This window comes from Pseudomonas sp. MWU13-2100, from assembly GCF_023242365.1.
GTDB lineage: Bacteria > Pseudomonadota > Gammaproteobacteria > Pseudomonadales > Pseudomonadaceae > Aquipseudomonas.
The window spans coordinates 55,454-106,019 of the sequence record NZ_JALLIX010000022.1 but is presented as its reverse complement, the minus strand read 5'-3'; the positions used below and the strand labels follow the sequence as shown (position 1 = coordinate 106,019).

49 protein-coding genes, 1 tRNA gene and 4 pseudogenes (1 of these 54 only partly in view) are annotated in these 50,566 nt (G+C 58.9%); 27 read left to right on the top strand and 27 right to left on the bottom strand.

The features are described from left to right. The 3 genes from M5B99_RS16935 to M5B99_RS16925 all read left to right on the top strand — a co-directional run. The coding region (locus tag M5B99_RS16935) for an RHS repeat domain-containing protein (RefSeq protein ID WP_248805111.1) at positions 1–952 on the top strand (952 nt) is incomplete at its 5' end. Continuing rightward, positions 949–1,257, top strand: a complete 309-nt coding sequence (locus M5B99_RS16930) for a hypothetical protein (protein ID WP_248805110.1) — start codon at positions 949–951, stop codon at positions 1,255–1,257. The genes M5B99_RS16935 and M5B99_RS16930, both read left to right, overlap by 4 nt. Before the next feature lie 429 nt (positions 1,258–1,686). Then, positions 1,687–2,310 carry a hypothetical protein gene (locus M5B99_RS16925; RefSeq protein ID WP_248805109.1) on the top strand — a complete coding sequence of 208 codons (624 nt, stop codon included), beginning with the start codon at positions 1,687–1,689 and terminating at the stop codon, positions 2,308–2,310. 46 nt (positions 2,311–2,356) lie between these two features. On the opposite strand, the gene M5B99_RS16920 is transcribed toward M5B99_RS16925, so the two are convergent. From M5B99_RS16920 to M5B99_RS16910, 3 genes and pseudogenes are all read right to left on the bottom strand, one after another. After that, on the bottom strand, positions 2,357–2,914 hold the full coding sequence (locus M5B99_RS16920; protein WP_248805108.1) for a hypothetical protein: 558 nt from the start codon (positions 2,912–2,914) through the stop codon (positions 2,357–2,359). Positions 2,915–3,281: 367 nt separating this feature from the next. After that, positions 3,282–3,551: pseudogene (locus M5B99_RS16915) on the bottom strand (PAAR domain-containing protein); the annotation flags it as partial. 619 nt (positions 3,552–4,170) lie between these two features. Continuing rightward, positions 4,171–5,205: a hypothetical protein gene (locus M5B99_RS16910; RefSeq protein ID WP_248805107.1), complete on the bottom strand. Its 1,035-nt coding sequence runs from the start codon at positions 5,203–5,205 to the stop codon at positions 4,171–4,173. Between the two features lie 395 nt (positions 5,206–5,600). Between M5B99_RS16910 and M5B99_RS16905 the strand changes: the two genes are divergently transcribed. Continuing rightward, positions 5,601–6,041, top strand: coding sequence for a hypothetical protein (locus tag M5B99_RS16905; RefSeq protein ID WP_248805106.1), 441 nt, complete (start codon positions 5,601–5,603; stop codon positions 6,039–6,041). A gap of 293 nt (positions 6,042–6,334) precedes the next feature. Here the strand turns inward: M5B99_RS16905 and M5B99_RS16900 are convergent. Then, positions 6,335–6,490 (bottom strand): annotated as a pseudogene (locus M5B99_RS16900) (c-type cytochrome); the annotation flags it as partial. A 427-nt stretch (positions 6,491–6,917) separates the two neighbouring features. On the opposite strand from M5B99_RS16900, the gene M5B99_RS16895 reads away from it, so the two are divergent. From M5B99_RS16895 to M5B99_RS16880, 4 genes are all read left to right on the top strand, one after another. After that, positions 6,918–8,219 carry an NRAMP family divalent metal transporter gene (locus tag M5B99_RS16895; protein WP_248805105.1) on the top strand — a complete coding sequence of 434 codons (1,302 nt, stop codon included), beginning with the start codon at positions 6,918–6,920 and terminating at the stop codon, positions 8,217–8,219. Positions 8,220–9,053: 834 nt separating this feature from the next. Then, positions 9,054–10,373, top strand: coding sequence for an MFS transporter (locus tag M5B99_RS16890; RefSeq protein WP_248805104.1), 1,320 nt, complete (start codon positions 9,054–9,056; stop codon positions 10,371–10,373). Positions 10,374–10,397: 24 nt separating this feature from the next. Continuing rightward, entirely contained in the window at positions 10,398–11,150 is a 753-nt protein-coding gene (locus M5B99_RS16885; protein ID WP_318654575.1) for an Asp/Glu racemase, read from the top strand. 21 nt (positions 11,151–11,171) lie between these two features. After that, the gene (locus tag M5B99_RS16880; RefSeq protein WP_248805103.1) at positions 11,172–12,086 is read left to right on the top strand and encodes a LysR family transcriptional regulator; all 915 of its coding nucleotides are present in this window, start codon (positions 11,172–11,174) and stop codon (positions 12,084–12,086) included. A gap of 281 nt (positions 12,087–12,367) precedes the next feature. Here the strand turns inward: M5B99_RS16880 and M5B99_RS16875 are convergent, their stop codons facing one another. Continuing rightward, entirely contained in the window at positions 12,368–12,853 is a 486-nt protein-coding gene (locus M5B99_RS16875; protein ID WP_248805102.1) for a winged helix-turn-helix transcriptional regulator, read from the bottom strand. Between the two features lie 327 nt (positions 12,854–13,180). Between M5B99_RS16875 and M5B99_RS16870 the strand changes: the two genes are divergently transcribed. From M5B99_RS16870 to M5B99_RS16860, 3 genes are all read left to right on the top strand, one after another. Beyond that, positions 13,181–13,576, top strand: a complete 396-nt coding sequence (locus tag M5B99_RS16870; protein ID WP_248805101.1) for a nuclear transport factor 2 family protein — start codon at positions 13,181–13,183, stop codon at positions 13,574–13,576. Positions 13,577–13,630: 54 nt separating this feature from the next. Then, on the top strand, positions 13,631–14,098 hold the full coding sequence (locus M5B99_RS16865) for a nuclear transport factor 2 family protein (RefSeq protein ID WP_248805100.1): 468 nt from the start codon (positions 13,631–13,633) through the stop codon (positions 14,096–14,098). A gap of 87 nt (positions 14,099–14,185) precedes the next feature. Further along, positions 14,186–14,599 (top strand): tautomerase family protein, encoded by a 414-nt coding sequence (locus tag M5B99_RS16860; RefSeq protein WP_248796249.1) that lies wholly within the window; start codon positions 14,186–14,188, stop codon positions 14,597–14,599. Positions 14,600–14,731: 132 nt separating this feature from the next. Here the strand turns inward: M5B99_RS16860 and M5B99_RS16855 are convergent. Further along, a protein-coding gene (locus M5B99_RS16855; RefSeq protein WP_248805099.1) for an IS3 family transposase occupies positions 14,732–15,870 on the bottom strand; the annotation gives its coding sequence in 2 pieces (ribosomal slippage) (positions 14,732–15,612 and positions 15,612–15,870; 1,140 coding nt in all). Positions 15,871–15,906: 36 nt separating this feature from the next. Between M5B99_RS16855 and M5B99_RS16850 the strand changes: the two are divergent. After that, positions 15,907–16,233: pseudogene (locus tag M5B99_RS16850) on the top strand (TIGR03747 family integrating conjugative element membrane protein); the annotation flags it as partial. A 29-nt stretch (positions 16,234–16,262) separates the two neighbouring features. Here M5B99_RS16850 and M5B99_RS16845 read toward each other — a convergent pair. From M5B99_RS16845 to M5B99_RS16800, 10 genes and pseudogenes are all read right to left on the bottom strand, one after another. Continuing rightward, positions 16,263–17,045 carry a hypothetical protein gene (locus tag M5B99_RS16845; RefSeq protein ID WP_248805098.1) on the bottom strand — a complete coding sequence of 261 codons (783 nt, stop codon included), beginning with the start codon at positions 17,043–17,045 and terminating at the stop codon, positions 16,263–16,265. An 88-nt stretch (positions 17,046–17,133) separates the two neighbouring features. Beyond that, positions 17,134–17,895: a calcium-binding protein gene (locus tag M5B99_RS16840; RefSeq protein WP_248805097.1), complete on the bottom strand. Its 762-nt coding sequence runs from the start codon at positions 17,893–17,895 to the stop codon at positions 17,134–17,136. Continuing rightward, positions 17,892–18,185, bottom strand: a complete 294-nt coding sequence (locus M5B99_RS30055; RefSeq protein WP_318654574.1) for a hypothetical protein — start codon at positions 18,183–18,185, stop codon at positions 17,892–17,894. The genes M5B99_RS16840 and M5B99_RS30055 overlap by 4 nt, the downstream gene beginning before the upstream one ends. 45 nt (positions 18,186–18,230) lie before the next feature. Then, a complete protein-coding gene (locus M5B99_RS29985; RefSeq protein ID WP_318654573.1) occupies positions 18,231–18,836 on the bottom strand; it encodes an acyl-homoserine-lactone synthase in 606 nt (201 codons plus the stop codon). Beyond that, positions 18,824–19,732, bottom strand: coding sequence for an alpha/beta fold hydrolase (locus M5B99_RS16825; protein ID WP_248805096.1), 909 nt, complete (start codon positions 19,730–19,732; stop codon positions 18,824–18,826). The genes M5B99_RS29985 and M5B99_RS16825 overlap by 13 nt, the downstream gene beginning before the upstream one ends. Beyond that, positions 19,719–20,628: pseudogene (locus M5B99_RS16820) on the bottom strand (DMT family transporter). The gene M5B99_RS16825 and the pseudogene M5B99_RS16820 overlap by 14 nt, the downstream one beginning before the upstream one ends. Positions 20,629–20,633: 5 nt before the next feature. Continuing rightward, positions 20,634–21,245 carry a flavodoxin family protein gene (locus M5B99_RS16815; RefSeq protein ID WP_248805094.1) on the bottom strand — a complete coding sequence of 204 codons (612 nt, stop codon included), beginning with the start codon at positions 21,243–21,245 and terminating at the stop codon, positions 20,634–20,636. Between the two features lie 3 nt (positions 21,246–21,248). Beyond that, a complete protein-coding gene (locus tag M5B99_RS16810; protein WP_248805093.1) occupies positions 21,249–21,932 on the bottom strand; it encodes an iron-containing redox enzyme family protein in 684 nt (227 codons plus the stop codon). Between the two features lies 1 nt (position 21,933). Further along, positions 21,934–22,479 (bottom strand): acetyltransferase, encoded by a 546-nt coding sequence (locus M5B99_RS16805; RefSeq protein ID WP_248805092.1) that lies wholly within the window; start codon positions 22,477–22,479, stop codon positions 21,934–21,936. Between the two features lie 8 nt (positions 22,480–22,487). Further along, positions 22,488–23,840 (bottom strand): phenylacetate--CoA ligase family protein, encoded by a 1,353-nt coding sequence (locus M5B99_RS16800; RefSeq protein WP_248805091.1) that lies wholly within the window; start codon positions 23,838–23,840, stop codon positions 22,488–22,490. Between the two features lie 657 nt (positions 23,841–24,497). Between M5B99_RS16800 and M5B99_RS16795 the strand changes: the two genes are divergently transcribed. The 3 genes from M5B99_RS16795 to M5B99_RS16785 all read left to right on the top strand — a co-directional run bounded on the left by M5B99_RS16795 (position 24,498) and on the right by M5B99_RS16785 (position 27,427). After that, entirely contained in the window at positions 24,498–25,967 is a 1,470-nt protein-coding gene (locus tag M5B99_RS16795) for an anthranilate synthase component I family protein (RefSeq protein WP_248805090.1), read from the top strand. Then, entirely contained in the window at positions 25,964–26,545 is a 582-nt protein-coding gene (locus M5B99_RS16790) for an anthranilate synthase component II (RefSeq protein WP_248805089.1), read from the top strand. The genes M5B99_RS16795 and M5B99_RS16790 overlap by 4 nt, the downstream gene beginning before the upstream one ends. A gap of 81 nt (positions 26,546–26,626) precedes the next feature. Further along, positions 26,627–27,427: a helix-turn-helix transcriptional regulator gene (locus M5B99_RS16785; protein ID WP_248805088.1), complete on the top strand. Its 801-nt coding sequence runs from the start codon at positions 26,627–26,629 to the stop codon at positions 27,425–27,427. On the opposite strand, the gene M5B99_RS16780 is transcribed toward M5B99_RS16785, so the two are convergent. From M5B99_RS16780 to M5B99_RS16755, 6 genes are all read right to left on the bottom strand, one after another. Next, complete coding sequence (locus M5B99_RS16780; protein ID WP_263860546.1) at positions 27,409–27,678, bottom strand: UDP binding domain-containing protein; 270 nt, start codon at positions 27,676–27,678, stop codon at positions 27,409–27,411. The genes M5B99_RS16785 and M5B99_RS16780 overlap by 19 nt on opposite strands. A 434-nt stretch (positions 27,679–28,112) precedes the next feature. Beyond that, a tRNA-Gly gene (locus M5B99_RS16775) sits at positions 28,113–28,188 on the bottom strand. 63 nt (positions 28,189–28,251) lie between these two features. Further along, a complete protein-coding gene (pgsA, locus tag M5B99_RS16770) occupies positions 28,252–28,821 on the bottom strand; it encodes a CDP-diacylglycerol--glycerol-3-phosphate 3-phosphatidyltransferase (protein WP_248805086.1) in 570 nt (189 codons plus the stop codon). Positions 28,822–28,853: 32 nt separating this feature from the next. Then, positions 28,854–30,677 carry an excinuclease ABC subunit UvrC gene (gene uvrC / locus M5B99_RS16765; protein ID WP_248805085.1) on the bottom strand — a complete coding sequence of 608 codons (1,824 nt, stop codon included), beginning with the start codon at positions 30,675–30,677 and terminating at the stop codon, positions 28,854–28,856. 2 nt (positions 30,678–30,679) lie between these two features. Further along, on the bottom strand, positions 30,680–31,318 hold the full coding sequence (gene uvrY, locus M5B99_RS16760) for a UvrY/SirA/GacA family response regulator transcription factor (protein WP_100939313.1): 639 nt from the start codon (positions 31,316–31,318) through the stop codon (positions 30,680–30,682). 151 nt (positions 31,319–31,469) lie between these two features. Then, positions 31,470–31,835: a helix-turn-helix domain-containing protein gene (locus tag M5B99_RS16755; protein WP_248805113.1), complete on the bottom strand. Its 366-nt coding sequence runs from the start codon at positions 31,833–31,835 to the stop codon at positions 31,470–31,472. 81 nt (positions 31,836–31,916) lie between these two features. On the opposite strand from M5B99_RS16755, the gene M5B99_RS16750 reads away from it, so the two are divergent. Then, positions 31,917–32,138 (top strand): DNA-binding protein, encoded by a 222-nt coding sequence (locus M5B99_RS16750; RefSeq protein ID WP_248805084.1) that lies wholly within the window; start codon positions 31,917–31,919, stop codon positions 32,136–32,138. A 68-nt stretch (positions 32,139–32,206) separates the two neighbouring features. Here the strand turns inward: M5B99_RS16750 and M5B99_RS16745 are convergent, their stop codons facing one another. Beyond that, positions 32,207–32,698 (bottom strand): GNAT family N-acetyltransferase, encoded by a 492-nt coding sequence (locus M5B99_RS16745; RefSeq protein WP_412548742.1) that lies wholly within the window; start codon positions 32,696–32,698, stop codon positions 32,207–32,209. Beyond that, the gene (locus M5B99_RS16740) at positions 32,662–33,420 is read right to left on the bottom strand and encodes a carbon-nitrogen hydrolase family protein (protein WP_248805082.1); all 759 of its coding nucleotides are present in this window, start codon (positions 33,418–33,420) and stop codon (positions 32,662–32,664) included. The genes M5B99_RS16745 and M5B99_RS16740 overlap by 37 nt, the downstream gene beginning before the upstream one ends. Before the next feature lie 162 nt (positions 33,421–33,582). Between M5B99_RS16740 and M5B99_RS29980 the strand changes: the two genes are divergently transcribed. The 11 genes from M5B99_RS29980 (at position 33,583) to M5B99_RS16690 (ending at position 47,583) form a co-directional block, all read left to right on the top strand. Then, positions 33,583–33,714 carry a hypothetical protein gene (locus M5B99_RS29980; RefSeq protein WP_263860545.1) on the top strand — a complete coding sequence of 44 codons (132 nt, stop codon included), beginning with the start codon at positions 33,583–33,585 and terminating at the stop codon, positions 33,712–33,714. Between the two features lie 335 nt (positions 33,715–34,049). Next, on the top strand, positions 34,050–35,141 hold the full coding sequence (locus M5B99_RS16735; protein ID WP_248805081.1) for a 3-deoxy-7-phosphoheptulonate synthase: 1,092 nt from the start codon (positions 34,050–34,052) through the stop codon (positions 35,139–35,141). Positions 35,142–35,420: 279 nt separating this feature from the next. After that, a complete protein-coding gene (locus tag M5B99_RS16730; RefSeq protein ID WP_100939307.1) occupies positions 35,421–35,702 on the top strand; it encodes a peptidylprolyl isomerase in 282 nt (93 codons plus the stop codon). Between the two features lie 250 nt (positions 35,703–35,952). Continuing rightward, on the top strand, positions 35,953–37,818 hold the full coding sequence (locus M5B99_RS16725) for an extracellular solute-binding protein (RefSeq protein ID WP_248805080.1): 1,866 nt from the start codon (positions 35,953–35,955) through the stop codon (positions 37,816–37,818). Further along, positions 37,818–38,879, top strand: a complete 1,062-nt coding sequence (locus M5B99_RS16720; RefSeq protein ID WP_248805079.1) for a microcin C ABC transporter permease YejB — start codon at positions 37,818–37,820, stop codon at positions 38,877–38,879. The genes M5B99_RS16725 and M5B99_RS16720 overlap by 1 nt, the downstream gene beginning before the upstream one ends. Next, positions 38,879–39,901, top strand: coding sequence for an ABC transporter permease (locus tag M5B99_RS16715; RefSeq protein ID WP_248805078.1), 1,023 nt, complete (start codon positions 38,879–38,881; stop codon positions 39,899–39,901). Before M5B99_RS16720 ends, M5B99_RS16715 begins: the two co-directional genes overlap by 1 nt. 14 nt (positions 39,902–39,915) lie before the next feature. Next, positions 39,916–41,496 (top strand): ABC transporter ATP-binding protein, encoded by a 1,581-nt coding sequence (locus tag M5B99_RS16710; RefSeq protein ID WP_248805077.1) that lies wholly within the window; start codon positions 39,916–39,918, stop codon positions 41,494–41,496. Between the two features lie 34 nt (positions 41,497–41,530). Next, positions 41,531–42,946: a sigma-54 interaction domain-containing protein gene (locus tag M5B99_RS16705; protein WP_248805076.1), complete on the top strand. Its 1,416-nt coding sequence runs from the start codon at positions 41,531–41,533 to the stop codon at positions 42,944–42,946. Between the two features lie 331 nt (positions 42,947–43,277). Next, entirely contained in the window at positions 43,278–44,669 is a 1,392-nt protein-coding gene (locus tag M5B99_RS16700) for a GntP family permease (protein WP_248805075.1), read from the top strand. 10 nt (positions 44,670–44,679) lie between these two features. Next, a complete protein-coding gene (hbdH, locus tag M5B99_RS16695) occupies positions 44,680–45,450 on the top strand; it encodes a 3-hydroxybutyrate dehydrogenase (RefSeq protein ID WP_248805074.1) in 771 nt (256 codons plus the stop codon). Positions 45,451–45,627: 177 nt separating this feature from the next. After that, entirely contained in the window at positions 45,628–47,583 is a 1,956-nt protein-coding gene (locus M5B99_RS16690) for an acetoacetate--CoA ligase (RefSeq protein ID WP_248805073.1), read from the top strand. 47 nt (positions 47,584–47,630) lie between these two features. Here the strand turns inward: M5B99_RS16690 and M5B99_RS16685 are convergent, their stop codons facing one another. From M5B99_RS16685 to M5B99_RS16675, 3 genes are all read right to left on the bottom strand, one after another. After that, positions 47,631–49,127, bottom strand: coding sequence for a tyrosinase family protein (locus M5B99_RS16685; protein WP_248805072.1), 1,497 nt, complete (start codon positions 49,125–49,127; stop codon positions 47,631–47,633). A 99-nt stretch (positions 49,128–49,226) separates the two neighbouring features. Further along, complete coding sequence (locus M5B99_RS16680; protein WP_248805071.1) at positions 49,227–49,730, bottom strand: hypothetical protein; 504 nt, start codon at positions 49,728–49,730, stop codon at positions 49,227–49,229. Positions 49,731–49,840: 110 nt separating this feature from the next. Continuing rightward, on the bottom strand, positions 49,841–50,566 hold the 3' portion of the coding sequence (locus tag M5B99_RS16675; RefSeq protein WP_248805070.1) for a hypothetical protein. Its footprint extends 558 nt past the window's final position; the window shows 726 of its 1,284 coding nt (coding positions 559–1,284); its start codon lies off the right edge, out of view — the gene reads right to left on this strand; its stop codon occupies positions 49,841–49,843.

The following is a 50,566-nucleotide window of genomic DNA, read 5'->3' as shown; positions in this document are numbered from 1 at the left end:
TGAAGCGCAGCTGCCCAATGGACAGGTGGCGACGTATCGGTATGACGCGTTTGGGCGGCGGATCGAGAAGACGGTAGGAGGCAAGACCACCGAGTTTATCTGGCAGGGGGAGCGGCTGATCGCCGAATCGGCCGTGGGGCACTACCGCAGCTATGTGTACGAGCCCGGCACTTTCCGCCCCTTGGCCATGCTCGATGGCGAAGGCCCAGGCAATGCTCTGCCCTACTACTACCAACTTGACCACCTGGGCACGCCGCAGGAGCTGACTTCCAGTGCGGGATCGATCTTGTGGTCGGCACGCTACCGGGCCTACGGCAGCGTCAAAACGCTGGAAGTGGCCGGGATCGACAACCCGTTGCGCTTTCAGGGGCAGTATTTCGATGCCGAGACCGGGCTACACTACAACCGCCATCGCTACTACAATCCGGGGACTGGACGGTTTTTGACGCCGGACCCGATCAAGCTCGCGGGAGGTTTGAACAACTACCGGTATGTGCCTAACCCTACGGGGTGGGTGGATCCGTTGGGGTTGAATACTTGTCCGGGTGGAGACAACTGCAAACCGACGATGGCGGAGGATCCATCAAATAACGCTAAGGTTCATGAGGGTGCCCCCGGAGCACCTGATGCTCAATGGACGAATCATGGTAACAAGCACGTAGCCCCCAAGGCCCCTTGGCCAAGCGTTGTTAAATCAACAGCAAATGGAGGAGCCGCAAAATATTTGCCCGGCACTGACATCGAGTCACTCGAACGTTATGCTTTCAAAAACGGCCAGGACGTCAACAACGGAAAACCCTGGAAAGTTATTGATATGGGTGAGACCATTGGTGCTAACGATGGCAAAGAAACCAGGTACATGAGAGTTGAGTTAAGCGCAAACACTATCCATGGACACCCCATATCCGAAGAATCATTTAAAAAACTTACAAAAGTCAAGAAAACCAAATGACCATTAAAAAAATTATTGAGCACGGCGGAACTATCACATTCGATGATATATCTCATCTCAACCAGTCCGTTGAGACCTCATTAATCATTGACGACTTAAAAGAAGATTTATTTCAAGCAACTTTCCCTTTTGAGCAAATCATTGACATTGGCTGGTATCCTGAGTTCTGCAAAAATGGGGAATTCAGAATTTCTTTGATTAAAGACTCTGACTGGAATAATCCTATTTTCAGTGAGAAGGCTCAAAACTGGACCGAATTGAACTCAGCGATATTTAACGCTCTAAAAAAACTAAAAACCGAATAAATCTACAGACTCCAAAAATGGCTATTTTATTTTTCAAGCACTTAGTGAAAAAATATAAAAAACAGAGGCTACGGGCGCAACTGGTCAGCATAACAAACGGAAAGACGGAAAGGGGACAAATTTATTTGCGACCTATTTTTTACCGAAAATAAGCCTACCCCATCTTCCTCCACAAACTAAAACATTCGCAACCTAGATCCGATCACAGGCGAAGATGCGAAAGAAAACCCAATCGCTCGAGGTGGAGTGAACGTTGCCGACCGGGATTACAAACCAAACATAAACGAAGATCAAGGGATGGACTTATTTATGAAACCCATAAAAAAACACCGAAAACAGCGCAAAACTTAATCCAAAGTTACCACTTATAAAACACTTCCTACAACAAACACCCGTTACCTTACCATCATTTTGTCATCGGAGGACGAAATGCAACAATCACTTAATGATATGTCTTTCTCGGAACGCCGTCGCGTCCCAATCGGAGCCTTGATTTTAGGCCTCCTTGTCTTGCCTCTTGCCATTCAAGCATTTCGCATGGAGGCGGTAGGCAAGTTTGCCTATGTGCTGCTCCTCTGCTCGCTGTATATGTTTGTTGCGGCCTTCCTCAATCGTAAGGCAGGATCCACGCCACTGATGATCCTCAAAGATGAGGGAGTCTGGTTCTTCAACGCCGATGGATTGGTGCCCTATACCTCGATTCAGGCGGTTGAAGTTGAGACCTACAACACCCTGAAGGACATCCAGCGAAACCTGGTCCTTCACATTCATGCCGAGAAGGCAGACACCCTTCCACACTTCAACAACAAACGCTGGAAGCTACTGTTCATGATGCCTGATGCGCGCAAGGGGCGCGGGTTCCGTAAACACCTGGTCGCGTTCAACTACGGCGGGCTGTGCATCACCGGCGGCCAGAGTGCCGATCCTGACGTTTTGGCGGAGGAAATCGTATACCGCATTGGCAAGGCACACCATGAAGAGGAAGCACGACAAGGTGCCATCTGGGTATCGTCTTCGTCGGCCAACGACGCGCTATCGCCGGTTCAATCCTAACAACCGCCGCTTGCCCCCTCGGAGAAAAAAATGAGGGGGTAAGCAATTACTGGCGACGCTCAGCCGCGTCATTCATTTCCTTTAAATTTATAACCAAGTCTGCGGTAGGTATATACACGGTATTGGTGTAATAAGCCTTGAATCCATAAGCCGTGATGTACACCTGGCATGGGATACGCTCTTGTCCCGCTAACAGCGCCTCCAATACTGCACCCGTGGTGATTGAGGTCGGGACAGATATCTCTCTTTCTTCGGTTGTATTGAATGATAGCCAGGAGCGGAAATAAAAGCGCCCCTTTTTACTGGGTGTAGCGTCAACCTCCAAAAGGCCTATGCCCCGCGCTTTAATTGTATGGTTTACATCGAAATTTTTATCATGATTCAGGGAACATACGAGCTTAGGGGTGTTTTGATTCTGTCCTTCGTAGAGATTGAAGACTTCGCTCAGATTTTGATCTGACTCAAGCGTCACATAAAGTAGCGCGTCGCCATAGTGCGCAAACCCCGTAAACGTCAATGACGCAGGCGGGATGCTGGGCGTTCGAGCGCATGCGCTGCACATCAGTGCAGCGGCCAATGCTATTAGCTTTTTAGCTGTGGTCATTTTATATTTTTTACGTACGCATCATAAAAGAAGTCCAAAGCACATTTTGCGCCTTGGATCGGCGCAACCATCATGTGGCTCGCAAATGCATGGTGTATGTCGACGGTTGCATTTATAGCGGGACCTTGACTCACGACCCAGCGCCCTCCGAAGTTGGCAACGAGGTCTGAAGCATCCGACTTTACCGGATTGGCGCGGATATTGATCCACATGTCGGCAACGGGAGTGGGTTCAGAGTAGTAGATATCAGAGCCCAACCAAACCAGAAAGCCTTTGCCGACAGGATCCAAGGTTATTAGGAGAGCGACTTTGTACCCTTCATCAGAGAGTATCTTCGAGAGGTGAGCACCGTTCCATCCACCCAAACACCGATAATGATCGTGCTCGCACCCGCCGTCACCGTATTGCCATGCGCGCCAACGCTGCCGACGGTGGCAGTATTGAAGCCATTGATAAATACAGTTGAAGAGACACCGCCGGTAATCGCGCTTCCACACGCCGAGGTATCATTCAGACGGGCAGCGCCCAGCCCTTCGAAGATCACATCGGATGAGCCGCTTACCATCGAATTGGTGCCGTGCCCCGAAACCGGACACACGGTGGGGTCTGTGATGCGCGCAGCAGGTTTGCCACTCATGGGAGCGTCCTTTCAAGTATTCAAAGTGGGTGGTAGAACAGCGTCCAATCGCAACACGAATGCTGGTATGGCATTACGATAGCCGCAGGGCATGCAAAGAATTTAGACGGGGGCGCAATCTAGGATGTCGCGGCTTCCCAAGAGACAAACCAACCCGTAAAAGCGAATTGAAGTATTCAAGCCGCTTGAGTGAACAGCAGAGGCCAGCGTGCAGCTGCGTCAGCACGGCGCTTGGTGAGGAGTGCATTAACTATATAACGTCCATGTAAATTTTCGGGGTGAAGGATGCATCATGCGATGCGTGGGTTCAATCGCTTTTCCAGTTCGCTTTCGGCGTCAATGGCTGCCGCATATGTGTGCATCCTCACACGCTTCAAAGAGCCCTGGTGGCGCTATTGGCGCCGACGATTTTTCTGAGGATGGCCCATACCAGCCCTGACAGCCGATTCTGCCGGGACTCTCTCAAGAAGCAGATCGTACCGGCGGATGATCCCGAACAGAGCGTACATGGCTGAACCGACGGCAAGTCCTGCCCGAAAAAGCAGCGTCGGCAGGCCTTGGCTTCGGTCGAACCCGCCCGGCAGGTGACCAATACCTGCTTGCAGCAAGAGCCCTGTTTTCAGGGGACTTTCAAACTGGGCAGTGCCGCCTTGCCTTTGGCGGTGAGCATTGGCTGCAACTGGTCCCAGGTAAAGTCCAACTCATTGTCGCAACCGTCACCCGTAGCGAACGTCGAAAGCTTCATGCCTTGGGTATCGAAGGTCAGGTCGAAGTCTGAGTAGCGGGTTATGGCCGGGCACCCCTCTTCCACGGTCGCTTGCTTAGCCAACCAAGTGCTGAACTTGGCGGGCAGCTTGATATTGCCGGAGTAAGGATCAGACCACTCATAGCGTCCATCCAACCAGGACCACGGGTCAACGCTTTCACCAGTTTGCAGGTTCCAGGTGTGCCGGCTCCAACTGATACCGTTACTGCCGTAACCGGCGGTCCAACGGTAGAAGCGGACGGTGATCCATTGAGACGACCAATACGTGGGCTCGACGAGGATTTCACTGGTGGAGGTCCCGCCGCTGTTACCCAGGGAGTTGCGCCGCTCTCGGTAAAAATCTTTTTGACCTTCAGGGCTTATCGCCAGCCGTGCCAGGTCTTTATTGATTTTGGTAACGACCGGGCCATCCCCTTCGAGCTTCAAGGTGACTTGCGCACCTTGGGTTTTCACCTGATAGGGGTGGTCATTGAAGGTTTTTTTCTCGGTCTTGGCTGCCGGCGGTACGGCTTCGATTGGGGTGTTGTAAGCATCGCTGGCACAGCCGTCGGTGTTCGATCGGGTGCCGATGCGCTCAAGGTGCAAGGGGGTTGGCTGGCTGTCCTGGCTCTTGCTCCACGCCCCGGCCAACACATCGTCCTGCGGCGCTTCCAACCGCCAGATACCGGTTTTGCCTTCTTCAACCCAGGGTTCACCCGCCTGGCTCTGGGTCAGCTGAATGGGCGTCAGGAAGCGCTGGTAGTAGTAACTTGCGCCCTGGTCAGGCTGTGCGTTGAAACAGACGGTGATGGGGGCTTTGCCTAGAGTGCCTTTCCAGACACCGGCCAGGTCGGCATGGGCGAAGGACGAGAGCGTGGCGAGGGAGACCAGTAACAGGGGGCTTCGCATAAGAGTCAGACGTCCGGATGTCCGATGAATGGGCTTGCTGGCGACGATCCTAGGGAGCGTTCACATTTGAGTCAACCGCATGGGCGGCTCATCGGATTGAGTTGGCGCAACGCCGAGTGGACTCAGCGCTGGAGGAAAAGCTTCAAGGGTTTCGGGCCTGACTGAAGTGGACCTGCGACTGCGTTTGCTGAAGGTGGCCTGGCAAGGGGGCGCAGGCGAGACATGGGGTCTGGGCAGACTTTCCAACCGGTCGGCCGGGCCAACCGCGACCCAGCAATAAACGAAGCGCCGTCCTCGGCAATGCAAAGGAGACCTTCTTGCGGAATCGGGTTTGTTTGACTATACAACAGATTGAAAATCTGCTCATCTTCACATTTTCAATTATCGAGGTAAGCATGACCCACATTGAATGGCTAAACATAATAGAAATATTTGGCATGGACAGTTGTCGTGTTGTACTAAGATCACAAAATGGCCCTGTCCTTCGCACAGGAGCCGCTTACGACCTTGACCCGTTATCTATTCATCCAGACGGTTCCGTTGAATATGAATCAAGATTGAAAACATCGATAGACCTATCAAAATTCATGGCCGGCGTCCATCTGGCAACTCATGAAATATTCATGTTGTTTTATCCAGCTGCGGCGGGAGACGAGGTGTACAACCATAACAACAAGGTCTCACTTCGAAAAGTAAACCTGACCCTCCCCAATCTTGTACAAGCGGGAAGATGGTCGCTCACCACAAACACAGACACTTTGGCCACTAATATTATCGACACAATACTTGCAACACCCATGATATATCAAGATCGTTATGGTGTCCCGCCTCAATAGATTTCGGCTTGAACATATGTACCTGGTGCAAGCACTCCCGTACGAATCAAGAGTGTCACTCCATTGCATAGAACGTGGCCGCCCCCCCTCATGCCAAGGCAAATGTGCCCCCTTGGCCGATCATGACGGCTTTGAGCTGCCGAGATGTTGACCCAGCGCTATCACCCTTGTCGACGGAGGCCGCCGGGCTGCAATCAACATTGGGTTCCTGGCATGACCACTATCAGTGGTCTCAACAGGCGTTGATAGCAACCCACTTGCAGCCACTGGAGCAGCATGCTCAATATCTCAATAGCCAATGGCCCTGTTCCTTTGAGATCGGCGCCGTGACACATGGCACATCTCTGTGAGTAGAGATTTTTCCCATTGGCATTATCCGCGAAGGACAGCGATGTTTGAATGAACGATAAAATGCCTAGCGAAGCGATGAATAATATTTTCACTTTCATTTTTCATGCAGCCTTGTTGTATAAATCGGATCTGAATCGAGGGCACACCTCGACGACCTTGCTGTTGACCTCATAGTCGACGCATTTCGCCTCGCCAAAATGCAGCTCGCCCAGGCGTCCGCGCTCAGGATGATAAGGAGATACTAATGAGTATCTCATCAGAATCGAGACGTATCGAGGTGCTACTTGAGTCAGGACACGCTTGCCAGTTGACGCTGATGAAAGATCACTGGTTCGAAATTCTGCGTTCGGCACAGGGGCATGAGGTGCCTTAGATGCAGCAGAACCACAATGATTGAAACAATGGACCTGTATTCTCAAGGGTTGGCAGGTAACCTTGGGCGCTATGCTTACATCGGTGTAAAGCGTTGACCTTCAACGGCATCGCTCAATCCCCCTCCCGCCACAACCCAACCGAGGTGTATCAATGGACGTCGACAGCGCTCCCCGCACCAATCGCTTCCGGGTTCTGTGGACGCGCCTGAAAGAGCACCCGCTGTCGAAGCTGGGCCCCGGGCTTATCACCGGCGTGGCCGACGACGATCCCAGCGGCATCGCCACCTACTCACAGGCGGGCGCTCAATTCGGCTTGAACATGCTGTGGACGATGCCGCTGACCTTTCCCCTGATGGCCGCCGTTCAATCAATGTGCGCCAACCTCGGCCGAGTCACCGGCAAGGGACTGGCGGCCAACATCAAGACCGCATTTCCACCCATAGTGCTGCAGAGCGTCGTTCTGCTCCTGCTCATCGCCAATACGCTGAACATCGCCGCCGACGTCGCCGCCATGGGAGAAGTGGCGGAACTGGTCAGTGGCGTCGACCGACATTTCATGACCGCGGTCTTCGTGTTCGGGACACTGGCACTGCAGATGTTCGTCCCTTACCACCGCTACGTCTTTTACCTGAAGTGGTTGACGCTTTCGCTGCTGGCTTATGCCGCCGTGCTGTTTACCGTGCACATCCCGTGGGAGCAGGTCGCCCTGCGTACCGTCCGGCCCCACTTCACCCCGGACGCGACCGCTGCCGCGGTGGTCGTCGCGGTGTTCGGCACAACCATCAGCCCCTATCTGTTTTTCTGGCAGACCTCTGAAGAAGTCGAGGACATGCAGAACCCACCCCTGAATGCACCGCTCAATCAAGACCCGCGCGAAGCGCGCAAGGAGTTGCGACGTATTCGCTGGGACACTTGGAGCGGCATGCTCTACTCCAACATCACCGCCTATTTCATCATTCTCGCGACGGCCGTGACCCTGAATGTGGCCGGCGTAACCGATATCAACACCGCGGCGCAGGCCGCCAGCGCCCTGCGACCTCTGGCCGGCGACTTCGCCTACCTGGTCTTCGCCCTCGGCATATTGGGCGTTGGCATGATTGGCGTGCCGGTGCTGGCGGGCTCAGGCGCCTACGCCCTTTCCGAAGCGTTGGGCTGGAATGAAGGCCTCGAACGTAAAGTGCGCGACGCCCGGGGGTTCTACGGCATCATCGCCATCAGCGTGCTCGTCGCCCTGGCCATCCAGTACTCGCCCATCAGCCCCATGAAGGCGCTGTTCTGGAGTGCCGTGATCAACGGGGTCGTCGCGGTGCCGCTGATGGTGGTCATCATCATGCTGGTGTCGAAGAAATCGGTGATGGGGGACTTCACCGCGAGCCGGCCGTTGATTGTCCTGGGCTGGGTGGCGACGGCCGTGATGGGGGTGGCGGCGGTGGCGATGTTTATTCCAGGATAAGACTCAAATTCAACCAGATAGGTCTTACCGGGCTGAGTGAGAAAGGCACGAGACAGCGGACCACATTCTCCTAGCCGATAAGTCTTGCCATAGTCGTCACGCCAACTGGCGACACCTTCAACCTCTGTCAGTTGGCCCGCTGGCACTAACATTTCTCGGCTCGGCCTCGCACGATCGAGCCCTCGTGTGAGCCCTTTTGCCAGCCCCCTGGCAAAGGCGGGCATCTGCTGCTGCTCTTGAGCATCGTTATAGACAATACCCACCCTGCTCAAATCCCCCGGTTTTCCGAGCTTAAAACTCACCAGAGTGCCGACGCTGAGCGATTTGAAAATGACCTTTGCATTGTGTTCGTCGGCAGTGAGCACAACGGGCTTTTCAGCCGGTTTTTCTGGTACTGCACTCTTATGAGAAGAGCAGCCAGCAAGAAAAGCGGCGAGCACGGTCAAAGAGACAGCCCGAACTAACAAATCACGTAAAAACATGTCAGGTGCGGCGTGTCAGCAATTTCTGAGCTGCCTACACGGCAGTGAGCCAGCATTTCGAGCGCCTGGCGGACGTCCTGTTTTTCTGAGCTGCCTATACGGCAGTGAACTACGCCCATCAGCGATCTATTCCAAATGCGCCGACCACAGTAATCAACCAATCCTCCCCCTGCTCACTGCGATCTTCTCCTCCCCCACTGCCATCGTCACCCGCGATGGCAGGCTCGTGAATGGCTGATATACGAACTGCTTTTGCCTCTCCTAACATCGGTCACACATGACCACTCGTGTGCCGATCGCCTTTCAGCACACGGGCTCCAAGAATAAAAACGCAAACCCGCGAGGTTGAACCATGAAAACCCTAGCCGCCAGTTCCTCGGCGCAAGCGCTTGTCGTTGACGGAGTCGGCCAACTGACAGCCCCGCAGCGTTATCTGACGCTGGGGGGCTCCTGGGCCGCCTGGCTGTTTGACGCTCTGGATGCCACTGTCTTCGGTTTTGTACTTTTGGCGATCTCCAAGACCTTCGCCGTCGGCCTGGGTGACGTCGTCTCCACGGTTGCCTGGTTTTTGCTGGCCACCGGGATCGGTGGCTTCTTCCTCGGCAACATTTCCGACAAGATCGGTCGCAAGAAAACCATGATGCTGTCGGTGTTTGTCTACGGTACCGGTACCTTGCTTTGTGGTTTTGCCGACAGCCTGTGGCAACTCAATCTATTCCGTTTTTGCGTCGGCATCGCGGTGGGTGGACTGTGGTCCGCGGCTGCCGCGCTGGTGTCGGAGATCTGGCCGACGGCCGGGCGTGCCAAGGCCTTTGCAGTGATGCAGACCGGTTGGTCGGGTGGTGGTCTGCTGGCGGCGATTTTCGCCTGGACGTTCCTCGATGGCGGCAACCCTGAATCCTGGCGCACCTTGTTCATCTACGCCTCGATTCCGGCCTATTTCACCTTGGTGTTCATCTGGCTGTTCGTCAAGGAGTCGCCAGTATGGCTAGCCAACCGCGAGTTCATGCGCCGTAACACCGACAAGGGAGGGCTGATGGAAATCTTCCGTCCGCAGTATCTGAAAGTGACCCTGCTGGGTCTGGGCATTTCGGTACTGGGCATGTACGGCTACTGGATCATCACCACCTTCATGCCGGCTTACCTGCAGAGCATTCTGAACGTGCGCATCGATCAGGCTCCGGTGTTTGTCATCTGGATTGGTATCGGCGCCACCATCGGTTATTTAGCCTACGGCTACCTGGCGGAATGCATCGGTCGTCGCTTGTCGTTCGCAGTGTTTTTTGGCGGCATGGCGATCATGGTGCCGGTCTTTGCCTACTCGGTGACCTTGATGCCATTGACCGAAGGCAAGCTGCTGTTCACCACCCAGAACGTCATCACCCTCGGTTCGCTGGCGGCACTGTTGGGCTTCTTCACCGGTTATTTCAGCGGGTTCGGCGCCTGGTACTCAGAGTTGTTCCCGACCAGCATCCGTTCAACCGCGTCGGGTTTCTGTTTCAACTTCGGCCGGGTCGGCGCCATCGCCGGCATCAAGCTGGTTCCGGTGCTGATTCCGCTCATTGGCTTCACCGCCACCATTTCCCTTGCCTCTATTTCCTACGTCATCGCCGCTGTCATGGTGTTCACGCTGCAGGAAACCAAAGGCGTTCAACTCACCAGCGGCAACTGATCCGACCGTTCAAAGGAAAAACCCATGAAAAACTTTCGCATCGGCCAAATCGTCCCCAGCTCCAACACGACGATGGAAACCGAAATCCCAGCCATGCTGACTTCGCGCTACGAACTGTTTCCCGAAGAGCACTTTACCTTTCACTCTTCACGCATGCGCATGATGCATGTTAGCCCCGAAGAGCTGAAAAAGATGGACATCGACAGCGACCGTTGCGCGCTTGAACTGAGCGATGCGCGAGTGGATGTCATGGCCTATGCCTGCCTGGTGGCGATCATGTGCCAAGGGCCTGGCTATCACAAAGTCTCGCAAGAGCGTTTAAGCAAAACAGTCGCGTCCAATCAATCGCTCGCACCGGTGCTCAGTTCTGCCGGTGCACTGATCGATAGCCTGAACATGCTCGACTACAAGAAGGTCTCGATCATTACTCCGTACATGAAGCCGCTGACCCAGCAGGTCATCGACTACATAGAAGCGGCCGGAATCGAAGTGACCGACTCCATTAGCCTGGAGGTTTCCGACAATCTCGAAGTCGGGCGTCTGGACCCGATGAATCTGGTGGCTCATGCCGACAAACTGAACATCGGCCAGGCCGATGGCGTGGTGTTGTCCTGCTGTGTGCAAATGCCGTCGTTACCTGCGATCCAGCTTGTCCAGGATCGCCTCGACAAACCCGTGCTGTCGGCATCGGTCGCCACCGTTTACCAAATGTTGAAAACCCTTGGCCTCAAGGCGCAAGTACCCAACGCCGGCTATCTGTTGTCCGGGGCATTCTGAGTCAATGCCGAAGGAGGTACTATGCTGGTCATTCAGGCCAAACCAGTACTTCCCATGAAGCTCGATCCGGTCTCGTTGCGACTCTTTGTCAGTGTCGTTGAAGAAGGCACCATTGCTGCCGCCGCCAAACGCGAACACATCGCCGCAGCGGCGGTCAGCAAACGGCTCAGCGAGCTGGAAGAACTGCTCGACTCGAAACTGCTCAACCGCACCAACAAAGGCATCACCCCCACCGATGCCGGTCTGTCGCTACTGTTCATGGCTCGCAGTGCATTGAACAACCTCAATGAAATCGTCGTGCAGATGCGTGACTACTCCCACGGCCGCCGTGGCTCGGTGCACGTCCTGGCCAATATTTCCGCTATCACCCAATTCCTCCCGAGCGTGATCAAGTCGTTCATGGACCTGTACCCACTGATCAACATCAGCCTCGAAGAAAAGCAAAGCCTGGCCATTACCAAAGCAGTGTCCGAAAATCGCACCGACATTGGCATCTTCACCCGTCTTCCGCACGGTGCCGATATCGAGGTTTTCCCGTTTCGTACCGATCGCCTGGTGTTACTTGTTCCCCTTGGGCATCCGCTGGCGACACGCCACTGCGTCAAATTCAGCGAAACCCTGGATAGCGAATACATCGCCTTGCGCAGCGGCACTCATCTCAACTTTCAATTGATCAAAGCGGCCAACGACCTGGGACGCTCGCTGAAAATCCGTATGGAAGTCTCCAGCTACGACGCGCTATGCCTGATGGTTCAGGCCGGCCTGGGCATTGGCATCATGCCCGAGGGGAGCGCGGCGATTTACAAAATGGACGGGGCGAAGGCGATCAGTCTGGATGAGCCGTGGGCCTCCCGCGAACTCAGCGTGTGCGTGAGGGCGCGAGCGGCGTTGTCGGTCGCGGCGGGATTGTTCCTGGAGCACTTGCTCAAAATGTAGTGATACGGTGAAGGGAACAGCAAGACCGCCTCACGCCATCACTCATGCACCTGTCTTAGGCAAGTGCGCAGCACGCACAGGCCAAAAGGCCGAAGTGCACCGCCAAGCGCGGAAAAAAGGGACCGCCCCCCGCATTCACTTGACGGCGGAGTTCAGCACTTTGAAGCCATCAAAATCAACAGCGTGCGCTCGATGGCACCCCATCTCGCACAAGGCTGAGGCCATTCAAGCAGGGAAAGCTCTGTACCACGTGACGTGTGTCATGACGCCAAAGATTAGTACTAAGTAGCGATTGCCTGCTCATCTTCGGCCCGGAGCTCGTCCAATACTGAGCGCGCCGGACGCGGTGCGCCGAGATGCAGGTAACGTAGCTCTTCCATAAAGGCACTCCAAAGTGAAGGGCCGCCCTTTTCCAGCACCTCCGCGCGCAAAGAAGCCTCCTTGCTCGGATGCGTATGCTGAACACCCCAGGCAGCCATATGTGCGAGCAGAGGTACAAGCTGTATTGCCGCTTCCGTGAGGCTGTAAATTCCTTTCTGTTGATGTTTCGGATCCGGACATCGTGTCAGCAGGCCAGACGCGGTCAAGCGCTTCAGCCGACTTGCAAGGATGTTCGTGGCGATGCCTTCCTGATTTTTCTCCAGCAAGGCGCCATAAGTGCGTCTGTTCTCAAACATAACATCACGGATAACGATCAGGCTCCAGCGGTCGCCGGTCTGCTCAAGCGTCAGGTTGATCGGGCAGCCCGATCGTCTTGTTTGCTGCACTGCTATTCCCCTTAATTTTCTACTTGCATTGTGCAAGTGGCGCGAATATTATTCAACCACTTGCACTGTGCAAGTGCTATGACAGCTCTGGCGGGTCAGCAAAACAATCGAACATCCGGGCTTTCATCACGGGTAACAGCGGCAATTCGGTGCTGCGTATGGCCGAAATGGCGGTTACAGCGACATGGCACGATGAGCTGGCGTTTCGCCGAAGATCATTACAGTTGTACGGACCAACATACCCCACCACACAGCCGTGGGAGATGGCGAAATTTAATCCGCCTACCCTCCCCTCAACCCAACAGATAACGAAGAGAGGACAAACCAATGAGCACCGAAGAGAGAAACAGGAATTTCGTGCTGGAAGCGTTTGATACGCTGTTCAACAAGCGCGACTATGCCGCGGCCGAACGCTTCTGGTCGCCCGACTATATCCAGCACAGTGCCTATATCGCGCCCGGTCGCGAAGGCCTGTTTGATCTCGTCAAGGCAGCGCCCGCCGAGTTTCGCTACGAAAATGGGCTGGCCGTGGCCTCGGGCGACTATGTCGTACTTCATGGCCGCTTCTCAGGATTCGGCGCCCCGACAAACTGGATCGTGGTCGACATAGTCCGCATCGAAAACGGCCAGCTCGCCGAACACTGGGATGTTATCCAAGACGAGGCCACGCGCGACGGTTCGAAAAGTGGGCTCCCGATGTTTGGCGACAGCTTTCCGAGCTGATCCTACTGCGCCGCCTCTGGCGGCGGCGGCCAATTTTTCCTGAGGACAATGACCATGACTGATGCAAAAACATTGCTGTTAGACCTTCTTGCCGTTGTCCCCGACGGCAAAAAATGTGCTGAGCTGTTCGCCGAGGACGGCGTGCTGGAACTCCCATTCCTCCATTCGCTCGGTATTCCGACCCGCCATCAGGGGCGCGAAGCCATCGCGAAGCTCTATGATTTTGTCGGCGGCAACCTTTATCCCGGCTTCAGCTTCAAACCCGAGAATACCACGGTGCTGATCGACACGAAGGATCAGGTGTACGCCGAGTATCTGGCGCAAACGCGCGCGGCGTCGACCGGACGTCTCATCCATCACTTGTTCACGGGATACCTCGTTGCCGAGGGCGGCAAAATCAAGTTGCTTCGCGAGTCTCTTAACACGGTGGCCGCGGCACAGGCACTCTACCCAAACGGCGCTGCTGACCTGCCGCCACCGGAGGCGGAGATTTTCTCGGTTCCTCCGGGATATGAAAGCTAGGGCTGCCGAGGCCGCTGAGGCAGCGCACATATCGAAACGCACTTCATCGCCTCGTTTAACCTGAACAACACAACCGAGGAAACGCTCATGCCAGTATTCCACGTCCACATTCCGGCCCAAAAATTCTCTAGCGAAGAGAAACGCGCGCTGGCGGATGCCTTGAATCTCGCTCTTCATGAAGCCATGGATACACCCAAGGATGACCGTTTCGTCATCATCAGTGAGCACAAGGACGATGAGCTTTTCATCCATCCGACTTTTCCTGACATGAAAAGATCTGACAAGCGCATGGTCGTAACGGTGACGATAGGCACGAGCAGGACAGTGGAGCAGAAACGCAAGCTCGCGGAGCTGGTCACCCGTTACGCGGTAGAAAAGGTGGGCGTCAGCCAGGACGATATCAGCCTGATCATGTATGCCGTTCCCTTGGAGAACATGAGCTTCGGCGGTGGCAAGCTGGTCTCTGACATTGACCTCTCCATGCCTTGGGTAAACAAGTAAGAAATACGAAAGCTGCCCCGTTCTTTAGAGACGGTGCAGCAGAAATGACGCGAAACGAATGTCTCGTTCGTTTCTCAGGCGCGGGGCTCATGCGGTGGACTTGCCCCTGCCAGACCGGACACCAGTTCCCCGTTAAATTGATGCCGCTGCCAAGCGCCTAAATTCTCTCGGCGACCTATATTTCAGCGCGCTGTGCGGATGCTGCTCGTTGTAATGCTCGAAGGCAATCGTCAGATTGCGCAGTGCTGTTTCTCGATCTCGCTTGGGCATGTGCGTCACGTAATCTCGCTTGATCGTCTTCACGAAACTCTCCGCCATACCGTTGCTCTGCGGGCTGCGTACTGGCGTGGTCACCGGCTGTAAGCCGATCTGGCGGGCAAACAGGCGCGTCTGTTCGGCGATGTAGGCCGAGCCGTTGTCGCTTAGCCATTGCACCGGCGTCCTGGGCAGTTGATCACCGAAGCGCTTTTCCACGCTTTCCAACATCAGATCGAGGATGTCATCGCCGCTGTAGCCGGTCGGACTGGCAACCCAGCCGATGGCTTCGCGGTCACAGCAGTCCAGGGCAAAGGTTACGCTCAACTTTGCACCGTCGTCGCAACGGAACTCGAAGCCGTCCGAGCACCAGCGTGTATCACTGGTGGTGACGGCGATGCGGCCCTCATGCCGGCGCTGTACGCCTGGCTGTTTAATACGCCGCGCCAACAGCAGGTCGTGATCACGCATGACACGATAAACCCGCTTCACGTTGATCGGTGGCAACGACTGGGCTTCACGCTCGCGGCGTAACAAACCCCAGACGCGACGGTAGCCATAGCTAGGCAACTCGCTGACTTGTTGCCTAATCTCGGCGACCAATTCCGTATCGTTCACGAGCCGGCGTCGCCGTACGACGGGCGATATCGATTGCCTGATTCGAACCGTTAATTGCGAGCGCGACACACCGAGACATTCGCTGACCAGTTTCACTGGTCGTCCCCCGGCAGCAAGGGTGAGTGCGCAATCCATTTTCGCGACCGGGCGATCTCCACGGCCTCTTTGAGGACTTCCGCTTCCATCGTCTTCTTGCCCAACATCCGTTGCAATTCGCGGATCTGTTTGAGTGCATCACTCAGCTCAGACGCCGGCACCACGGCCTCGCCAGCACTAACCGCCGACAGGCTTCCGTCCTGGTACAGCTTGCGCCACAGGAACAGCTGGTTGGCGTTGATGCCGTTGCGCCGGGCAACCACGGACACGCTTTGCCCAGGCTCAAGGCTCTCTCGAACCATGGTCAGCTTCTGGTCGGTACTCCAGCGGCGTCGGCGTTCCTGGCGGCGGTCTATGCCGTGCTGACCTTTCTGGCGCGAATCCTGATTTTGATACTGACGCTGCCTCTGTTCTTGATGGCAGTCTTTACGGGGCTGATCGATGGACTGGTGCGTCGGGATTTGCGGCGCTTTGGCGCTGGGAGAGAGTCCGGGTTCATCTACCACCGGGCGAAACGGATGATCGTGCCGCTGTGGGTTACACCGTGGATCATTTATCCCGCGCTTCCGATGACCATGAGCCCTCTGCTGGTGTTGCTGCCCAGCGCAGCAGCGCTAGGTGTAGTGGTGAGTATTTCGGCAGGCAGCTTTAAAAAGTACCTGTAGCACTCACCTCGTGACGGTGACGGTCACATCTAGTTGAGCGGCGCGCGCTCCTTCAAGGCACTCAAGAGATGCTGAGTTATAAAGTTATTTAGCCGAATCGCATCCGCCTTTTGCTCCACAGGATAGCTGTACGTCAAGTGAACCTCTGGAAGTAAATAGAACACTGTCGAACATATTTTTAAGTTACAAAAAACCCAGAACTTTGAGCCATCTGGATTAACAGCACTATCAACAGGAAGGCCAACAATAAAGCTCGCTCCATAGGCATACTCATTGAGACCGCTAGCAGCATTTTTTTTCACCGGAACATCCGGGCGATACCAACGCGCCGAATCATATTTTATTTTACCCGGCTCACAGGTTAATCTGAGAATTATCGACCCTGGAGAAACGGGATAACTTTTGATAATATCTGGGTGGCGGGAGGCAAAAGCCGCCATCCCGTCCAGATACCAAGCAGTGATACCTAAATTCACATCCCCGGCCTCGTGAATTAACGAAAAATCATCAGCCTTATCAAAAAAAAATGCATTACTCCCTATAAATACCCACCTACCATTTTTCTCCAATTTTGAAGCTTCGCCAAATGAGATCCCAAAGCGAGACATCACAGCCGATCGAGCAGCTTCGCGACATTTATACTCGTCAGTTCCAGAAATTTCGGCCTGGGGCCGATTCGGCCCTTTAGAAATAGAAGTCAGAATCAAAAAGCCAAATACTAAAATACAAACCAATACTACCACTCCCAGCATCCAAATCGATGCGAGAAATAGAGCCCGAAACAGACTATTATTTTCTTTGTGCTTAGCCATATAAATCTACTCCCTTCACAACACTAAATCCTCTATTTGGCTTTGAGGCCCGGCGGACCAATAGTTCATGGTCCGCCGGACTTTCCTCTTAGCTCACCGGTGGCCGACCAGCGCCAGTGCCGCCCCCCAGCATCTGATCGATGACATTACGTTGATCATGCGTCAGATTGATGTCCCCCCCAACAGGCGCACCAAATATCGCCATCGCGCTAACAAGACTATCCACTTGGTTAGCATAAAAACCTTTATTCCTGACCTCGATCAATGCCAATCGACTTGTGTCATCGACAAACCAGTTTTTTACAGTTACTTGGGCATCACTTCCAAGGATCGTCACCACAAGATCATCACTGGATTGGGAGAACCACAAGTTCCTCGCGTCTTGTTCAAAAATACTGAGTACGTCGAAAGAACCTATTGTATTCGAGTGATTATCTATCGTATCGTGACCCGAGTTAGTGTCAAACGCATAGACATCATTCCCATCTCCACCCACGAGAAAGTCATTGCCAGCGCCTCCATACAAAGAGTCATCACCCTGCCCGCCAATCAACAAATCATCGCTCGAAGATCCATTGATAGTTGAAGACATGACCGCCGAATCAGAAACACTGGCGAAATCACGTGACTCCGGAAGGTCCGTATAAACCGGCGAATAGTGCCCACCCTGTGCCCCGATACCCAACTGTTGAGCCGTCATAACCCCGTCATCCAGCACGAAGCTACCGACCCTCTTATCGCCACCAGAGAACCAATCCGTGACGGTGATTTCGTCCCCTGTTTGAGTTCGGCGAATCTTGAGATCATTCCCAACTTGACTGAATGACCGCCCAAACTCGGCAATGCTCATACCTTGTAGAACAATGCGGTCTGAGCCACCACCGCTGTTATCAATGGTATCTTGCCCATCACCCGGTGCAAACACATAGGTGTCATCGCCACGCCCCCAAGCAATTGATCGTTACCTGCGCCACCGACCAGCGTGTCGTTGCCGTTACCACCTTCTAGTCGATCATTTCCCAAACCGCCATACAACGTATCGTCACCATTAAAGCCTTGGATCAGATCTCTCAGGTCTGTTCCGACGAGCGAGCCGTTCTGCAATGCAGAATCCTGAAGGATATTATCGAAATCAACCATATCGGCAGGGTGCGGTAAGCCTAGTTCAGAAACCGCAAGGCCCTCTCAAGACGCCGTCCAGGCTGTAACCTGACGGATGGTCACAAGCGACACCAAGCCCCATCTTATGCGCTCTACCATCCGGAGGGTTGATACTATCCAAAACCCACGGAGTGAGGAGAACCGCTCCGTGGAACAGTCCACCCCTTGAGCGCCTCGGATATCCGAAGCTAAGCACCCTTCTAACTTACCCCTTTGCCAAAGTGTCTGAGCGATGCCAATGACCTTGCTCATCAGCCATGTTGTTTCGTGCCAGGCCCGAATGACCTGTGCGCGTCGCGACAAGAGACGCCGGCTGGCGAACCGGGATAGCTCCCAGACGGTACTTGAGGACGGCAACGGAGTGTCGCCCATCAACTGGGGGAACACTTCCCCCAACAAAAAGAGACGATCGGTAGGAATCAAGCGAGCACATCCGACGATTTCCTGCCTGCTGTCGCGGGCCAGGACATACACCGTATCCGGTCGATCGAAGGCATCCACCTCTAAGCCCTCGGCGCAGGGCAACGCCCAGCCGAGGCCCTTGACAAACACTTCATACCGATAGCGAGCCAGTGCCTTGAACAGGGCTGGGGACATATCACTGCGGGTGCTGGTAATCACTTCGAGCATGATCCAGCCTCCCCGGCACAGGACGTTGATATGAACCCTGTGATGGCTGCGGCGACCTCGGTCCCCCGTTCAAGATAGGGCACGTGCCCGGAATCCTCGATGACCTGGCCACAGGCGTCGGGCAGTTGCTGGAGCAGGTTCTCCAGGGCCTCAGGCAGGAACACCTGGTCATGCCGTCCCCAGATCACCAGTGTCCTCGAAGCGATCTGCGGAAGCCGTTCGAGAAGCACGTCCAGGCCTTCGCGGCGAAAATCCTCGATCACCCGCTGCACAGCAGCAAACCTCAATCTGCCACTAGCTGCCATGGCCTGCGCCAGGCGTCCTCGCACCTGGGGTGGCTCCTTGAACACCAGGCACCAGAAGCGCTTCATCTCCTCGACCGTACGATAGCCGAAGACTGTCCCTTGCCCTTGCAGGCTGGCTTGCAATGCTGGCCCTAGTACCGCCGGGCCAAGACCGGCAGGTGCCAGCAAGACCAAGTGACTGACACGCTGGGGGTATTTCGCGGCATACAATCCGGCCACACAACCGCCCAAAGAACTGCCGACCAGAACGAAGGGGCCCTTGGCTACCGTTTCCAACAAGCCCTCCAGCTCTGCCAGCAATGCCAGCGGTCCGAAGCCTGCACGCGACTCGTACAAGGATTGGCCATGCCCCGGTAAGTCGACAAAAACGCAATGGTGATGGCGCGCCATGCCCAGGATCGCAGGTCCCCACTGGTCCTTGCTGGCGCCCAAACCATGAAGGATGACCAGTGTCGGCCCTTTCTGACGTGCAGTGTTTTCCAGATAGGCCAAGCGCCCTTGCGCACTGGCGTGCCAGCGCAGTTTCAAACCGAACCGCCAACGGTGGACCAGGCGCAAGGTGCTGAGCAACAGTCGATCAACGCTGTTCATCCGCCACTCCTTGCCCTTTGCTGCCGCCGGCCTTGAGAAAGAGTTTTGCGGGTAGGCGCAGTTGGCAGAGCGCCACACCGGACAGCGTCAACACTGCCCCGATCAGCAGGCGCTGGCTGATGCCTTCGGCGAGCATAATCTGGCTGACGGCGATCGCAAACATTGGCACCAGAAGCAGGTACGGGCTCAGTTGCAGCATCGAGTTGCGGCCAAGCAACCAGAACCACAGGCCGAATCCCAGGAGACCGCCACTGAGCGCTGTGTAGAGGACTGCCCACCATGCCTGGGCGCTGGCCGTGTGGACACTTGCCCATTGCTCGCCTTCCTGGAGGAAGGACCACAACAACAGTTGCGGCGCGGCGATAACAGCGGTCCAGGCACTCAAGACCAGCGGATCCAGCGGCCCGAGACGCTTGGTCAACACCGATCCGACAGCGAATGCCAAGGCCGCCAGCGCTACCAGCAGCATGCCGACGAACGTACCGCTCGCCGATGGTTTGGCCAGCAGCACCAGAACACCGGCGAACGCCAACAGAATACCCGCCAGTACGCGCATTCTCAGGACCTCACCCAATAATGCGAACGCCAGAATCAGGGTAAAGGGTGCCGTCAACTGATAGATGATTGCCGAGGTAGAGGCGTCTACCCGGGCGATACCACAATATAGCAAACCAAAATGCAAAGTACCGGTGATTGTGGCAATCACGGCCACGGACCCGAACTGCTCGCGCTTGACCCGCTTGAGCAATGGCAGGAGAAACAGCGCCATGATCGCGTAGCGCATGGCGACCATGAGGATCGGCGGGAGCTCGGCCCCCCCCCATCTTCACGGCGGTAACCTGGGCGCCCCAGAGCAATGCGACCAGCAGCGCTAGCAATGAATCTTTCAATGGCATGACAGTTATCCCTTCTGAAATTGAATGGGCCGCAGGATTCTTTTCGGTTTGCTTGTGGCAACCCCGGTTGGATTAAGTCGACGGTAGTGTTCACAAAGCCGGTCCAGCGTCTCGCACAAGGCCTGCTCCGCTTCAGGATCGTGGGCCAGCTGTGTCTGGAAGCACGGCGGGAATCCCGAGCCGACCAGAATCATCTTGTTGAGCAGTACGTTCAGCGCGACCTGGGAGAAAACAGCCGTGTGCCCATAGCGCCGACCGACGACCGCAATCGCCGCGAGCTTGTCGCGTAGCGGGCGTTGGCGTGGACGCAGGAAGCCATAGCCGACCCGCTCCAGAAACGCCTGGAAGCGACTGTTGGTGCCGTAGGCGTGCATGACGGGGAGATAGAGCACCGCATCGGCGCGATCCAGCCGCGCCACCAACTGTCCGATGTCGTCCTGCAACGCGCAGTCCTGGTCTGAACAGGCGTTGTCGGCATCGCAATAGTCGATCCGGTAGTCCTTGAGCCAGATGGCATCGACCTCGACCTCCTCGCCCAAGTGGCGGCGCACCAGCGCCACCACCCGTGCACTGACACCACAAGGTCGGCTAGAACCGACAATGATGGTCAGGTTCATGATTCAGGACGCCTCCCGCAGCCCTTCTTCGCCGGCCAGATAGGCGCGCAGCGCTTCCTCCATCAACTGCCCGGTCAGCCACAACGTGACGCGTGCCACTTCCTTGATCTGGCGACGATCTTCCGCGGTCTTCACAGCACGTTGCATGGCCGTGCGCACTTCTTCGGCGTGCTTCTCATCAATGGTCGAGTGGGCGACGAAGAACGTCATCTGCTCGTCCTTCAAACCCAGGTCAGTGCGGAATCTGCCCAGGATAGGCTGGATGTGCTCGTAGACGTCTTCGGCCCAATAGCTGTAGCCCAGCCGTGCGATCGGCCCCTTGCGGATAGCCACATCATTGAGGAAGGCGATCAGCGACTGGGTTGGCGCCAGGGGGGCCGGCATGTCCTGCGGCAGCAGCCCGACCGACTCGAGGTCGCGCAGCACCATGCGCTCGTGACCCAGCTCTTCCAGAGCGTGCTTATAAACGAAGCGCAGCAGCATCGTTTCTTCCGGGTCGACACTGTAGGCGCAGGCGGCCTGGTTTACCGAGTTGTAGCGAGTGTAGTGGTACACCTGCAACATGAGCTGCTGGTAGAGGGCTGGGGGTGTGGGATTGTCCAGGCTGAATTTCCAGTAGGCACCCTGCTTGATCTGGGCCCAGCCCGCTTCGACGATAGCGTCGAGTTCCTTGAAGAATGTTTGCATTTCAATTGGCTCCTTTAACATTGTGGTAAACACTTTCGAGTTCCAGGTACACGAGGCTGTAGCGCCGCTCCACCTGTTCCCCGGTCCAGGTCACGTCATCCTCCAGCACACGCCCTCCCAGGCCGACATACAGCGCAGCCAGTCGGCCGCGACACAGTGCCGAGATAAATCGCAGGTGAGTGTTGGCTTTCAGCCAGATGGCCGCCTGCAGGAGAAAAGTGCGCAGGTGCCGTCCTCCGCGGTAGCGCTCGTCCAGCACTAGGCGATTGGCATCGAAGGCATCCGTCGACTGTTGGAAATAGGCGTGCACATTGACAGCCCGCTCGACGAAGCTCAGGCCATGGCCCAGCGGCGTGACGCGCAACGTCCCGACCACTTCGTCGTTGTCCAGGTAGATCAGGTGATAGGACATGGCGTCGCGCAGTTGCTCCCTTCGATCGAAGTCATCCTCCTTCGCCGGGTTAGTCCCCAGGTAGCGACTCCTCAGTTGCCTGACGGACTCGAACAGATCACTGGCGCTGTCGATCACGCGAACAGACAAGCTCATCGGTGACCTCACTGGCCTTGGCGTTGATCGACGATGCGGGCTTCTTTCCAGCTGAACCAGCTGCCAAGGTTCACGTGTTCGGCAAGATCGCCAACCACCATGACCGTGGCTTCGACGCCCAGTCGTTCGCGCAGGCGCTCCTTGATCAGCAGCACCAGTCGTGCGCAATCACCATCGAAGAAGCGCGACATCTCCAACTTGGCGATAACGGTATCGCGATCATTGGCGCGGCTGAGGACGATCTGATAGCCAAGGCACTGTTCCACGCCTTCAAGCAGCGCCTGCTCGATCTGCGCGGCCGAAAAGGCGCGATCGTTCAAATGCACGGCATCCTTCACTCGGCCGACAACCTTGACGGTCTGCCGCATCGATTGGGGATAGCCTGGACGCGACTGGATCGAGACCAGGTCGCCTGTGCGGTAACGGATCAACGGTTTGCTGCCAGGGATCAGCATGGTCACGCACAACTCGCCATCGCCGGTGCCACCCAGGCTTTCGCCGGTTTTGGGATCAAGCACTTCGATAATGTAGTTCAGGCGATGAGGCACCAGTTGGTCATTGGCGTTGCAAGCCGCGATGATCATCGCTTCCTGGGAGCCATACAGGCTGTTGTAGGCTTGCGCCCCCCACAGACTGTAAAGGTTGTTCTTCAACGCAGGGGTACACAGCTCGCCACTCATCATGAAGGCGCGCAGGGCGAAGTCCTCGCGCGGGTTGAAGCCTTGGCGCTCGGCTTGCTTCGCCATGGCCAGCAAAAGCCCCGGCGCAGAGGCGAGCACCCCGATGCGCAGGTCCTTGAGCAGTTGCATCGCCTTGGGCCAGCCGATCACCGGTGAGTGCGGCCAGATCTTGGCATTGCACACGTCGAGCTGGGTGCAGACATCGCCCAGGGTGTCACCGAAGGAATGGACCTCGGTGGGCCCCATGATGCCGACCACAGTCTTTTCACCCGCAAAGTGCTTTTCGATCACCGCCTGGTAGGCCATGGCCAGTTGGCGATTACTCGCGTAGCTTTCCTTGCGGTCCCGAGGGCATGGCGTAGCAGGCCCGGTGGTGCCCGTGGTCTCGTAATAGAAGATGCTGTCTTCCAGCGGGCCGGACAAAATATCGAACCCCGCCTCGCGCAAGTCATCCTTGGTCGTGAAGGGCAAGGTGACGAGGTCATCCAAGGTCAGCGAACGCTCGTCGACCTGGGCGAGGTGCCTGGCATAGAACGGCGAAGAACGCTTCACGTGACCGATCACTTCACGCAATTGTTCCTGGTGCCATGCAGCCAGTGCGGTGTCGCTGAGGACATCGGTCCAATAGGCATGATGAATCGGATCGTACCGCTTCTTGAATGTGTCTAAATGCTCTTTCATTTCATCCGCTCGGGCTTGATGGGTTACTGGAACTCAACGGCCGCTACGTTAGTGACAGAAGTTACAAATACCCAGCCGCACTATTCCGCAGTTGTGCGCGCATGAGTTTTTTGTTAAGAGCACGCGCGGCCACATAGGCGCAGAAATAGATCTGCTGGCCATCAACACTAAGAAAAGAATGAAAAATCAATACCAGTCCAACAGTTGACAGCCTTGGGGCGCACTGGTAATTTCACCGCACTGCCGACTTTTCCCGCAGTGCCTAGCCAAGACTGGGATGTCTAAAATGTGCTATCACCTTTCTGCTATCCGTTCCTCCCACAGCTATTCCGACAGCTGTTCCCGGGCCATTCTGGCCATCTTCAAAAGCAATATCTGGCGTCGCTAATTCAGCGTAGACCGGAGCCTGCCTGCTGCTTGCCAGCAACGTCCTGATCATTCAAACATGAAATCGAAGGCGCTTGCGCCATGTGTCCTGCACATTGCCTGGCTGCAATCCGTTGCAAGTCCAGTATTGCGCGCGACATGAAAAGCATCCGCCCCGAACATTCAGGATATCCGTCAGCACCTATTTAAAGTGTTCGTGCACTTTATATTCCCGTGGCGCTCTCTTAACGGAGCGCCTGAATCGTTACACCATTAAAAATGGTATTAACCATGAATAAACATTTAATTGGCGTGACTGCTCTTCGCCGTGAAGAGCGTCGATCTACAGATGCACTTGGTATATATGCGAATGCACTGGCACAACTGGGTCGCGAGTCTGTCTTCATTCTTGAATCACTTTCCGGTCCGAGCCGTGATCGCAGGGCGACAATCATTGGGCTCGAGCCCCTTTTCGAAGTGTGTATCGATGAGGGCCAGGCACAACTGCGCGGTTGTCCTGCGCTTTGTGAACATTTGTCCGCCAGCCTGCGCCAAAGCGGCGTGCAGATTGACCACGCGCACAAGATCCATCTGCCGGACAGCGAGGCCGCATGGAACCTGCTCCGGGCTATCCAGGCTATGTTCCAGCCCGCACCCAATGCCCCTTCCAGCCTGGCGTTCTTCGGCTATTTCTCCTACGACTGCGTACGCCTGATCGAGCGGCTTCCCGATCTGGCCGAACAGACCTACGACTACCCGCTCATTGCCCTGTCGGTCTATCAGACACTGGTGTATTTCCACAGCAATGGCATTGTCGAAACCCTGATCAACAACCACCCGCTATGGGTGCCCCGCACAATGGAGGATTACCCCTTCCTGACCACACCCGTGGCGTGCGAGGCGGTGGACCTGCCACCGTATCCAGAGACATTCGAGGAAACCCGCACGGTCACCCCGGAGCAATTCTTCGAACGTGTCGAAGTGGCGATGGAGCACATCCGCGCCGGCGACGTCTACCAGATCCAGCTCGGCCATGAGATTCGGATTCGCTCGCAGGTTTCGCCATTCGATGTGTACCAGAACCTGCGCCTTCGCAACCCATCTCCTTACATGTACCTAGCCCATGTGGGTGGTATCGACCTGATCGGCGCCAGTCCTGAGCTGTTCGTCAGGATCAAGGACGACTTGATAGAGATGCGCCCGATCGCCGGCACCGTCGGCAAGAAGCCGGGCGTCGATCCGACTCAGTTGGTCCTGGAGCTGACCCGTTCAGAGAAGGAACGTGCCGAGCACCTGATGCTCATCGATCTGTGTCGCAATGATATCGGTCGCGTCTGCCAGGCCGGCTCGCTGGAAGTCGACGAGTTCATGCTGGTGGAGGAGTACTCGCACCTCTATCACATGGTGTCGAACGTTCGCGGCCTGCTGCGCCCGGGTCTGGATGCCTACGACGTGATCAAGGCTTCGTTCCCCGCCGGGACCATGTCCGGCGCCCCCAAGGTCAGGGCAATGGAGTTGATCGAGGGGATGGAGAGCGACCGCCGGGGCATCTACGCGGGCGCCCTGGGCCTGGTGGGTTTCGATGGCAGCGTCAATACCGCCTTGTGCATTCGCTCGACGGTCTTCGACGAGGGCACCTACCACTTGCGCGCATCCGCTGGGGTGGTCGCCGATTCGGTTCCCGAGATGGAGTGGAAAGAAACGTTGTACAAGATGGGTTCTGTATACCGGGCGGTGACCGGCAAGGAGATCGCACTGTGAAAGTCTTCCTGATCGACGCTTATGACAGCTTCGTCTTCATCATCAGCCAATACCTGGAACAACTGGGGTTGGAAACCCGCGTCGAACGTCACGACGTGCCCGACCTCATCCAGCGCATCGAAGCTTTCTCGCCGGATTTCTGCGTATTGGGTCCCGGCCCAGGACACCCGGCCGACGTTGGCTATATCGAAGTGATCCGGCACTTTCAGGGGCATTTGCCGCTGCTGGGCGTTTGCCTGGGTCATCAGGCCATCGGCTTGGCCTTCGGAGCCCAGGTTTGCCGGGCCCCGCACGTGATGCACGGCAAGGTGAGCAAGATCGAGAACGATGGCAAGGGTGTCTATGACCATACGCAAGCACGCGCTATACAGGCCACCCGCTATCACTCTTTGATGATCAGCGACCAGCAGTTACCTGACTGCCTGGTGGTTACCTCGAGATCCACCGATGACGGCTATGTGATGGGCGTACGGCATCGACACCTGCCGGTTGAGGGGGTGCAGTTTCACCCTGAAAGCATCCTGACTGAAAACGGCCTGGAACTGTTCCGCAGCTTCATCCGGTGTCACGCGCACTAATGATCCGCCAGAAGGGGCACACGCCCCTTCTGTTCCGTGCTCCGGCTGTTTCATTCCCGCTATAACAAGAGCGACTCGTTTATGGACAAACTCAACTCTTCCGTCTGCGGCCGGACCCAGGCCGGGCGTACCGCACAGCTGACCGCCTTTATGAGTCTGGCCAAAGATGCCAACCGTTGCGATTGGGAGCGTCTGGTCAACAAAGTGCTGCGCCAACTCGGCTTCGGCAGCTACCTCATCAGCCTGGGACCAGTAGCACGCGGGGATACCGACCCTCTTGCCGGCCTCATCACCACTTTTCCCAAACGCTGGCTGGAACACTATCGCGGTGACGGGCTGATCGAGATCGACCCGATACTGCGGCACTGTCGACGCGAACTGGTGCCTTTTTTCTGGGACAGCGAGCGCCGGCGCGCCCGTGGGCGCTCCCAGCACTTTTGGCAGCAACGCGAACAACACGGCCTGCATAGCGGTCTGAGCATTCCGTTGCGCTACGAGCTGCTCAGGGGAACCCTGAGCGTGGCTTTCGATGACACCCAGATCACCGAACAGGAGGTTTTTTCCAACCCCGCCGTCTATCAATTGTTCATGCTCATCCCCTATCTGCTCGCCGGGATACGCCATCAGTTGCAGGCACCTGCCCAACCCCGCCAGGACCTGACGCCCAAGGAAATGGACTGCCTGTATTGGGCCAGCGTCGGCAAGACCACCTGGGAAATCAGTCATATCCTGACCTGTTCCGAGCGCACCATCGACTTCCACTTGCTCAATGCCCGACGCAAGCTGGGTTCGGTGAGTCGCCAGCAGGCCGTCAGTGCTGCGGCGGCCTGTGGACTGGTCATGCCGACAGTTGTCCCACCGGTTTACAGGCGCCAGAAATGATAACCCTCGGCCTCGTAGGACTCCCGATCCAGGACAGCCTTGACATCGATCACACATGCCCCCGGCAATAACTTGGTCCGCATCTGCTGCAATGAGGTGCACCGATAGGCCTCATGGGGCACAGACACGACCATCGCATCGCCGGCAGGCAGTTGCTCCCGACTGCTCAATGCGCAGTCGTACTGACGCATGACCGTCGCCGGATCGGCCAGTGGGTCATGCACATGGACATTGACGCCATAGGCTCGCAACTCGACGATGCGGACACCATCGCCCTTAATTTGGGAGCTCGGAAGGCGTGTTCGCTGTTCGCTTACTCCGGATGGTCATGGAATCCCCACGGGCCGTCACATTGAGCGCAAGCCCATCCTTATCGCCGAGGGAGTAATCGTTGCCGGTAATTCTGGCTTGCCGAACGGTGGTATCCGAGAGTGCCATAGCGAGCTCCTGAACAGAGTCAGGGCCAGGGCCAGGGCCAAATGCTCATCTCGCAATCCAAGCTGCTCCAGCAACAAACCGATTCAGTACTCATCCAAATTCAAGGTTCCCATCGGGACTTAAATCGGGACTTAAACGCACTGGATGGTGCTGGATTTCAGTGGTCCCCGCCGGAACGAAAAAAGGACCCGAAGGTCCTGTTTTCAATCGCTTGCAGAATTCAGTGGCACTCTGCAAACGCTATATTTGGAGCGGGAAACGAGACTCGAACTCGCGACCCCGACCTTGGCAAGGTCGTGCTCTACCAACTGAGCTATTCCCGCGTCTTGGTGATGCGCATTCTATAGAATCTACGCACCCCGTCAACCCCTTGATTCAAAATAGTTTTATTTCTTTTCAGGATTTTCCGCATTGATCTTCAAATGCGGCCACGCCGCCCGCAAATACTGCAGCATCGACCACAGGGTCAGCACCGCCGCCGCCATCAGCAAGGTGTAGCCCATCAGCACCCAGAAGCTGAAGTCCGAGGGGTTGGCCAGCAGAATCACCAGCGCCAGCATCTGCGCCGCGGTTTTCCATTTGCCCATGTTGGAAACGGCGACCTGCGCCCGCTCCCCGATTTCAGCCATCCACTCGCGCAGGGCCGAGACCACGATCTCACGACCGATGATCACCGCCGCCGGCAAGGTCAACCACAGGTTGCCATGCTCCTGCACCAGCAAGACCAGCGCCACGGCCACCATCAGTTTGTCCGCCACCGGATCGAGAAACGCGCCGAACGGCGTGCTCTGCTCCAGGCGACGGGCCAGGTAGCCGTCCAGCCAATCCGTCGCCGCCGCAAAGGCAAACACCGAACTGGCCGCCATGTAACTCCACTGGTAAGGCAGGTAAAACAGCAAAATGAAAATCGGAATGAGTACGACGCGTAAAACGGTAATCAGATTAGGGATATTCATCGGCACAACTGGCTACGAGGTTGAAAGGCATTCTACTCGCTGTGCAGGCTTGCATAAATCGACTCAGCGAGCTTTTTACTGATCCCAGGTGCTTTGGCGATCTCGTCGATGCTGGCACGGGACAGCTCCTGCAATCCACCAAAATGTTTCAATAGTTCACGACGACGCTTCGGCCCGACCCCCGCCACCCCTTCCAGGGTCGAGGTGCGCCGGGTCTTGCCACGCCGCGCCCGGTGCCCGGTAATGGCAAAACGGTGGGCTTCGTCGCGAATCTGCTGGATCAAATGCAGGGCCGGCGAATCGCCTTTCAAGGTGAATTCATGAGCCGCGTCGTTGAGGTACAAGGTTTCGAAACCGGCCTTGCGCGTCGCCCCCTTGGCCACGCCGAGCAGGATCAGGTCCGGCACCGCCAGCTCATTGAGCACATCGCGAGCCATGGACAACTGGCCCTTGCCGCCGTCCACCAGCAGGATATCCGGCAGCTTGCCCTCACCGTCCTTGAGCTTGCTGAAACGCCGGGTCAGGGCCTGGTGCATCGCCGCGTAGTCGTCGCCGGCAGTGACGCCTTCGATATTGTAACGGCGATAGTCGGACTTGATCGGGCCTTCCGGGCCAAATACCACGCAAGACGCGACCGTCGCTTCACCACTGGAATGACTGATGTCGTAACACTCCAGGCGCTGCGGCGGCTCTTCCAGGTTCAGCACCTCGGCCAGGGCCTCGAAGCGCGCGGCCATATGCTGACGATCGGCCAGGCGCGCGCCCAGGGCCTGTTCGGCATTGGTCACCGCCAACTGTTGCCAGCGGGCCCGCGTACCACGCACCCGATGACTGATGGCCAATTCGCGCCCGCGCAATCCATCGATGGCCGCGATCAGAGTCGGAAAATCCTCGTGGACCACGTTGACGATCAGTTCGCTCGGCAGGTCGCGCTCGGGACTGCCGATAAAGTACTGGCCGAGAAACGCCATCAGCACTTCGGAAACGTCCTCCTCGATACCCACCTGCGGGAAGAAATTCTTGCTGCCCAGCACTCGCCCGCCACGCACGCTGATCAGGTGCACACAGGCGCCGCCCGGGTTGATGAAGGCCGCGACCACGTCGACATCACCGGTGCCACCTTCCATGCTCTGCTGGTCCTGGACCCGGCGCAGCAGCGAGATCTGGTCGCGCAGCTCCGCCGCCCGTTCGAAATCGAGGATGCTCGCCGCCTGTTCCATGCCGGCGTTCAATTCGTCGGTCAGGGCATTGCTGCGCCCTTCGAGAAACATCACCGAGTGGCGCACATCCTCGGCATACACCTGCGGCTCCACCAACCCGACACAGGGCGCCTTGCAGCGCTTGATCTGGTATTGCAGGCAGGGTCGGGTGCGGTTCTTGTAGTAGCTGTCCTCGCACTGGCGGACCAGGAAGGTCTTTTGCAGCAGGCTCAGGCTTTCACGAATCGCCCCGGCACTCGGGTAAGGCCCGAAATACTTGCCCTTGGCTTTCTTGGCCCCACGGTGAATGCTCAGCCGCGGGTAGTCGCCGTCCGAGAGAAAGACATAGGGATAGGATTTATCGTCACGTAGCAGGATGTTGTAAGGCGGCCGCCATTCCTTGATCAGCGTCTGCTCCAGCAGCAGCGCTTCGGTTTCATTGGCGGTGATGGTGGTTTCCACCTGGGCGATACGCCCCACCAATGCCGCGGTCTTCGGCGCCAGGCCAGTCTTGCGGAAGTAACTGGCCAGACGCTTCTTCAGGTTCTTGGCTTTGCCGACATAAAGCAGGCGTGCGTCGCCATCGAACATGCGGTAGACGCCGGGGCGGCCACTGCAAGTCGACAGGAAGGCACTGGAATCGAACAGGTCAGTCATTGTCAGCCGGCATCGACCATGCCGTGGCGAACCGCCAGGAGCGTCAACTCGACATCGCTGCTGACTGAAAGCTTCTCGAAAATCCGATAGCGGTAGGTGTTCACGGTTTTCGGCGACAGGCACAGCTTGTCGGAGATGATCTGGACTTTCTGGCAGCCGACGATCATCAGCGCAATCTGGATCTCGCGCTCGGACAAGGCGTCGAATGGCGAGTCACTGGCCGGCTGGAAGGACTTGAGCGCCAACTGCTGGGCGATCTGCGGACTGATGTAGCGCTGCCCGGAAAACACCAGGCGAATGGCCTGGACCATTTCCGCCAGGCCCGCGCCCTTGGTCAGGTAACCGGCCGCCCCGGCTTGCAGCAAACGGGTCGGGAACGGGTCTTCTTCACAGACGGTCACCGCCACCACCTTGATGTCCGGATGACTGCGCAGCAATTTGCGCGTAGCCTCCAGGCCGCCGATGCCAGGCATCTTGACGTCCATCAGCACTACATCGGGTTTGAGCTCCCGCGTCTTGAGCAACGCTTCCTCTCCCGATTCAGCTTGTCCCACGACCTGCAGACCGTCGATGTCCGCCAACATCCGCGTAATGCCTGTACGCACAAGATCATGGTCATCGACTACTAGCACCCTAATCAAGCAGACACCTCACGAATTTGGTCTTATCAGATTATTGACCACCTTAGCAAAAAACCGCGGGCCTGACCTAGTTGCAAGCGTCACATAAGAGTATCAATGCACTATAAGCGCTTGCCGGGCGGCAAGCACGTTTCGTCGGAAATGAAGCGATTCAGGAATCACCCGAGCCGCTTCGGCCGTTTGACCCATAGGGCCCGGCGGTTTCAGCCAAGGTGGTGGTCAGCCGGTGGATAGCGTCCTGATCCTCCTTTTGCAGTACCCGATAGTTACCCAACACTTTCTCTTCCACTTGGCTGAGGTTATCCAGTTGCATCGGCGTCGCCTGCCCGGTCAGCACGTAAAGCACATCGACGCCCCGCGCGGCCACACGAGACAAATAGTCGGCCTTCGGTGCGCGATCACCGCTTTCGTATTTGCCCTGCGCGTTGGCCTCAACGCCTCCGATTTCACCAAAAGCCTTCTGCGACAAACCCAGCCGCTCTCTCTCTTGCCGCAATCGCGAACCAATTCCACTCATTTGGATGTAAGATCCCATTTTAAACACCCTTAAGGGTGATATACTCAACAAGCATTAAACACATTTGAACGGTTTTGAACTATGCCCGGTATTCGCACCGCCGCACAAGCCAAGGCTTGGCTGGAACACCAAGGAAAATCGGTTCAGGAGTTTGCGCGAGAACATGGCGTCGACCCGGCAACCACCTATCAAGTGCTCGCTGGGCGTAAAAAGGGACGGCGTGGCGAAGCCCATAAGGTCGCGGTCCTGCTGGGCATGAAGGATGGAATCATCCCATCCGGCACCGACAAGCCGAGTGACTAATTCCCGGCTTTAATAGGGCCAAGTATGCACTTCGCGCAGCGATTTATAGGACAATTCTCAAAGTATTGTCAGTTATTGCTAGATAGCGTTTTTAAAGTAACGAGACTCATACGAAAAAAGCACTCGTCCTCACCGACCACGGCCAAGCCCTGACGCAAATACAGCCGCTGGGCAGGGTTGCTCTTGAACACGGTCAGGCGCAACTCCCGGCGCCCCTCCCTGAAGGCGATTTCCCGCGCCTGTCCGATCAACCAGCCGCCCAGCCCCTGACCTCGACCTGCCTCGACCAACTGCAACTCGCGAATGTACAGCGCCCTGGCATCGCGACTGAAACTGACAAAACCCAGCACCTGTTCGCCATCACACAACAGTTCGTTCTGCCGCCCGGCCCAGGCCTGGTCAAAGGCCTCATCCAACCACAGCAAACCGTACTCACAGTAGTAAGCCATCATGTTCTGGCGGGTGAGCTCCCGAGCGAACGCCAGGTCCGCGTTCAGTGCCGGGCGAAAACGCCAGCAGCCGTTCACAAGCCCGTCACCGACATCACCTCCCCAGACCATTGACCGGCGACACGACGCCCGATCACCAACACATCCCCCGTACCTTCAGCCACCACCACCCGTTGCCCGCCGGCCGCCCACAGCGCAGTGCGCCCCGCCGACTGCCAGCCGCCCGTCAGACCGCCATGATTGGCCATCAGCACCGCCATGCCGTGGTCCCGGGCATAGCCCTGTAACAAGGCCGTATCGGGTCCATAACCGTTCTCAGTGATCAACACACTGGCGGCATAAAGATTAGCCCTAGATTGCGCAGCCCGTAGCGGATGACTGGCGTGGGAAAAGTCAGCGCAAACCGCCAGAGCAATTCGCTCATCGGCAATTGTCAATGGCTCGCCGCCGTTTCCGGGGGTAAACGCGACTTCTTCACCGTCGTGCAGATGCTGCTTGCTGTACACCTGCAAGGAGCCGTCGGCACCGAATGTCAGCGCTCCGATCAGCACCGGGCCGTTGGCGGACAGGCGTATCGGCATGCCCACCACGGTCACCAGCTTCAGTTCCCGGGCCAGTTCGCGCAACGGCGCCAGTACCGGGTCGTCCGGGGTAATCGCCAACCCTGCCGCGAGGCCGCGCTCATAGCCGGTCAATGACAACTCGGGGAACAGCAGGAACTCCACGCCCTGCTCCGCGGCCTGCTGCATGAACGCCAGGTGTCGGCCGATATTGGCCTGCAGGTCTCCGGCAATCGAGACGGCTTGGGCAGCGGCAAGGGTAAACACGCTCATGATTCAGTCCTAAGAATTCGTTCGGAAATATCTGTCGAGTGTGTCATAAACCCCTAACGCATTTAAGCGATAGAACCTACTCGCCAGACCTCATAGAATTTTCTGATTGAACAGAGCGATCGCGCTCTAGTAAGCTCGGCGACATTCACACGGAGTTGCACCATGCACCTGACTCAATCCCCGCTTTGCCACACCGCCAGCGCTTCGCGCTCGGTCGCGGCTGCCCGGATGAACACGGTCGGCACCCGCGTGAGCTTTTATTTTGGGTATTGGTTTAGCCACTGGCGCGCCTGACACCCAACCGGCGCCCACTGAATACAGGGGTCGCCTACCAGAGAATTCTCAACCCCCGGTCGGCCTCCCGACCGGGGGTTTTGTTTTTTCAGGCCCCAACATTTTGCAACCGACTTTTTAAATCAAGGAATACCGACATGAACTACAGCCTCTATTACCGCAACGACATCACCGGCGCCTGGCGATTTAGCAAGCTCCGCTCGGGACAGCACGCCGCCTCCGAACGGTCACGCACAGGTGGCACGCACACACTCACAGCCAGTCCGGCTGATTGTCGAACACCCCAGTAGGGCCGCGCGCGGGAAACACCCGCCGCCAGCCCAGGAAGCCCGAACATGAACTCTTCTCTCTGCGCTCTGCCGTCCTCCGCCCGGCCATCGGCCAACGAGCCGCTGACCCAGCGCCTGCCCAGCACGCTGCAACTCAAACAGCACCTGCCCCTCAATGCCAGCCTCGGCGAACAGGTCGAGCGCCACCGCCGTGCCGTGCGCGCCATCCTCAACGGTGAAGACCCGCGCCTGCTGGTGATTGTCGGCCCTTGCTCGATCCATGATCCGCAATCGGCCCTGGAATACGCCGGCCGCCTGGCCGAACTGGCGGCCGAGGTCAGCGACCAGATGCTCCTGGTGATGCGCGCCTACATCGAGAAACCGCGGACCACGGTGGGCTGGAAAGGCCTGGCCTACGACCCGCACCTGGATGGCAGCGACGACATGGCCGGCGGCCTGGCCCTGTCCCGTGAACTGATGCGCGAGATGCTGCGCCTGGGCCTGCCGATTGCCAGCGAACTGCTGCAACCCATGGCGACCGGTTATATCGATGACCTGCTGAGCTGGGGCGCGATTGGCGCGCGGACCACGGAATCGCAGATCCACCGGGAAATGGCCAGCGGCCTGCCGATGCCGGTGGGGTTCAAGAACGGCACCGACGGCAGTGTCGGCATCGCCGCGGATGCCATGCGTTCGGCAGCCCACGCCCATCGGCATTTCGGCGTCGACAGCCAGGGCCACCCGGCGATCATCCAGACCCAGGGCAACCCGGACACCCATCTGGTGCTGCGCGGCGGCCATCGCGGGCCGAACTACGATGCGCACAGCGTGGCCCAGGTGCGCGCCGGCCTGGCCAAACAGTCGATCGCGCCGCGGATCATGGTCGATTGCAGCCACGCCAACAGCGGCAAGGACCCGTTGCGCCAGCCGGCGGTGTTCGCCGATGTGCTGGAGCAGCGCCTGCGCGGTGATCGCTCGCTGGTCGGGATGATGCTCGAGAGTCATCTGTTCGAAGGTTGCCAGCCGTTGAGCGCGAACCTGCGCTATGGCGTTTCGATCACCGATGGCTGCCTCGGCTGGGAGGCGACCGAAGAATTGCTGCGCGAGGCGGCCGGGCAACTGCGTAAGCAGCCGGTGGCGGAGATGCTCGGAGCCTGAAGAAACCTTGTGGCGAGCGGGCTTGCCCGCGCTGGGCTGCGAAGCGGCCCTGAAACCAGCGAATTCGGAACATCAGGTCGGCCGAGCCGACCGATTTTGCGACTGCTTCACAGCCGAGCGCGGGCAAGCCCGCTCGCCACAAAACCGCGCTCGGCTTTAAAACAATGGGGCAAGCCCGCTCGCCACAGATCCGATACACCGCGTCGCCAGGAACTTTTGCCGGGAAAATCCGGCCTGATTCCGGTAATCTCGACACTTTCCAGAAAGGAGTATCACCCCATGGCCAAAGCCACTGCCCGTCACATCCTGGTTGCCAGCGAAGCCAAGTGCAACGAACTCAAGGCCCAGATCGAAGGCGGCGCCGATTTCGCCGAGATCGCCAAAGCCAACTCCACCTGCCCGTCCAGCCGCGACGGCGGCAACCTGGGCTCGTTCGGCCCGGGCCAGATGGTCAAGGAGTTCGACACAGTGGTCTTCAGCGCCCCGGTCAATACCGTACAAGGCCCGGTGAAAACCCAGTTCGGCTACCACCTGCTGGAAGTGACCAGTCGCCAGGACTGATCCGGTCCCCGTGGCGAGAGGGCTTGCCCTAATGCCGATCAGTTAAGGGAAATGGGATATTGAAACACGCCACGTCACTGTGGGAGCGGTGCTTGCCCGCGAAGCTTTTAGCGGTCTCAAGGGCCTCTTCGCGAGCACGCTCTGCTCCCACAGGGACCGCGTTCAGCCTCAACTGATCAGCATTAGGGCTTGCCCCCTCGCTATATTGAATGATCTCCCTGATACTCCGAACCGGCTTCTAAGGCTGAAGATGCGACTGGCCCTATCCCTGCTACTCACCGCCCTGAGCCTTTTTCCCGGCCTGTCCGCCAACGCCGCCCCCGCGCAGCACGCGTTGACCGTCTACGGCGAACCAGCCAAATACCCCGCCGGCTTCAGCCATTTCAACTACGCCAACCCGCGCGCCCCCAAAGGCGGCAGCCTGCGCCGCTCGGCCATCGAGATCGGCCAGTTCGACCATATCCTGCCCTATGTCGACAAAGGCACCGGCGTCACCCAGATCGACGGCTGGATCTACTCGCCGTTGGCCGTGCGCTCCCTGGACGAGCCCTACACCGTCTACGGCCTGGTGGCGGAAAAAATGCAGCGCGGCGATGACGGCCTGTCCCTGCGTTTCTACCTGAACCCCAAGGCCCGCTTCGCCGACGGCACGCCGATCACCGCCGAAGACGTGCGCTACACCTACAACCTGCTGATGACCCAGGGCAGCCTCAGCTACCGCATGCAGTTCGAAGCGGTGAAAGACGTCGAGGTCGAGTCGCCGACCCAGGTCCGTTTCGACTTCAAGAACAACGACAACCGCTCATTGCCACTGGATATCGCCAGCCTGCCGATACTACCGGAGCACTGGTGGAAGACCCGTGACTTCGCCAACGGCGGCGGCTATGAAGCCCCACTGGGCAGCGGCCCCTACAAGGTGAGCAAGGTCGACTCCGGACGCAGTATCACCTTCAGCCGCAACCCCGACTGGTGGGCCAAGGACCTGCCGGTGAGCCGCGGCCTGTACAACTTCGACCGTGTCACCATCGAGTTCTTCGGTGATACCGACGTCGCCCGCCAGGTCCTGCGTGGCGGTGCCTATGACTATAACCGCGAGTTTTCCGCCACCGGCTACTCCATCGGCTACGACAGCCCGGCCCTCACCGATGGCCGCCTGCAGAAGGCCCATCTGGCACAGGAGGCGCCGCAAGCCGCCCAGGGCTACCTGTTCAACCTGCAAAAACCGCTGTTCCAGGACCGCCGGGTGCGCGAGGCCCTGGCCATGCTCTGGGACTTCGAATGGAGCAACCGGCAGATGATGCGCAATATGTACATCCGCCAGCAGAGCTTCTTCTCCAACACCGCTCTGGCCGCCCGGCAGTTGCCCGACCAGGCGGAACTGGCGATCCTCGAACCGCTGCGCGGACAGATTCCCGACGAAGTTTTCAGCAAAGTCTTCGAAGCACCGAAAACCGACGCCAGCGGTAACCTGCGGGACAAGCAACTGCAGGCTCTGGCCCTGCTGGAACAAGCCGGTTGGAAACCCGATGGTGATCGCCTGGTCAACGCCCAGGGCGAACCGCTGAGCTTCACCTTCCTCAATGCCCAGAACGGCATGGAGCGATTGCTGCTGCCCTATAAGCGCAACCTGGCGCAGATCGGCATCCGCATGGACATCCGTCGCATTGACGCCTCGCAGTATGTCAACCGCCTCAAGGCCCGCGACTATGACATGATCGTCAGCGGCTACCCGGTCACTACCTCGCCGGGCATCGAGCTGTACAACTACTTCGGTTCCGCGGCGGCCAACGACCCCGGATCGAGCAACTTCATGGTCCTGAAAAACCCCGCCGTGGACACCCTGATCAATGGCCTGATCAAGGCCGATACCCAGCCGCGGATGCTCAGCTACGCCCACGCCCTGGACCGGGTGCTGCAATGGAACTACTACTGGATTCCCAACTACTACCCGCCGGGCACCTCGACGGTCTGGTGGAACCGCTTCGGTATTCCCAAGGAGCAGGCCAGCAATGACCCCGCCGTCGAAACCTGGTGGGAAGTCAGCCCGACCGCGCTGACCAACGAACAGATGACCGCCGAGCTGATCAAGCGCGGCAGCTCCGGAGGACAGCACTGATGCTGGCGTACACCCTGCGACGACTGCTACTGATCATCCCGACGCTGCTGATGATCCTGCTGGTCAACTTCGTCATCGTCCAGGCTGCCCCCGGCGGCCCGGTAGAACAGGCCATTGCCCGCTTGCAGGGTATCGGCGGCGGTGGAGCCCTCGGCGGGGGCAGCGACACACTGCAAGGCGCCTCGCGGGCCAGCCGCGGCCTGGACCCCAAGCTGATCGCCGACATCGAACGCCAGTACGGCTTCGACAAACCGGCCCCCGAGCGCTTCTGGTTGATGCTCAAGCACTACGCCAGCCTGGACTTCGGCAAGAGCTTCTTTCGCGGCGCCGAAGTCACCGACCTGATCCTGGACAAGATGCCGGTGACCATTTCCCTCGGACTCTGGGCCACGCTGATCACCTACCTGGTGTCGATTCCCCTGGGCATCCGCAAGGCCACCCATAACGGCAGCCGCTTCGATGTCTGGAGCAGCACCGCCATCGTCATCGGCTACGCCATGCCGGCATTCCTGTTCGCCATGCTGCTGATCGTGGCGTTCGCCGGCGGCACCTCGCTGAACTGGTTCCCGGTGCGCGGGCTGGTCTCGGAAAACTTCGACCAGCTCTCGACCCTGGGCAAGATCGCCGACTATTTCTGGCACCTGGTGCTGCCGGTGACCTCGCTGGTAATCGGTGGTTTCGCCACCCTGACCATGCTCACCAAGAACTCCTTCCTCAATGAAATCACCCGCCAGTACGTGGTGACGGCCAGGGCCAAGGGTATGAGCGAACGGCGTGTGCTCTACGGCCATGTGTTTCGCAACGCCATGCTGCTGGTGGTCTCAGGCATTCCCCAGGCCTTTATCAGCGTGTTCTTCGCCGGCTCCCTGCTGATCGAGGTGATTTTCTCCCTCGACGGCCTCGGCCGCCTGAGCTACGAGGCGGCGGTGTCGCGGGACTATCCGGTGGTATTCGGTTCCCTGTTCATCTTCACCCTGTTCGGCCTGCTGATAAAACTCATCGGCGACCTTTGCTACACCCTGGTCGACCCGCGTATCGACTTCGCCTCGAGGAGCGCCTGATGCTCAGACTCTCGCCCGTGAGTCGGCGCCGGCTCGACCGTTTCAAGGCCAATCGTCGCGGCTGGTGGTCGTTGTGGCTGTTTGTCGCGCTGTTCGCCCTGAGCCTTTGCGGCGAACTGATCGCCAACGACAAGCCGCTGGTGCTCAGTTACCAGGGCTCGCTGTATTTCCCGGCGTTCAAGCGCTACACCGAACAGGAATTCGGCGGCCAGTTGCCGTTCCAGGCCGACTACCGCAGCGACTACGTGCGCCAACTGATTACCAAGGATGGCGGCTGGATGCTGTTCCCGCCGATCCCGTTCGGTGCCGATACGCCCAACTATGACCTCAATACGCCCGCCCCCAGCCCGCCCACCCGGGAAAACTGGCTGGGCACCGACGACCAGGCCCGGGACGTGCTGGCGCGGGTGATCTTCGGCGCCCGGGTGTCGATTCTGTTCGCCCTCGCCCTGACCGCCATCAGCGCCCTGATCGGCGTTGCCGCCGGCGCTTTGCAAGGCTACTACGGTGGCTGGGTCGACCTGCTCGGCCAGCGTTTGCTCGAAGTCTGGTCCGGTCTGCCGGTGCTCTACCTGCTGATCATCCTGTCCGGTTTCGTTGAACCGAACTTCTGGTGGCTGCTGGGGATCATGGCGTTGTTCTCCTGGCTGGCCCTGGTCGACGTGGTGCGCGCCGAATTCCTCCGCGGCCGCAACCTGGAGTATGTCAAGGCAGCCCGGGCCCTGGGCCTGACCGACCGCAAGATCATCCTGCGGCATATCCTGCCCAATGCCATGAACGCCACCCTGACCTACCTGCCGTTCATTCTCACCGGGGCCATTTCGACCCTGACGGCCCTGGATTTCCTCGGCTTCGGCATGCCCGCCGGCAGCGCCTCCCTGGGCGAGTTGATCGGCCAGGGCAAGCAGAACCTGCAAGCCCCCTGGCTGGGCTTCACCGCTTTCTTCACCCTGGCGCTGATCCTGTCGCTGCTGGTGTTTATCGGCGAGGCGCTACGCGATGCCTTCGACCCCCGCTCATGAACCAGGCGCCCGCGATGACCGACAACTTGATTGAAATCCGCCACCTCAATGTCGCCTTCAATGGCCAGCCGGCAGTGCGTGACCTGTGCCTGGACATCCGTCCCGGCGAGTGCCTGGCGCTGGTCGGCGAGTCCGGTTCGGGCAAGTCGGTCACCGCGCACTCGATCCTGCAGCTGTTGCCGCGCAGTGGCTGCCAGTCCAGCGGCAGCGTGCGTTATCGCGGCCAGGAATTGCTGGGAGCCGATGACAGCACCCTGCGCAGCCTGCGCGGCGATCGTATCGCAATGATCTTTCAGGAGCCGATGACCTCCCTCAACCCGCTGCACAGCGTGGAAAAGCAGATCGGCGAAACTCTCATGCTGCACAAGGGCCTTGGCGGCAAGGCGGCGCAGACGCGGATCATCGAACTGCTGGAAATGGTCGGTCTGCAGAACCCCCGGGAGCGCCTCAAGGCCTACCCCCATCAACTCTCCGGCGGGCAACGCCAGCGGGTGATGATCGCCATGGCCCTGGCCTGCGAGCCACAGCTGCTGATCGCCGACGAACCGACCACCGCCCTCGACGTCACGGTACAGCGCAAGATCCTCTCGCTGCTCAGATCGCTGCAACAACGCCTGGGCATGTCGCTGCTGCTGATCAGCCATGACCTCAACCTGGTGCGCAGCATCGCCCAGAGGGTCTGCGTGATGAAGGCCGGGGAAATCGTCGAACAGGCGGACTGCGAAACGCTGTTCCAGCATCCCACCCATCCCTACAGTCATCTGTTGCTCGACGCCGAACCGGCGGGCAAACCACTGCCGCTGGACGAGCGCGAGGTGGTGCTACGGGTCGAGGACATGCAAGTGCGCTTCCAGATCGCCGGCGGGCTGTTCCAGCGCAAGGAATACCTGCGCGCCGTGGATGGCATCAGCCTCAGCGTGCAGCGCGGCAAGACCCTGGGCATTGTCGGCGAATCCGGCTCCGGCAAGTCCACTCTTGGCCAGGCGATCCTGCGCCTGCTGGACTCCAAGGGCAGCATCCGCTTCCAGGGGCAGGCCCTCGACGGCCTCAATCAGAAACAGCTGCGACCCTGGCGCAAACAGATGCAGGTGGTGTTCCAGGACCCGTTCGGTAGCCTCAGCCCACGCATGTCAGTGGCCCAGATCATCAGCGAAGGCCTGGAAGTGCACTGCGCCAACACCCCCGCCGAATGCGAGGCCCAGGTGATTCGCGTGCTGCAAGAGGTCGGCCTCGACCCACAGAGTCGCCACCGCTACCCCCACGAGTTTTCCGGAGGCCAACGCCAGCGCATCGCCATTGCCCGCGCCCTGGTGCTCAAACCCGCGCTGATCCTGCTCGACGAACCAACCTCGGCACTGGACCGCACGGTACAGAAACAGGTGGTCGCCCTGCTGCGCGACCTCCAGGAAAAATACGGCCTGACCTACCTGTTCATCAGCCATGACCTGTCGGTGGTGCGCGCCCTGGCCCATGACCTGATCGTGATCAGGGACGGTCAGGTGATCGAGCGCGGCAGCACCTGCGCGGTGTTCGACGCCCCACAGCATCCCTATACTCGGGAACTGCTCGCCGCCACCCGGCCAGTCCCGACCTGATCGCTCGCCGCCACGCCGGCAACGGACAACCGCCATGACCGACACCGCAAGCCTCAAGGACTACCAGCAGGTTCGCCTGCTGGCGATTCGTTCGCTGTTCGAAATCATCGAGCAATCCAGCGAGGGCACGGTGATCGTCGACCGTGACGCGAATATCGTCTGGATGAATGAACGCTATGCCCGGCGCTTTGGCCTGGCCAATGCCGGCGAAGCCATCGGCCGCGCTTGCGAGAGCGTGATTCCCGGTAGCCTGTTGCGCCAAGTGGTACGCACCGGCCAGCCGATTCTCCTGGATATGCAGGACACGCCCAAGGACCCCCTGGTGGTCATGCGCCTACCGATCCACGACGCCGCCGGCGCGGTGATCGGCGCCATCGGCTTCGCCCTGTTCGACGAACTGCGCAGCCTGTCACCGCTGCTCAAGCGCTACCAGGGCATGCAGGCCGAGCTGGCCTCGACCCGCTCGCTGCTGCGCTCGCGGCAGACCAAATACAACTTCGCGCATTTTATCGGCACCAGCGCCGCCAGCCTGGAGGTCAAGCGCCGGGCCCGGCGTGGCGCCAGCAGCGACTCGCCGGTCCTGCTGCTGGGGGAAACCGGCACCGGCAAGGAACTGCTCGCCCAAGCGATTCACAGTGCTTCGTCACGGGCGCACAAGGCCTTCGTCAGCATCAACAGCGCGGCGATTCCGGAGACCTTGCTGGAGGCTGAGTTCTTTGGCACCGCGCCGGGGGCCTTTACCGGTGCGGACCGCAAGGGCCGTCCCGGCAAGTTGCAGATCGCCCAGGGCGGTACGCTGTTTCTCGATGAGATCGGCGATATGCCGCTGCCGCTGCAAAGCAAGCTGTTGCGGGTGTTGCAGGAGAAGGAGTTCGAACCGGTGGGTTCCAACGAGGTGCTGCGCAGCGATGTGCGGGTGATCGCCGCCACTTCGACCGACCTTGAGGTAGCCATCCAGCGCGGCGAGTTTCGCGCGGATCTGTATTACCGGCTTAACGTCCTGCCGATTCAGGTGCCGCCTCTGCGCGAGCGCCTGGAAGACTTGCCGGCGTTGAGCGAAGCGATTCTCGAGGAGCTGCGCAGCCATCATGAGCTGACGGCGCAGGCCCTGGAACTGCTGGGCCGACACGCCTGGCCGGGGAATGTCCGCGAACTGCGCAATGTGCTGGAACGGGCGGCACTGTTGAGCGATGCGCAGGTGTTGAATGCGGCGGATATTCATGGGGCGATTGGTACGTTCAAGGCGTTGGAACGGCCGCCGGTGCGGGCCCTGGAGCCGTCGGGCAACGAAACGTTCAGCGCGGCCCGGGAGCGTTTTGATCGACAGTTGATCGAGACGACTCTTGCGCAGTGTGCAGGAAAAGTGGAAGACGCCGCACACAGGCTGGGCTTGGGTAGATCGACCCTGTACAAGAAAATGCTTGCCTTGGGCCTCTCTCAATCTCAATAGAGAGACAACAATCCCCAAATAGAGACAACCTCCTGTGGGAGCGGAGCTTGCCCGCGAAGAACGATAACTCGGTCCCCCTGAAACACCGCGTGGTCCGTATTCGCGGGCAAGCTCCGCTCCCACAGGAAGTCGGGGTCCTGACAGCCGGGACACCCTCCTGTTCAATTCGACAACCAAGTTGTCTCACTTCAGAGACAACCTCATAATCCACCACTATGAAAAAACAATAAATCCCTTTAACTTCAACAACTTAAATAAATGGCACAAAACTCGCAATCCCTACTGGAGATTCAGACCTAACCTACAAAAATAACAATTTTGGAGACACACCATGAGTGTGATCATCGCCCTCGCGGCGCTGGCATTACTGATGCTGGCGGCCTACCGTGGCTACAGCGTCATCCTGTTCGCCCCCATCGCCGCCCTCGGCGCCGTCCTGCTCACCGACCCTTCCGCCGTCGCCCCCGCCTTCACCGGGGTGTTCATGGATAAGATGGTCGGCTTCGTCAAACTCTATTTCCCGGTGTTCCTGCTAGGCGCGGTGTTCGGCAAGCTGATCGAGCTGTCCGGTTTCTCACGCGCCATCGTCGCCGCCGCCATCCGCCTGTTCGGCACCCGTCAGGCGATGCTGGTGATCGTGCTGGTCTGCGCCCTGCTCACCTACGGCGGTGTCTCGCTGTTCGTGGTGGTGTTCGCGGTCTACCCCTTCGCCGCCGAGATGTTCCGCCAGAGCAACATTCCCAAGCGCCTGATGCCGGCGACCATTGCCCTCGGTGCGTTCTCCTTCACCATGGATGCCCTGCCCGGCACACCGCAGATCCAGAACATCATTCCCAGCACTTTCTTCAACACCACCGCCTGGGCCGCGCCCTGGCTGGGGCTGATCGGCACGATCTTCGTGTTCTGCGCCGGCATGCTGTTCCTGCAGCGCCAGCGCAACAAGGCCCAGCGTGCGGGCGAAGGCTATGGCACGGAGCTACGCAACGAACCGGAAACCGCCGAGGATATCCAGTTGCCCAACCCCTGGGTCGCCCTCTCGCCGCTGTTGCTGGTGGGTATCATGAACCTGCTGTTCACCCACTGGATTCCGCTCTGGTACGGCAAGACCCACACCCTCAGCCTGGCGGGCATGGCCACGCCGGTACAGACCGACATCGCCAAGCTGACCGCCATCTGGGCGGTGCAGGCCGCGCTGCTGGTGGGCATCATCATGGTCTTGATCTTCGGCTTCCGGGCCATTCGCGGCAAACTCGCCGAAGGCAGCAAGAGCGCGGTGGGCGGTGCCCTGCTGGCGGCGATGAATACCGCCTCGGAATACGGCTTCGGCGCGGTCATCGCCTCGCTGCCGGGTTTCCTGGTGCTGGCCGACTGGCTCAAGAGCATTCCCAATCCGCTGGTCAACGAGGCCATCACCGTCACCCTGCTGGCGGGGATCACCGGTTCGGCTTCCGGCGGCATGAGCATCGCCCTGGCGGCGATGTCCGACAGCTTCATCAGCGCCGCCCACGCCGCGAATATCCCGTTGGAAGTCCTGCACCGGGTCGCGGCCATGGCCAGCGGCGGCATGGACACCCTGCCCCATAACGGCGCGGTCATCACCCTGCTGGCCGTCACCGGGCTGACCCACCGGGAAGCCTACAAGGATATTTTCTGCATTACCCTGATCAAGACCGTGGCGGTCTTCGTGGTGATCGCAACCTTCTATGCCACCGGCATCGTCTGAGGAATCGACTATGAGTCTCAAAGGTAAAACCGCCCTGGTCACCGGCTCTACCAGCGGCATCGGCCTGGGCATCGCCCTGGGCCTGGCCCGGGCCGGGGCCAACGTGGTGCTCAACGGCTTTGGTGATGCCGCCGCGGTGATCGCCGAGGTCGAACAGTTTGGCGCTCGGGTCGGCCATCACCCGGCCGATGTCAGCGACCCGGCACAAATCGCCGAGATGTTCGCCTACGCCGAGCGCGAGTTCGGCGGCGTGGATATCCTGGTCAACAATGCCGGGATCCAGCATGTCGCCAGCGTGGAAGACTTCCCGGTGGAACGCTGGGACGCGATCATTGCCATCAACCTGTCGTCGGTATTCCACAGCACGCGCCTGGCGCTGCCGGGCATGCGCGCCAAGGGTTGGGGGCGAATCGTCAATATCGCCTCGGTGCATGGCCAGGTCGGTTCGGTGGGTAAGGCCGCCTATGTGGCGGCCAAGCATGGGGTGATCGGCCTGACCAAGGTGGTCGGCCTGGAAACCGCCACCAGCAACGTCACCTGCAATGCCATCTGCCCGGGCTGGGTGCTCACCCCACTGGTGCAGAAACAGATCGACGACCGCGCCGCCAGCGGGGTCGATCCGCAACAGGCACAACACGATCTGCTAGCGGAGAAGCAACCGTCGCTGGAGTTCGTCACCCCGTCACAGCTGGGCGAGCTGGTGCTGTTCCTGTGCAGCGAGGCCGCCAGCCAGGTGCGCGGCGCGGCGTGGAATATCGATGGGGGCTGGTTGGCACAATAGTTGATTGCCTGAGATCGGATCTCGAAAACAGCCCATGACTTGTGGGAGCGGAGCTTGGTCCGGGCGACGTCCCGACGAAGCTTTTGGCGTTCTCGCGGCCCCTTCGCGAGCAAGCTCAGCTCCCACAATGATCGTGCGCTGTCAAAGATCGGTTAGAAAAACAACAAAGGAAAGACCATGGCAGAAGTCCTCTGGCGCCCCGGCGCCGAGCGTGTCAGCAAGACCCGGATCGAAGCCTTCCGGCGCTTCGTCAATCATCGTCACGATCTGCAACTGGGCGACTACGCCGCCCTGCACCGTTTCAGCATCGACCGGCGGGAGGCCTTCTGGCAGGCCATCGTCGATTTCTTCGATGTCGAGTTCCACACCCCGGCCAACGCCATACTGCGCGAAGGTCCGCAGATGCCCAGCGCCCAGTGGTTCCCAGGCGCGACCCTGAACTTCGCCGAACACCTGCTGCGCCGCCGCGACGCGCACCTGGCGGTGATCGCCGTCAGCGAAGACGGGCGCCGGGAAACCCTGAGCCACGCCGAGCTCGCCGCCGAGGTCGCGGGCCTGCAAAAAAGCCTGCGGGCCGCCGGCGTCGGCCTTGGCGACCGGGTCGCGGCCTGCATGCCCAACACCTGGCAAACCCTGGTGGGCATGCTCGCCACTACCAGCCTCGGGGCGATCTGGTCCTGCTCCTCGCCGGACTTCGGCACCCAAGGCGTGATCGACCGCTTCGGCCAGATCGAGCCCAAGGTGCTGATTACCTGCGCCGGCTATCGCTACGCCGGCAAGCTGATCGACCAGACCGCCAAGCTCAACGAAATCCTCGAACGCCTGCCCGATTTGCAGCAACTGGTGATCGTCCCTTACGCCCGCCCCGAGACTCGCGCAGAAGACTTCCACACCCAGGCCCGAGTGACCTTGTGGAACGACTTCTACCAGGCCGGCGGCGATCCCGAATTCACTCCCGTGCCGTTCGCTCATCCGCTCTACATCCTTTATTCCAGCGGCACCACCGGGGTGCCCAAGTGCATCGTCCACAGCACCGGCGGGGTCTTGCTGCAACACCTCAAGGAACACGGCCTGCATGTTGACCTGGGCCGCGACGACTGCCTGTTCTACTACACCACCTGCGGCTGGATGATGTGGAACTGGCTGGTCTCGGGCCTCGCGGTCGGCGCCACCCTCGTGCTCTACGACGGCTCGCCGTTTCACCCTGGCCCGCAACGCCTGCTCGACCTGATCGACAGCGAAGGCATCAGCGCCTTCGGCACCAGCCCCAAGTACCTCGCCGCCCTGGAGGACGCCGGGCTCGACCCGCGCCAGAGCCATCGCCTGGATAGCCTGAAAACCCTGCTGTGCACTGGCTCGCCGTTGTCGCTGCGCAGCTACGACTACGTCTATCGCCAGATCAAGGAAGAGCTCTGCCTGTCCTCCATGTCCGGCGGCACCGATATCGTCTCCTGCTTCGTCAGCGGTAATCCGACACTGCCCGTGGTACGCGGCCGGATGCAGGGCAAGAGCCTGGGCATGGCGGTGGAGGTCTGGGACGACAGCGGTCAGCCGGTGCTCGAGGCCAAGGGCGAGTTGGTCTGCACCCGGCACTTTCCGGCCATCCCGGTGGGCTTGTGGAACGACCCCCAGGGCGAGAAGCTCAAGGCCTCATATTTCAGCCAGTTTCCCGGGGTCTGGGCCCAGGGCGACTATGCCGAGGAGTTCGCCGACGGTGGCATGGTGATCCACGGTCGCTCTGACGCCGTGCTCAACCCCGGCGGCGTGCGTATCGGCACGGCGGAAATCTATCGGCAGGTGGAAAAGGTCGAAGCGGTACTGGAGAGCATTGCCATCGGCCAGCAATGGCAGGACGATGTGCGGGTGGTACTGTTCGTCCGTCTGCGCGAGGGTGTCGAACTCGATGATGCCCTGGAGCAGCAGATCCGCCAGGTGATCCGCGCCAATACCACGCCGCGCCATGTGCCGGCGAAGATCCTCGCGGTCACGGATATTCCACGCACGCTCAGCGGCAAGATCGTCGAGCTCGCGGTCCGTAACGTGGTGCACGGGCAGGTCGTGAAAAACACCGACGCCCTGGCCAATCCCGAAGCACTGGAACAGTTCAGGGATAGAACGGAGCTGCAGTCCTGAAGCCAACGACAGGGGCCGGCTGACCAGCCCCTGCCAGGGTGCCGGACCTACAGAGACTGCAAGGTGATGCTGCCAATCGTCGGCGCGGAGCCGGGTCTTGGCTCACCATTGGGCACCAGCGTCACCGCGGGCGCCGTCTCCAGCCCCCCGGCGGCGAGCAGCGTCTGTATGCGCTCGCCGACGAGGAAGCTGACACGCGTGGAGGTGGCATGATGTCCTCCGTGCATGCCCTGCAAGCCAACCCCGAACATACTGATACCGCCCACCAGGTACTCCGGCGTCGGCGCGGCACCGGCCGGTAGCCCCAGATAGACCAGGTAGCTGTTGCCCGGCTCGTCACTCGCCCCGATTGCATCGAACGACAAGGCGTAGACGCTACTGGAAGGCAGCGCCTTGAGCTGCGCGCCAAAGGACTTGGACGCATTGCTGGCGACGGGCGCCTGCAACACCACGCTGGTGGCCTTGCCGCCCAGGGCAATCGCCTTGGCCGAAGCCCCGGGAGCGGCACTGGCGGCACGCAGCTGGAAGCTTTTCTGGGCGGAGGGGAACGGCAGGCTGTCCGCGGGACGCTCGGCATACTCGGCATAGATGTAGGGATAGGCCAGGGTCGTGGTGTCGAGCACTTCTCCGACCTTGACCTTGACGCCCTTGCCCGCCCCATCGGCAAAGACCCAGGTCTCGTTCAGGAAGGCGCTGTCATTCGGGTTCTTGCCGCCGCTCTTGTTCCAACTGGCCCAGATACGGTCGATATTGGCATGGTGCAACCAGAAAATCGGATCGTTCCCCGCCCAAGGCACCTGGCCCATGCCGATCTGATTACCGACGTTATCGTGCAGGGCGCCATGAGGGTTGCCATTGATGTTGGAACAGAACCCCGCCACCGTCCCCTTGTCGCTGTAATTAGGCCACTTCATGCAGGACAGGTCGAGCGGGTCGCCCCAATCGACCACGGGCTTCCCGGCATTCGAACCCGGATTGCGATCGGGCCGATAAAGGGAGCTCCACAACGGGTCCTTCTCCAGCAGAAACTGCTTGGGCATGACGCTGTAGTTGTTGCCGCTGGCGCTATAGGGACCGGTGTAATCCCAGTACGGCAGCGTGAAATCAGGCCGGCCCGAAACGGCGCGGATGATCTGCTCGAAATACAACACATACATGCGGTGCCACGGCAGGAAGGCGTCGGAGTTTTTGCTGGCGTGGGGTTCGCAGGTCCACCACATGGCCTTCGCCAATTCCTTGTTCGGACTGCTGGCAGGGCCGTAGATCTTCTCGATGGTCTCGGCCTTGGGTCGCTCCTTGGGCATCGCATGGGTGTACCACTGAAAGGTCCAGGACAGCGGGTCCTTGGGATCCTTGGCCATCATTTTCTTCACGGCGTCGGCATAAATCTCCAACATCTTCTGCCCTTCCGCGGACAGTACGTTGTAACGCGTCAGTGTCTTGCCTTGAGCCGCCCAGGCATTTTTTACAAGACCAAATGGCAACATCGCCATCCCGCCGCCCACAAGCCCCGCCTTCAGCACCTTCCTTCGACTGATAGTCATATTCACTCCTTGAGCCGTACGAATTGATCTCCACAATCAACAGCAAGCTCAGGGTAGTCAGCGAAGGGGTTTTCCTCCACAAAAGTGGGAACTTTTACATCAGTCCGATGTCCTGACGATCGAGACATGCTCGACCCGGGGCGAGTAGCCAGGCTCTTCGGGGCGAACAGGAATGAAGGTCAACGTCGGCGGCTGCGTCAACCGCCCGGCCTCGCGCAAGCGGACCAGCGCCTGGTCGAGCAGAAAACTGAGCCGTTTGGGATTCTCGGCCACGTAGTGGTCGGGGGTGTCATAAAAATTCAGTCCCCCCAGGTAACCGGGGTCGTCAATACCGGGAATGCTGTCCTGGGGCAGATCAAGGTAGAGATGATAGGCGACCGCCGGCGCTTCGGCCGCCCAGATACCAGACAAGGCCAGGACCAATGGCCCTCGCCCCATCCAGGACGCCAGCCCCTGATCGGAGGGTGTCGAGGCCTGCAGCACGACCAGGGTTCTGCCGACGCCGAGTTCGACCGGTTGTGCAACGTCATAGAGCATATCGTCCGCCAACACCGAGGACGACAACGCCAGGGTCATTCCAAACAACAGGCTGAACCGCCACATACCCACCCTCCGCAACGGAGCGTTTTTACATCTATCCCATTTCACTATGGCACCTCCAGGCTCGCGCAGCGAGCTGGCAGCCCAACGGTCGCGTGCCCCGCGCAAGCCGATCAGCCCCGGTAACGCACCACCACCGCCCTGAAACTGCCGAACAATGAATGGCCGGCCACCAGGATTCGCCCATCGTTTTGCACGGCCAGGGCGGTGACGGTATCCAGGCTGCGGCCCAGGCTGGTGCGCACCCAGCCGCGCCCGCCGGCGAAGTCCCGGTCCAACTGTCCGTCGGCCAGGTAACGCACCAGGACGAAGTCCGAGCCAAATCCCTTCACCGTCGAGCCGGCCACCAGAATCGAACCATCGGGTTGGACAGCGAGACCGGCCCAAATACTGGCCGACGTGTCGATGTCGAGCTGGAGGACATCGGCCTCATTGAAACCCTGGTCCGTGGCGCCCTCGGGGCTAAACCTTTGCAAGGCCCCGCACATGGGATTGAAACGGTTACCGACACAAAGCAGTCGCCCATCGTTGCCAATGGCCAATTTCGTCACCAGGGAACTGGCTCCGGCAAAACCGAACGAGAGAAACCCCCGGTCGCCAAAGCCATGATCGAGACGACCGTCAGCCTCGTAGCGCACCATCAGTCCCAACTGGGGAAAATCCACCGAGCCGCCCACCAGGATCTTGCCGTCGGTCTGGACCCGGACACAGCTCAGCCAGGAGCTCATCAACAGATGCCGTACCACGACAAAGCCGCGCCCGTTGAATGTCGGGTCCAAGGTGCCGTCGGGCTGCAGACGGATCAACAGCCCGAAATAATCGGCGAAGGTGTAAGAGTG

Coding starts and splice junctions, on each gene's coding strand:
- uvrC (WP_248805085.1), bottom strand. CDS start 30,677: ATGACTGACCTGTTCGATTCCAGTGCCTTCCTGTCGACTTGCAGTGGC.
- M5B99_RS16880 (WP_248805103.1), top strand. CDS start 11,172: ATGCTGGTCATTCAGGCCAAACCAGTACTTCCCATGAAGCTCGATCCG.
- M5B99_RS16920 (WP_248805108.1), bottom strand. CDS start 2,914: ATGACCACAGCTAAAAAGCTAATAGCATTGGCCGCTGCACTGATGTGC.
- M5B99_RS16895 (WP_248805105.1), top strand. CDS start 6,918: ATGGACGTCGACAGCGCTCCCCGCACCAATCGCTTCCGGGTTCTGTGG.
- M5B99_RS16800 (WP_248805091.1), bottom strand. CDS start 23,840: ATGAAAGAGCATTTAGACACATTCAAGAAGCGGTACGATCCGATTCAT.
- M5B99_RS29980 (WP_263860545.1), top strand. CDS start 33,583: ATGCACCTGACTCAATCCCCGCTTTGCCACACCGCCAGCGCTTCGCGC.
- M5B99_RS16720 (WP_248805079.1), top strand. CDS start 37,818: ATGCTGGCGTACACCCTGCGACGACTGCTACTGATCATCCCGACGCTG.
- M5B99_RS16885 (WP_318654575.1), top strand. CDS start 10,398: ATGAAAAACTTTCGCATCGGCCAAATCGTCCCCAGCTCCAACACGACG.
- M5B99_RS30055 (WP_318654574.1), bottom strand. CDS start 18,185: ATGGTTGATTTCGATAATATCCTTCAGGATTCTGCATTGCAGAACGGC.
- hbdH (WP_248805074.1), top strand. CDS start 44,680: ATGAGTCTCAAAGGTAAAACCGCCCTGGTCACCGGCTCTACCAGCGGC.
- M5B99_RS16680 (WP_248805071.1), bottom strand. CDS start 49,730: ATGTGGCGGTTCAGCCTGTTGTTTGGAATGACCCTGGCGTTGTCGTCC.
- M5B99_RS16795 (WP_248805090.1), top strand. CDS start 24,498: ATGAATAAACATTTAATTGGCGTGACTGCTCTTCGCCGTGAAGAGCGT.
- M5B99_RS16715 (WP_248805078.1), top strand. CDS start 38,879: ATGCTCAGACTCTCGCCCGTGAGTCGGCGCCGGCTCGACCGTTTCAAG.
- M5B99_RS16825 (WP_248805096.1), bottom strand. CDS start 19,732: ATGAACAGCGTTGATCGACTGTTGCTCAGCACCTTGCGCCTGGTCCAC.
- M5B99_RS16810 (WP_248805093.1), bottom strand. CDS start 21,932: ATGCAAACATTCTTCAAGGAACTCGACGCTATCGTCGAAGCGGGCTGG.
- M5B99_RS16865 (WP_248805100.1), top strand. CDS start 13,631: ATGACTGATGCAAAAACATTGCTGTTAGACCTTCTTGCCGTTGTCCCC.
- M5B99_RS16925 (WP_248805109.1), top strand. CDS start 1,687: ATGCAACAATCACTTAATGATATGTCTTTCTCGGAACGCCGTCGCGTC.
- M5B99_RS29985 (WP_318654573.1), bottom strand. CDS start 18,836: ATGCTCGAAGTGATTACCAGCACCCGCAGTGATATGTCCCCAGCCCTG.
- M5B99_RS16710 (WP_248805077.1), top strand. CDS start 39,916: ATGACCGACAACTTGATTGAAATCCGCCACCTCAATGTCGCCTTCAAT.
- M5B99_RS16740 (WP_248805082.1), bottom strand. CDS start 33,420: ATGAGCGTGTTTACCCTTGCCGCTGCCCAAGCCGTCTCGATTGCCGGA.
- M5B99_RS16905 (WP_248805106.1), top strand. CDS start 5,601: ATGACCCACATTGAATGGCTAAACATAATAGAAATATTTGGCATGGAC.
- M5B99_RS16785 (WP_248805088.1), top strand. CDS start 26,627: ATGGACAAACTCAACTCTTCCGTCTGCGGCCGGACCCAGGCCGGGCGT.
- M5B99_RS16690 (WP_248805073.1), top strand. CDS start 45,628: ATGGCAGAAGTCCTCTGGCGCCCCGGCGCCGAGCGTGTCAGCAAGACC.
- M5B99_RS16930 (WP_248805110.1), top strand. CDS start 949: ATGACCATTAAAAAAATTATTGAGCACGGCGGAACTATCACATTCGAT.
- M5B99_RS16700 (WP_248805075.1), top strand. CDS start 43,278: ATGAGTGTGATCATCGCCCTCGCGGCGCTGGCATTACTGATGCTGGCG.
- M5B99_RS16705 (WP_248805076.1), top strand. CDS start 41,531: ATGACCGACACCGCAAGCCTCAAGGACTACCAGCAGGTTCGCCTGCTG.
- M5B99_RS16815 (WP_248805094.1), bottom strand. CDS start 21,245: ATGAACCTGACCATCATTGTCGGTTCTAGCCGACCTTGTGGTGTCAGT.
- M5B99_RS16805 (WP_248805092.1), bottom strand. CDS start 22,479: ATGAGCTTGTCTGTTCGCGTGATCGACAGCGCCAGTGATCTGTTCGAG.
- M5B99_RS16890 (WP_248805104.1), top strand. CDS start 9,054: ATGAAAACCCTAGCCGCCAGTTCCTCGGCGCAAGCGCTTGTCGTTGAC.
- M5B99_RS16860 (WP_248796249.1), top strand. CDS start 14,186: ATGCCAGTATTCCACGTCCACATTCCGGCCCAAAAATTCTCTAGCGAA.
- M5B99_RS16735 (WP_248805081.1), top strand. CDS start 34,050: ATGAACTCTTCTCTCTGCGCTCTGCCGTCCTCCGCCCGGCCATCGGCC.
- M5B99_RS16755 (WP_248805113.1), bottom strand. CDS start 31,835: ATGAGTGGAATTGGTTCGCGATTGCGGCAAGAGAGAGAGCGGCTGGGT.
- M5B99_RS16745 (WP_412548742.1), bottom strand. CDS start 32,698: ATGGTCTGGGGAGGTGATGTCGGTGACGGGCTTGTGAACGGCTGCTGG.
- M5B99_RS16685 (WP_248805072.1), bottom strand. CDS start 49,127: ATGACTATCAGTCGAAGGAAGGTGCTGAAGGCGGGGCTTGTGGGCGGC.
- M5B99_RS16845 (WP_248805098.1), bottom strand. CDS start 17,045: ATGGCTAAGCACAAAGAAAATAATAGTCTGTTTCGGGCTCTATTTCTC.
- M5B99_RS16910 (WP_248805107.1), bottom strand. CDS start 5,205: ATGCGAAGCCCCCTGTTACTGGTCTCCCTCGCCACGCTCTCGTCCTTC.
- M5B99_RS16840 (WP_248805097.1), bottom strand. CDS start 17,895: ATGAGCATTGCCGAGTTTGGGCGGTCATTCAGTCAAGTTGGGAATGAT.
- M5B99_RS16730 (WP_100939307.1), top strand. CDS start 35,421: ATGGCCAAAGCCACTGCCCGTCACATCCTGGTTGCCAGCGAAGCCAAG.
- M5B99_RS16750 (WP_248805084.1), top strand. CDS start 31,917: ATGCCCGGTATTCGCACCGCCGCACAAGCCAAGGCTTGGCTGGAACAC.
- M5B99_RS16725 (WP_248805080.1), top strand. CDS start 35,953: ATGCGACTGGCCCTATCCCTGCTACTCACCGCCCTGAGCCTTTTTCCC.
- pgsA (WP_248805086.1), bottom strand. CDS start 28,821: ATGAATATCCCTAATCTGATTACCGTTTTACGCGTCGTACTCATTCCG.
- M5B99_RS16870 (WP_248805101.1), top strand. CDS start 13,181: ATGAGCACCGAAGAGAGAAACAGGAATTTCGTGCTGGAAGCGTTTGAT.